59 protein-coding genes and 1 pseudogene (2 of these 60 running past the window's edge) are annotated in these 56382 nt (G+C 55.7%); 18 read left to right on the top strand and 42 right to left on the bottom strand.

Annotated elements, in window-relative coordinates; translation table 11 throughout:
* Positions 1–1369, bottom strand: the 5' portion of a protein-coding gene (locus CXF87_RS06660) for a sigma-54 interaction domain-containing protein (protein ID WP_101146047.1). 662 nt of this gene lie to the left of the window's left edge; 1369 of the gene's 2031 nt are visible here — the first part of the coding sequence; its start codon is at positions 1367–1369; the stop codon falls past the left edge of the window.
* Positions 1370–1718: 349 nt separating this feature from the next.
* On the opposite strand from CXF87_RS06660, the gene CXF87_RS06655 reads away from it, so the two are divergent.
* Together CXF87_RS06655 and cynS are read left to right on the top strand one after the other, a co-directional pair.
* Positions 1719–2531 (top strand): formate/nitrite transporter family protein, encoded by an 813-nt coding sequence (locus tag CXF87_RS06655; protein WP_101146046.1) that lies wholly within the window; start codon positions 1719–1721, stop codon positions 2529–2531.
* Positions 2532–2589: 58 nt separating this feature from the next.
* On the top strand, positions 2590–3030 hold the full coding sequence (cynS, locus tag CXF87_RS06650; protein WP_101146045.1) for a cyanase: 441 nt from the start codon (positions 2590–2592) through the stop codon (positions 3028–3030).
* A 15-nt stretch (positions 3031–3045) separates the two neighbouring features.
* On the opposite strand, the gene CXF87_RS06645 is transcribed toward cynS, so the two are convergent.
* The 12 genes from CXF87_RS06645 to CXF87_RS06590 all read right to left on the bottom strand — a co-directional run bounded on the left by CXF87_RS06645 (position 3046) and on the right by CXF87_RS06590 (position 15602).
* Complete coding sequence (locus CXF87_RS06645) at positions 3046–3888, bottom strand: fructosamine kinase family protein (protein ID WP_101146044.1); 843 nt, start codon at positions 3886–3888, stop codon at positions 3046–3048.
* A 90-nt stretch (positions 3889–3978) separates the two neighbouring features.
* Positions 3979–4932, bottom strand: a complete 954-nt coding sequence (gene tal, locus CXF87_RS06640) for a transaldolase (protein WP_101146043.1) — start codon at positions 4930–4932, stop codon at positions 3979–3981.
* 20 nt (positions 4933–4952) lie between these two features.
* Entirely contained in the window at positions 4953–6440 is a 1488-nt protein-coding gene (gene xylB, locus CXF87_RS06635) for a xylulokinase (protein WP_101146042.1), read from the bottom strand.
* The gene (locus CXF87_RS06630) at positions 6440–7927 is read right to left on the bottom strand and encodes a mannitol dehydrogenase family protein (RefSeq protein ID WP_101146040.1); all 1488 of its coding nucleotides are present in this window, start codon (positions 7925–7927) and stop codon (positions 6440–6442) included. Before CXF87_RS06630 ends, xylB begins: the two co-directional genes overlap by 1 nt.
* Positions 7928–7988: 61 nt before the next feature.
* Entirely contained in the window at positions 7989–8609 is a 621-nt protein-coding gene (locus tag CXF87_RS06625) for a nucleoside/nucleotide kinase family protein (RefSeq protein WP_101146038.1), read from the bottom strand.
* A 7-nt stretch (positions 8610–8616) separates the two neighbouring features.
* On the bottom strand, positions 8617–9414 hold the full coding sequence (locus CXF87_RS06620; protein ID WP_101146035.1) for an L-iditol 2-dehydrogenase: 798 nt from the start codon (positions 9412–9414) through the stop codon (positions 8617–8619).
* A gap of 13 nt (positions 9415–9427) precedes the next feature.
* Positions 9428–10111, bottom strand: coding sequence for an HAD family hydrolase (locus CXF87_RS06615; RefSeq protein ID WP_101146033.1), 684 nt, complete (start codon positions 10109–10111; stop codon positions 9428–9430).
* Positions 10108–11259 (bottom strand): ABC transporter ATP-binding protein, encoded by a 1152-nt coding sequence (locus CXF87_RS06610; RefSeq protein WP_101146030.1) that lies wholly within the window; start codon positions 11257–11259, stop codon positions 10108–10110. The genes CXF87_RS06615 and CXF87_RS06610 overlap by 4 nt, the downstream gene beginning before the upstream one ends.
* Positions 11260–11271: 12 nt before the next feature.
* The gene (locus tag CXF87_RS06605) at positions 11272–12138 is read right to left on the bottom strand and encodes a carbohydrate ABC transporter permease (RefSeq protein ID WP_101146028.1); all 867 of its coding nucleotides are present in this window, start codon (positions 12136–12138) and stop codon (positions 11272–11274) included.
* A 37-nt stretch (positions 12139–12175) separates the two neighbouring features.
* Positions 12176–13066, bottom strand: coding sequence for a carbohydrate ABC transporter permease (locus tag CXF87_RS06600; RefSeq protein WP_101146026.1), 891 nt, complete (start codon positions 13064–13066; stop codon positions 12176–12178).
* Positions 13067–13163: 97 nt separating this feature from the next.
* Complete coding sequence (locus CXF87_RS06595) at positions 13164–14486, bottom strand: ABC transporter substrate-binding protein (protein ID WP_101146024.1); 1323 nt, start codon at positions 14484–14486, stop codon at positions 13164–13166.
* 165 nt (positions 14487–14651) lie between these two features.
* The gene (locus CXF87_RS06590; protein ID WP_101146022.1) at positions 14652–15602 is read right to left on the bottom strand and encodes a sugar-binding transcriptional regulator; all 951 of its coding nucleotides are present in this window, start codon (positions 15600–15602) and stop codon (positions 14652–14654) included.
* A gap of 128 nt (positions 15603–15730) precedes the next feature.
* Here CXF87_RS06590 and CXF87_RS06585 point away from each other — a divergent pair, with 128 nt between their 5' ends.
* On the top strand, positions 15731–16042 hold the full coding sequence (locus CXF87_RS06585; protein ID WP_101146020.1) for an NGG1p interacting factor NIF3: 312 nt from the start codon (positions 15731–15733) through the stop codon (positions 16040–16042).
* A 25-nt stretch (positions 16043–16067) separates the two neighbouring features.
* Here the strand turns inward: CXF87_RS06585 and CXF87_RS06580 are convergent, their stop codons facing one another.
* Positions 16068–16625 carry an NUDIX hydrolase gene (locus CXF87_RS06580; RefSeq protein ID WP_101146018.1) on the bottom strand — a complete coding sequence of 186 codons (558 nt, stop codon included), beginning with the start codon at positions 16623–16625 and terminating at the stop codon, positions 16068–16070.
* A gap of 94 nt (positions 16626–16719) precedes the next feature.
* On the opposite strand from CXF87_RS06580, the gene CXF87_RS06575 reads away from it, so the two are divergent.
* Both CXF87_RS06575 and CXF87_RS06570 read left to right on the top strand, forming a co-directional pair.
* Positions 16720–17391 carry a CoA pyrophosphatase gene (locus tag CXF87_RS06575; protein ID WP_198556020.1) on the top strand — a complete coding sequence of 224 codons (672 nt, stop codon included), beginning with the start codon at positions 16720–16722 and terminating at the stop codon, positions 17389–17391.
* Positions 17388–18056, top strand: coding sequence for a 2OG-Fe(II) oxygenase (locus CXF87_RS06570; RefSeq protein WP_101146015.1), 669 nt, complete (start codon positions 17388–17390; stop codon positions 18054–18056). Before CXF87_RS06575 ends, CXF87_RS06570 begins: the two co-directional genes overlap by 4 nt.
* Positions 18057–18070: 14 nt before the next feature.
* Here the strand turns inward: CXF87_RS06570 and CXF87_RS06565 are convergent, their stop codons facing one another.
* Positions 18071–19030: a L,D-transpeptidase family protein gene (locus CXF87_RS06565; protein ID WP_101146013.1), complete on the bottom strand. Its 960-nt coding sequence runs from the start codon at positions 19028–19030 to the stop codon at positions 18071–18073.
* Positions 19031–19390: 360 nt separating this feature from the next.
* Here CXF87_RS06565 and CXF87_RS06560 point away from each other — a divergent pair, with 360 nt between their 5' ends.
* Positions 19391–19819 (top strand): PRC-barrel domain-containing protein, encoded by a 429-nt coding sequence (locus CXF87_RS06560; protein ID WP_101146012.1) that lies wholly within the window; start codon positions 19391–19393, stop codon positions 19817–19819.
* A gap of 185 nt (positions 19820–20004) precedes the next feature.
* Here the strand turns inward: CXF87_RS06560 and CXF87_RS06555 are convergent, their stop codons facing one another.
* Positions 20005–20427 carry an OsmC family protein gene (locus CXF87_RS06555; RefSeq protein ID WP_101146010.1) on the bottom strand — a complete coding sequence of 141 codons (423 nt, stop codon included), beginning with the start codon at positions 20425–20427 and terminating at the stop codon, positions 20005–20007.
* Between the two features lie 194 nt (positions 20428–20621).
* Between CXF87_RS06555 and CXF87_RS06550 the strand changes: the two genes are divergently transcribed.
* Positions 20622–21527 carry a DMT family transporter gene (locus tag CXF87_RS06550; protein ID WP_101146009.1) on the top strand — a complete coding sequence of 302 codons (906 nt, stop codon included), beginning with the start codon at positions 20622–20624 and terminating at the stop codon, positions 21525–21527.
* Here the strand turns inward: CXF87_RS06550 and CXF87_RS06545 are convergent.
* From CXF87_RS06545 to CXF87_RS06520, 6 genes are all read right to left on the bottom strand, one after another.
* Positions 21481–22329 carry an MOSC domain-containing protein gene (locus CXF87_RS06545; protein ID WP_101146127.1) on the bottom strand — a complete coding sequence of 283 codons (849 nt, stop codon included), beginning with the start codon at positions 22327–22329 and terminating at the stop codon, positions 21481–21483. The two genes, CXF87_RS06550 and CXF87_RS06545, sit on opposite strands and share 47 nt — an antisense overlap.
* Before the next feature lie 71 nt (positions 22330–22400).
* Complete coding sequence (gntR, locus tag CXF87_RS06540; RefSeq protein WP_101146007.1) at positions 22401–23396, bottom strand: gluconate operon transcriptional repressor GntR; 996 nt, start codon at positions 23394–23396, stop codon at positions 22401–22403.
* 99 nt (positions 23397–23495) lie between these two features.
* Complete coding sequence (locus CXF87_RS06535) at positions 23496–24023, bottom strand: gluconokinase (RefSeq protein WP_101146005.1); 528 nt, start codon at positions 24021–24023, stop codon at positions 23496–23498.
* Between the two features lie 43 nt (positions 24024–24066).
* Positions 24067–25347, bottom strand: coding sequence for a TRAP transporter large permease (locus tag CXF87_RS06530; RefSeq protein ID WP_101146004.1), 1281 nt, complete (start codon positions 25345–25347; stop codon positions 24067–24069).
* A 2-nt stretch (positions 25348–25349) separates the two neighbouring features.
* Complete coding sequence (locus CXF87_RS06525; protein ID WP_101146002.1) at positions 25350–25943, bottom strand: TRAP transporter small permease; 594 nt, start codon at positions 25941–25943, stop codon at positions 25350–25352.
* A 67-nt stretch (positions 25944–26010) separates the two neighbouring features.
* Complete coding sequence (locus CXF87_RS06520) at positions 26011–27084, bottom strand: TRAP transporter substrate-binding protein (RefSeq protein WP_101146000.1); 1074 nt, start codon at positions 27082–27084, stop codon at positions 26011–26013.
* 235 nt (positions 27085–27319) lie between these two features.
* Here CXF87_RS06520 and CXF87_RS06515 point away from each other — a divergent pair, with 235 nt between their 5' ends.
* Positions 27320–27763: a MarR family winged helix-turn-helix transcriptional regulator gene (locus tag CXF87_RS06515; protein ID WP_008958215.1), complete on the top strand. Its 444-nt coding sequence runs from the start codon at positions 27320–27322 to the stop codon at positions 27761–27763.
* Positions 27764–27911: 148 nt separating this feature from the next.
* Complete coding sequence (locus CXF87_RS06510; RefSeq protein WP_101145998.1) at positions 27912–28343, top strand: organic hydroperoxide resistance protein; 432 nt, start codon at positions 27912–27914, stop codon at positions 28341–28343.
* A gap of 23 nt (positions 28344–28366) precedes the next feature.
* On the opposite strand, the gene CXF87_RS06505 is transcribed toward CXF87_RS06510, so the two are convergent.
* On the bottom strand, positions 28367–29059 hold the full coding sequence (locus CXF87_RS06505) for an aspartate/glutamate racemase family protein (protein ID WP_101145996.1): 693 nt from the start codon (positions 29057–29059) through the stop codon (positions 28367–28369).
* Between the two features lie 164 nt (positions 29060–29223).
* Here CXF87_RS06505 and yghU point away from each other — a divergent pair, with 164 nt between their 5' ends.
* On the top strand, positions 29224–30096 hold the full coding sequence (yghU, locus tag CXF87_RS06500) for a glutathione-dependent disulfide-bond oxidoreductase (RefSeq protein WP_101145993.1): 873 nt from the start codon (positions 29224–29226) through the stop codon (positions 30094–30096).
* Positions 30097–30192: 96 nt separating this feature from the next.
* Here yghU and CXF87_RS06495 read toward each other — a convergent pair whose 3' ends face one another.
* The 14 genes from CXF87_RS06495 to CXF87_RS06430 form a co-directional block, all read right to left on the bottom strand.
* Positions 30193–30510, bottom strand: a complete 318-nt coding sequence (locus tag CXF87_RS06495) for a DUF6693 family protein (protein WP_101145992.1) — start codon at positions 30508–30510, stop codon at positions 30193–30195.
* 127 nt (positions 30511–30637) lie between these two features.
* Entirely contained in the window at positions 30638–31171 is a 534-nt protein-coding gene (locus CXF87_RS06490) for a DUF421 domain-containing protein (RefSeq protein ID WP_101145990.1), read from the bottom strand.
* Between the two features lie 115 nt (positions 31172–31286).
* Positions 31287–31607 (bottom strand): hypothetical protein, encoded by a 321-nt coding sequence (locus CXF87_RS06485; RefSeq protein ID WP_101145988.1) that lies wholly within the window; start codon positions 31605–31607, stop codon positions 31287–31289.
* A 10-nt stretch (positions 31608–31617) separates the two neighbouring features.
* Positions 31618–32181 (bottom strand): sugar O-acetyltransferase, encoded by a 564-nt coding sequence (locus CXF87_RS06480; RefSeq protein WP_101145987.1) that lies wholly within the window; start codon positions 32179–32181, stop codon positions 31618–31620.
* Between the two features lie 24 nt (positions 32182–32205).
* Positions 32206–33195, bottom strand: a complete 990-nt coding sequence (locus CXF87_RS06475) for a lipid A deacylase LpxR family protein (protein ID WP_101145985.1) — start codon at positions 33193–33195, stop codon at positions 32206–32208.
* Positions 33196–33397: 202 nt separating this feature from the next.
* A complete protein-coding gene (locus CXF87_RS06470; RefSeq protein ID WP_101145983.1) occupies positions 33398–33937 on the bottom strand; it encodes a YaeQ family protein in 540 nt (179 codons plus the stop codon).
* Positions 33938–34006: 69 nt separating this feature from the next.
* Positions 34007–34702 carry a glutathione S-transferase family protein gene (locus CXF87_RS06465; RefSeq protein ID WP_101145981.1) on the bottom strand — a complete coding sequence of 232 codons (696 nt, stop codon included), beginning with the start codon at positions 34700–34702 and terminating at the stop codon, positions 34007–34009.
* 43 nt (positions 34703–34745) lie between these two features.
* Complete coding sequence (locus CXF87_RS06460; RefSeq protein WP_101145979.1) at positions 34746–35363, bottom strand: LysE family translocator; 618 nt, start codon at positions 35361–35363, stop codon at positions 34746–34748.
* Positions 35364–35463: 100 nt separating this feature from the next.
* Positions 35464–36237, bottom strand: coding sequence for an enoyl-CoA hydratase-related protein (locus CXF87_RS06455; RefSeq protein WP_035559484.1), 774 nt, complete (start codon positions 36235–36237; stop codon positions 35464–35466).
* A 283-nt stretch (positions 36238–36520) separates the two neighbouring features.
* A complete protein-coding gene (locus CXF87_RS06450) occupies positions 36521–37369 on the bottom strand; it encodes a 3-hydroxybutyryl-CoA dehydrogenase (protein ID WP_101145977.1) in 849 nt (282 codons plus the stop codon).
* Between the two features lie 86 nt (positions 37370–37455).
* Positions 37456–39084: an acyl-CoA synthetase gene (locus CXF87_RS06445; RefSeq protein WP_101145975.1), complete on the bottom strand. Its 1629-nt coding sequence runs from the start codon at positions 39082–39084 to the stop codon at positions 37456–37458.
* A 116-nt stretch (positions 39085–39200) separates the two neighbouring features.
* Positions 39201–40988: an acyl-CoA dehydrogenase gene (locus CXF87_RS06440; protein WP_101145973.1), complete on the bottom strand. Its 1788-nt coding sequence runs from the start codon at positions 40986–40988 to the stop codon at positions 39201–39203.
* A 122-nt stretch (positions 40989–41110) separates the two neighbouring features.
* Entirely contained in the window at positions 41111–42484 is a 1374-nt protein-coding gene (locus tag CXF87_RS06435; protein ID WP_101145971.1) for an MFS transporter, read from the bottom strand.
* Positions 42485–42653: 169 nt separating this feature from the next.
* Complete coding sequence (locus CXF87_RS06430) at positions 42654–43298, bottom strand: class I SAM-dependent methyltransferase (RefSeq protein ID WP_198556019.1); 645 nt, start codon at positions 43296–43298, stop codon at positions 42654–42656.
* A 40-nt stretch (positions 43299–43338) separates the two neighbouring features.
* Here CXF87_RS06430 and CXF87_RS06425 point away from each other — a divergent pair, with 40 nt between their 5' ends.
* From CXF87_RS06425 to CXF87_RS06410, 4 genes are all read left to right on the top strand, one after another.
* Complete coding sequence (locus CXF87_RS06425) at positions 43339–43722, top strand: VOC family protein (RefSeq protein WP_008958233.1); 384 nt, start codon at positions 43339–43341, stop codon at positions 43720–43722.
* Positions 43723–43861: 139 nt separating this feature from the next.
* Positions 43862–44251, top strand: a complete 390-nt coding sequence (locus CXF87_RS06420) for a DUF4870 family protein (protein ID WP_101145968.1) — start codon at positions 43862–43864, stop codon at positions 44249–44251.
* 2 nt (positions 44252–44253) lie between these two features.
* The gene (locus CXF87_RS06415) at positions 44254–45189 is read left to right on the top strand and encodes a lysophospholipid acyltransferase family protein (RefSeq protein ID WP_101145966.1); all 936 of its coding nucleotides are present in this window, start codon (positions 44254–44256) and stop codon (positions 45187–45189) included.
* A 30-nt stretch (positions 45190–45219) separates the two neighbouring features.
* Positions 45220–45570 carry a DUF4870 family protein gene (locus CXF87_RS06410; RefSeq protein ID WP_101145964.1) on the top strand — a complete coding sequence of 117 codons (351 nt, stop codon included), beginning with the start codon at positions 45220–45222 and terminating at the stop codon, positions 45568–45570.
* Between the two features lie 7 nt (positions 45571–45577).
* Here the strand turns inward: CXF87_RS06410 and CXF87_RS06405 are convergent, their stop codons facing one another.
* Both CXF87_RS06405 and CXF87_RS06400 read right to left on the bottom strand, forming a co-directional pair.
* Entirely contained in the window at positions 45578–46987 is a 1410-nt protein-coding gene (locus CXF87_RS06405) for a mannose-1-phosphate guanylyltransferase/mannose-6-phosphate isomerase (protein ID WP_101145963.1), read from the bottom strand.
* Positions 46984–48612 carry an alkaline phosphatase gene (locus tag CXF87_RS06400; protein WP_101145961.1) on the bottom strand — a complete coding sequence of 543 codons (1629 nt, stop codon included), beginning with the start codon at positions 48610–48612 and terminating at the stop codon, positions 46984–46986. The genes CXF87_RS06405 and CXF87_RS06400 overlap by 4 nt, the downstream gene beginning before the upstream one ends.
* A gap of 226 nt (positions 48613–48838) precedes the next feature.
* Between CXF87_RS06400 and CXF87_RS06395 the strand changes: the two genes are divergently transcribed.
* Genes CXF87_RS06395 through CXF87_RS06385 form a run of 3 tightly spaced genes read left to right on the top strand, consistent with a single transcriptional unit; the run spans position 48839 to position 52028 of the window.
* Positions 48839–50416, top strand: coding sequence for a glucan biosynthesis protein (locus CXF87_RS06395; RefSeq protein ID WP_101145959.1), 1578 nt, complete (start codon positions 48839–48841; stop codon positions 50414–50416).
* Positions 50406–51233: an FkbM family methyltransferase gene (locus CXF87_RS06390; RefSeq protein ID WP_101145957.1), complete on the top strand. Its 828-nt coding sequence runs from the start codon at positions 50406–50408 to the stop codon at positions 51231–51233. The genes CXF87_RS06395 and CXF87_RS06390 overlap by 11 nt, the downstream gene beginning before the upstream one ends.
* A gap of 21 nt (positions 51234–51254) precedes the next feature.
* Entirely contained in the window at positions 51255–52028 is a 774-nt protein-coding gene (locus CXF87_RS06385) for a creatininase family protein (protein WP_101145956.1), read from the top strand.
* A gap of 48 nt (positions 52029–52076) precedes the next feature.
* Here the strand turns inward: CXF87_RS06385 and ribA are convergent, their stop codons facing one another.
* A complete protein-coding gene (gene ribA / locus CXF87_RS06380; RefSeq protein WP_101145955.1) occupies positions 52077–53180 on the bottom strand; it encodes a GTP cyclohydrolase II RibA in 1104 nt (367 codons plus the stop codon).
* Between the two features lie 139 nt (positions 53181–53319).
* Here ribA and CXF87_RS21910 point away from each other — a divergent pair, with 139 nt between their 5' ends.
* Positions 53320–54186, top strand: a complete 867-nt coding sequence (locus CXF87_RS21910) for a RibD family protein (protein WP_332870626.1) — start codon at positions 53320–53322, stop codon at positions 54184–54186.
* A 57-nt stretch (positions 54187–54243) separates the two neighbouring features.
* Here CXF87_RS21910 and CXF87_RS21905 read toward each other — a convergent pair.
* Positions 54244–55167: pseudogene (locus CXF87_RS21905) on the bottom strand (lysylphosphatidylglycerol synthase transmembrane domain-containing protein); the annotation flags it as partial.
* Between the two features lie 4 nt (positions 55168–55171).
* Positions 55172–56382, bottom strand: partial view of a glycosyltransferase gene (locus CXF87_RS06370; RefSeq protein ID WP_101145951.1) — the 3' portion only. The gene runs 754 nt beyond the window's last position; only the last 1211 of its 1965 coding nucleotides appear in the window; the start codon falls outside the window, past its right edge; its stop codon occupies positions 55172–55174.

Here is a 56382-nt window from a genome sequence, read left to right as displayed (position 1 = left end):
CACGCAGCAGCTTACTCTGTAACTCGAGAGGAATTTCACCCACTTCATCCAAAAACAGCGTCCCGCCATGGGCGAGCTCAAAACGCCCTGGGCGGTCCTGTACCGCCCCGGTGAAGGCGCCTTTGACATGGCCGAAAAACTCGCTTTCAAACAGGTCACGCGGAATAGCCGCACAGTTTACCCGGATCAGTGGCCGGTCACTGCGCGAACTGCCCGCGTGGATAGCGCGGGCGATCAGCTCTTTACCGGTGCCCGACTCACCACTTATCAGCACATTGGCACTGGTAGGCGCCACCATCTCGATCTGTTTAATCAGCTTTGCCACGGCCGGGCTATTGCCAACAATATCGCGATGGTTGAGCTCTGCTTTTATCTCTTCTTGAAGGTACTCATTTTCCAGTTCCAGGCGCTGCTTGAGCGTCTCCACTTCGGCGAGCGCATCCCGAAGTTGCTGCTCGGCGCGCTTGCGCTCACGAATATCCCGAAACAACACCACGGCGCCCACTAAACGGCCCATCTCAAAAATCGGCGTGCTGGTGTACTCGACCGGAATCGCTTCGCCATTTTTGTGCCAAAACACCTCGTTATCGACATGGTGCACCTGACCGTCGCTGAACGAGGCGTGAATCGGGCACTGCTGCACCGGAAAGTGGCTGCCGTCGGCATGGGTGTGGTGAAACATGAGGTGCGCGTCATGGCCGACCATATCGTCGGTACTCCAGCCCAAAATGCGCTCTGCAGCGGGGTTCACAAAGGTCGTTTTGCCCTCCGCATCCAAGCCATAGATCCCCTCGCCTGCCGCGCCAAGGATCAGCTGATTCTGCTTTTCGATACGCTCGAATACCTGTTCGACCCGCTGCCAACCCACTTCCCCCTGGCGGTGCTGGCGCCCCAATTCTGCCTTTGCGCGCCGCTGCTCGGCCTTATTGCGGTCAATCAGGGTCAATAACAGCTGAGGAGAATCTTCGATGCGCTGGGCATACACCTCGACTCGATACGGCTGGCGCAGCATGTCCAGCACAACCAAATCATCCGACCAGGCGGTTTTTTGCTCCAGCGTCTCACCGGTAAAGCTAATCCATAGCGGTAATGAAGCACTTAAGCGGTGGCTAAAGGGTGATGCCAGGGGCAACTCATGATCCAACCCGTTTTGCTCATCATTGCCTGGCTCATCACTTTCATGCTCGTCACTTTTATGCTCGTCACTTTCTGGACCGATACTGCTTTGGGGAATACGGAGCAGTTCACAGGCAGCCCGATTGGCAGCCAGCAACTGATCGCTAAACGGGTCGACAACCATCATTGCGAGCGGTGAATAACCGCCCATCAATGCGGAAATTTGGCTGTTGAGGAGTACTCGCGCGACCATCGTGGGTATCTCAAGGTGCAGAAGTGAACGTTGTCTTTACCATTCAATTCCCACGCCACTTACGAAGTTTCGTCAATAAAACAACGAAATATCGTTATTTACGATTTTTCGTTGTTTTTGGCCGGCATCAAAAGCGCTAATCATAAAACAGAATAACTCTTTTAAAACAGTATCTTAATATCAAAATAGCCAAGTTGGCATATAAATCGCAATAAAATCATTAGCGCCATACGCCTTCCCTTTTTTTGCACCAAGACAGCGCAACCCTCTGTTTTATTGCTCCGCAAGGGAAAACTAAAAATACATGGGCGAGGTGTTAACCAATCGAAACAACACAGGAAACCTGCTTATGTCTTATCTAATGCCTAGTGAATTCGTCACTAAGTTGGTGGATCAGGGTGAAGCAAAAGTCTATATGGGCACCCGGGATACGCTTATCCGCGCCTTTATGGCGGGCGCTACCCTTGCATTGGCGGTTATTTTTGCCATCACTATTGCGACCCAAACTGGCCAGTTTTTGATTGGGGCGCTGCTGTTCCCCGTTGGCTTTGTCATGCTCTATTTGATGGGCTACGACCTACTCACCGGGGTGTTTATGCTGGTGCCGATTGCCTGGCTCGATAAAAGGCCCGGCGTCACCCTGCCGCGGATGCTGAAATGCTGGGCCCTGGTGGGGCTGGGTAATTTGGGGGGCGCGCTGTTTATTGCCACCTTTGGCTACCTGAATTTCACCATGGGCGGCACCGAGGAAATCAACGCTGTAGGCCAAACGATGATGGCCGTTGGTGAAAGCCGGACAGTGGGCTACCAGGAGGCGGGGCTTGCTGGTTGGATTGTGCTCTTCCTGCGCGGCATGTTCTGCAACTGGATGGTTTCCATGGGCGTAGTGGGCGCCGCTATTTCCACTACGGTTTCCGGTAAGATAATGGCCATGTGGATGCCCATTATCGTGTTCTTTTATCTCGGTTTTGAGCACTCCGTCGTCAACATGTTCTTGTTCCCGATCGGCCTAATGATGGGCGCCGACTTCACCCTGTACCAGTACATTATGTGGAACGAGATCCCTACCGTTCTAGGCAATCTCGTGGGCGGTCTGACCTTGGTTGGCTTGGTTCTCTACACCACCCACGTACGTACCCAAGCTAAAAAAGTTTTATCTTGATCAAAGCATTAACACCACAAAGGGCGCTAGCCGCCCTTCACGCTTAAGGAGAGACCTCATGGATAAGCTCGAAATGCGTCACACCCTGCTCGCCGCCAAAGCGCGTAAAAAATTGAGCTGGGACGATATTGGGAAAGCGGTTGGCATGTCACCCGTATGGGTCGCTTCTGCCTGCTACGGCATGAATAGCGCGAGCAGCGAGATTGCGCATCAACTATGCGATACGTTAGGCGTGGAAAGCGATGTCGCCGACGCGTTAGTGGCGTTCCCCACCAAAGCCTGGGACGAAGCCATCCCTCAGGACCCCTTCATCTACCGCCTCTACGAAGTGGTCGGCGTTTATGGAGAAACCCTTAAGGATGTCGTACAAGAGAAATTCGGCGACGGCATTATGAGCGCCATCGACTTCACCATGGAAGTGGATAAGATCGAAGATCCTAAAGGCGACCGGGTATTACTCACCTTGAATGGCAAGTTCTTGCCTTATAAATCTTGGTAAACGTCCTGGTAAGCATTAACTGAAGGATTCGACCTTCGCCACGCTGCGTTCAACCGCTGAGCGATAACCGGCCCCGAATAGCAGCAGGTGATTCAATAGCGGATAAAGCTGAAACAGCGCTTCACGCCTCGGCCAATCGGCCGGGGCGTTGCCGTTCCAGTAGGCATCGAAAAACGCCTCACCCGGCGAGCCAAACAAAGTCAGCATCGCGACATCCACTTCCGGGTAGTGGCGATACACGGCAGGGTCAATCAGAGCTGGCCCCTTAGTGGTAAAGAGCACATTCCCCGACCAACAGTCGCCATGCACTAAACTCGGTGTCGTATCGGGCAGCCAGCCCTCTAAACCATGGGCTAAGCGTTCGATACGCCCGCGCAGCCCACTCTCCAGGAGCCCTTGCTGATAGCACGCCTCGCTAAGCGGCAACAGGCGCCGCTCCCGCTGAAAAGCCCGCCCATCGTTAAGCGGCGCATTAGGCTGGGGAGTGAGCCCACAGGCATTATCCTGATGCCAGCCGTGGGCGTCGCCAATCACTTCGTGCAAACCGCGCAGTCCTTCGCCAAGCGCTATCGTGCTTTGCGGCCCGGCAGGCACGGTATCCAACGACTTAATGACCAGCCAGCCCTGTGCCAGACCCAGCACCTCTGGCACTGCAAGCGCCTCGCCGGCATTGCGCAGCGTGCGCAAGCCTTCCGCTTCCCCACGTAGTCGAGCCGCATCGTCGTGCTTGATCACCACCTGCCCCTGGCGCGTCTCAAGACGATACACCGCGGCAATATCGCCCCCACTGAGCGGCTGCAAATCGCCCGTCGGGGTTAACTCGATGGATCTCAACAACTGGCTGAGGGTGGCATCCATAAGGCTCTCTCCCTGTGCCTGTAGCATGACGGCGTCGTCATCAGAGCAACCCGAAAACCGACGCACTCAAACCGTGCGCTAACGTAACTCTCAGCCTAACCGCTTATCGACTAGGCTTTCTAACTCAAGCTGGTCGTCGTGGAAGCGACGGATACCTTCAGCTAGCTTGTCGTTGGCCATGGCATCCTGGTTGTGCCCCCAGCGAAAAGCGGCTTCATTAAGCGGCGCGGCGGGTTTACCTGCCCCCTTCCCAGCTTGAATTTGTGCAGTGACGCTGCCCTCTGTCGCTTCCAGTTCTTCAAGTAACGCGGGCGAAATGGTCAGCCGTGGGCAGCCAGCCAACGCCAGCACTTGGCCGGTGGTACGAAAACTCGCGCCCATTACCACCGTCTCATAGCCGCTCTGATTAGCCCGCTCGCAAACACCCTGAACGAACTGCACGCCTGGGTCGTTTTCTGGGGTGTACTCACTGCCGGTCTCTTTTTTATACCAATCGGTCACCCGGCCCACGAACGGGGAAATCAGAAACACGCCCGCGTCAAAACACGCCTGAGCCTGGGCATCGCTAAACAGTAGCGTCAGGTTGCACTGGATGCCCTCGCGCTCGAGCACTTCGGCGGCACGAATGCCTTCCCAAGTGGAGGCCAGCTTGATCAGCACGCGATCGCGTGAGACGCCACGGGCATCGTACAGCTCGATGAGTTCATGGGCCTTGGCAATGCTGGCCTGGGTATCAAACGAGAGCCGAGCCGCCACTTCGGTGGAAACACGGCCCGGTACGACAGCTGAAATTTCACTCCCCATGGCAACCGCGAGGCGATCAACCGCGTGCTTGACTTGCTCTTCACGGCTGCCGCCCGACGCTTTTACACTGCTTAGCTCTTCATCGATCAGCGCTTGATAACCCGACAAACTAAACGCCTTGAGCAGCAGCGAGGGGTTGGTGGTGGCATCCTGAGGCTGATAGCGACGAATGGCTTCAAGATCACCGGTATCGGCGACGACGAGCGAGTGTTGCTTCAACTGTTGCAGCTGACTGGTCATAAAATCTCCTTGATATGCTTTTAAGCGCCGCCATGGCGTTGTTCAAGTGCTGCGCAATAACGTGCATAGATGGGTTGGTACGCGGCCACACGCTCTGGATCGGGCTCAGCCAGTGACTGCGCGTCCAGATGGACTAATTTTTCACACAGCGCTTCCAGCGTAACGCCTTCTTGACGCCGGTCGCACCACGCGGCCTGTATCGCCGCACCCAGGGCAGCTGCGTCGGTAATCTCAGGGCAAATCACCTGGGTACCGGTAATATCAGCCACCATCTGCCGCCACACGGGGCTGTTGGCGCCGCCACCGATTAGTCGAATCTGGCTGGCGCCAGCGGTTAAATCACCCAGCAATTCCAGTCCATAGCGTAGCCCGAAAGTGGCTCCTTCCACCACGGCACGGCACAAATTAGCCTGCGTGGTGTTCAAGCTGGTCAGGCCAAGAAAATCCGCCGAGGCGTCGGGCAGCATGGGTACCCGCTCGCCGTTGAAAAAAGGCAGCACCGTAACGCCCTCTGCCCCTACCGGAGCGCTAGCGACCCGCTCGCTGAACGCCGCGAGGTCCAGGCCGAACAGCTCGCGAACCCGAGTGGTCGCTGAGGTAACGTTCATGGTGCAGATCAGCGGCAGCCAGCCACCGGTACTCGAGCAGAAGTTGGCGACCATAGCATTGTCGCACTCCACGGGGGTGGCCGAGTAGGCGCAAACGGTACCCGATGTGCCCAAACTCAGGGTAATAAGCCCAGGGGTAATATTGCCGGTGCCGATAGCACCCAGCATGTTATCGCCGCCACCCGAAGAGACCACGACGTGGTCACTCAAGCCCAGCTCGCGGGCGACGACCGGGCGCACAACGCCAACCGGTTCATGGGCTTCCAATAATCGGGGCAGTACGCGCTCAGGGTCGAGTTCGGGCGCTATTTCCGCAAATACCTGCAACTGCCAGCAACGCTTGCGAGTGTCGAAGTACCCCGTACCCGAGGCATCGCCGGCTTCGGTAGCCCGCTCCCCGGTGAGCCAGAAGTTAAGGTAATCATGGGGCAGTAACAGGCTTTCGATGCGGTGGTAGGCATTGGGGTGATGCTGCCGCAGCCAAGCCACCTTGGAGGCGGTATAACCGGTTTGCAGCACCAGCCCCAGTTTTTCCAGGCAGCCCGCCTCACCGCCCAGGCGGGCGACCAAATCGGCATTCTGGGCGCTGGTTTCGGTATCGCACCACAGCTTAGCGGGGTAGACCGGCGCACCATCGGCATCGAGCGCCACCATTCCGTGCTGCTGACCGGAAACACCGATGCCGCGGACTTGGCTGGCCAAAACGCCGGCTTTATCGAGTGCAGTAGAGAACGCCCCTTTCAGGGCCGCCAGCCACTCAGCGGGCGCCTGCTCACGGCGGCCATTTTCAGCTTCATCCAGGCGATGGGCACGGCTTGCTTCCGCGAGAATCATCCCTCGCTCAATGTCGACTACTACTACCTTGGTGCTTTGAGTACCGCAATCTACCCCGATATACATCACAATGTTCCTTTGGATGCCGCCAGACCCTCTAGCGTAGCGCGTGCGCCATGTTCGTGCAGTGATTCGAGCGCGCTCAAGTAGGACTCAACAAAGCGGGTGTTGTCGACCAAGTCACCAAACAGCTCGCGATTTTCGATAAAGGCCGTAGGTCGCTTGCGATTCTCAGCCGCAATGGCCATTAACGGGGCTTTCAAACGATCGACAATTTCGATCGGCTCCCCTTGCTCGTCTACGCCCTCAGCATAGCGCGCCCAGCTGGCCACCACGGCGGCACTGCGCTCGATCTCGCCACCCTGGGCCAACTGTTGGCGAATTACCGGTACGAGCCACTTCGGAATGCGATCCGAACTCTCGGCGCAGAGCCGTGCCAGGGTATCCTTGATTTGCGGGTTGGCAAACCGCTCGATCAGCGTTAAGCGGTAAGTTTCGAGATCGACCCCCGGCACCGGCGCCAGGGTGGGGGTGCCCTCTTCACGCATATATCCCAAGAGAAAATCCACGAACAGCGGGTCCTGGCACACCTCGTGGGCGTAGCGATACCCGGCTAAATAACCAAAATAGGTCAGCGCCTGGTGGCTGGCGTTGAGTAGGCGCAGCTTCATCAGTTCGTAGGGTTCGACATCCTCGACGACCTGGACACCGACCTTATCGAACGCCGGACGGCCCAAGGGGAAGTGATCTTCGAGCACCCACTGGGTGAACGGTTCGCATACCACCGGCCAGGCGTCTTCGACCCCAAAGCGCTGATTGAGCTCATCGATATCCGTCGGGGAAGTCACCGGCGTAATGCGATCCACCATAGCATTGGGGAACGCCACCTCGGCTTCCAGCCAGGCGCCTAACTCGGCGTCCCGCGCGTGGGCATAGGCGCCGAACATACGCTTGGCCACGTCACCGTTGCCTTGAATATTATCGCAAGACATCACGGTAAACGGGGCAATGCCGCGTGCCCGGCGGCGGGCCAGCGCTTCCACCACTAGCCCGAAGCTGGTCGTCGGCTGGGTGGGGTTGGCCAAGTCGGCACGTACCTGAGGATTATCCAGGTCGAATTCGCCGCTCACCGGATGAAAATTGTAGCCACCTTCGGTGACGGTCAGCGAAACAATGCGGATCGCCGGATCGGCCATCTGTTCGATGACGGCCTCGGTGTCTTCCGGTGCAAACAGGTAATTCATCATACTGCCAATGACCCGCGGCTCGTACTGGCCGTCAGGGTGTTTCACCACCAGGGTATAAAGGTGGTCCTGCGCCGCTAAGGCCTGCTGCATGCGTTTGTCGCCAGGCATCACGCCCACGCCAACGATGCCCCAATCCAGCGCCTCACCCTGGTTCATCAGCGCATCCAGGTACATGGCTTGGTGGGCACGGTGAAAGCCGCCCACCCCAATGTGCACGATGCCTGGCGTTAGCGCGTTACGGTCATAGTGAGGCACGGCAACATCGGCGGTCAGATTGCCCAGGTTGTGATGGTTAAGTCGGGTCATGGGTGCTCTCCAGCCAAGGCCACCTTGGCACGATGGGAATAATAAAAGTGACGTAAAGGGGTCAGCGCCAGCGCTGGTCGGGCGGCAAGCAGCAGCGTTTTACCAATTGCGCGTTGAGCATGTCTTTATGGTGGGTACGCTCGAGCGCCCCGGCGCGATCCTGGCCCATTTCGAGCCATCGCCTGATCAGCCGATCCACCAGAACGACGTTGTCGACCTCTAGAAACAGGGTCCAATCGAATAGCGGGCGCAGTTCACGCCAGGGCGAGCGATCAAGTAGCAGGTAGTTACCTTCGACAATCACAATGCGCTGTTCTAGGCCAATCACCCGCCCGCCCGCGCGGGCCAAATCCAGCGGGCGATCGAACACCGGCACAGCCACTGGCTGATTGGCTTGGTGAATGCGCTCAAGGTCACAGCGCAGCCCTTCTACATCGAAGGTGTGGGGCGCGCCTTTGAGCGGCAATTGCTGTTCACCCAGGACAGCGTTATCGAAATGGTAACCATCCATGGGCACCAGCCCGGCCTGCCCCGGCAGGCGCTGATTGATCGCGTCACAGAGCAGGACGCTCCGGTAAGATTTACCCGCGCCCGGCGGGCCTGCCAACGCCACTAAATAACGGGAAGCGCCTTCGGCGGCGCAAATAAGTTGCTCGGCTAACGTATCAAGATCAGGCGACATGGCGACCTCAGCTCATCCAGTTCCCGCCATCGACATTCAGGGTCTGAGCGACCACGTAGTCGCTGTCCTGGCTCGCCAAGAATACCGCCGCGCCAGTATGGTCTTCCGGCAGCCCCATGCGTCCGAACGGCACCGCCTCACCTACCAAGCGTTTCTTTTCACCGAGCGGACGATTCTCAAAACGGGCAAAAAGTGCATCGACCTCTTCCCACATTGGCGTATCGACCACACCCGGGGCGATGCCGTTGACGTTGATACCGTGTTTAATGAGACCCAACCCGCAGGATTGGGTCAGGCTGATAACTGCGGCCTTACTAGCGCAGTAAACACTAACTAACGCTTCGCCACGGCGCCCCGCTTGAGAAGCCATATTGATGATTTTGCCGCCCCGGCCACGGGCGACCATCGAGCGGGCAACTGTCTGCAGCGTAAAGAACATGCCTTTGGTGTTGACCGCGAACTGTTTATCAAAACTCGCCGCAGTCACCTCGAGCACCGGCGCCATATCGAACACTGCAGCGTTATTGACCAGGATATCGATGCCGCCGAAGCGTTGCGTTACCGCGTCTACCATGGCGTCGATCGAGCCTTGATCGCAGACATCCAGCACCACGCCCATCACCTGCTCGGCGAGCCCTTGCTTCTGCAATGTCGCCTGCAATGTCGCCACGGCCTCATCGATGGCGCCCTGGTCGATATCGGCTACCACGACGCTGGCGCCTTCTGACAAGTAACGCTGGGCAATGGCCAAGCCGATACCCCGAGCGCCACCGGTAATCACTGCGATTTTGTTGGTTAGTTTCATGGTCGAGCTCTCATTAGGGCAACGCGTTATTGGCACTGGACTGCCACTCATTCACCAAGGCTTCCAAGCCATGCATGTGTTCTAGAATCCGCCAGGCGCCCGCCTGGGTAAGGCGCGCCGGCTGTTCAGCATCCACGTGGCTTGCACCGACAAACCCTATGACGCACATCCCCGCGGCGTGGGCGGCCGTCACCCCAGCAACACTGTCTTCCACGACCAGGCAGTCTCGCGGCACTTGGCCTAATTGAGAGGCTGCCAACCGGTAGAGTGCGGGGTCAGGCTTGGGATGGGTCACCTGGTCAGCCGTGAAAATAGGCACCTCACCAAAGGCTTCTGCCAAGCGCGTACTCGCCAGCGACGCCAGCACGCGACTGCGCCGACTGTTCGAGACCACCGCCTTTCCCAAGCTGATCCCGCGAACCGCCATGTCGGCTCCGTCTATGGCTTTAAGCTCCCGCGCCAAGCGCGCCTCTATAGCGGTATCCACCTGTTCAGTGGCGTCCGGAGGCAACGAGTGGGCACTCAACGCTTCCAGATGGCGCAGGATATCCTCAGTAGTCATCCCTAAGGCTTGGCCAAGCGCTTGGTCGATATTCAGATCGGGCAGCCAATGGGAGAGGTACTTCACCAGCGTACCTTCCGCGATCGCTTCGCTATCGACCAGCACACCATCACAGTCAAAAATGAGGGTCCTCATGCAGGCTCCTCAGCAGGCGAACCGGGCGCGCGGTTATCCTGGCGAGTAAGCCCCGCCAGCGGATGCTGCTGCAGGCTTGGCAGGGCTAGGCCGTCCACATCAAATAAATGCGCGCGCTCGGGGGCAAAGCCGAAGTGCACGGTGTCGTTTACACGGTAAGCCACGTCGCCATCGGCCATGATAGTGATCAGCTCATTGTCCATTTGAACGTAGAGCGAAGTTTGTCCACCAAGACGTTCCAGCACTTTGATATGACCACTCAACGGCCCTTGATCCTCAAGTACCAAGTGCTCAGGGCGAACGCCCAACTCAAGCGCCGCGTTGGTATCCAGGCGATGCCCTTCAACCGGTACGCTACGCTCACCGCCACCCGGCAGGCGAATCGTCACGCCTTCAGGCGATACGCTGGCCAGTGTCACGGGTAGAAAGTTCATCTTGGGGGAACCAATAAACCCTGCCACGAAGCGATTGCGTGGGTGGTGATAGAGCGCCATGGGCGACCCCACCTGTTCGACCACACCGTCATGAAGGACGACAATTTTATCCGCCATGGTCATCGCTTCGATCTGGTCGTGGGTCACGTAGATCATGGTGGCATCCAGCTCATCATGAAGACGCGCCAATTCGATGCGCATCTGCACACGCAGCGCGGCATCCAGATTGGAGAGCGGCTCATCGAATAGGAAGATGCTGGGGTTACGCACAATCGCACGGCCAATCGCCACCCGTTGGCGTTGACCGCCGGAAAGCGCCTTGGGTTTGCGGTCTAACAGTGGCTCTAGCTGCAGAATTTTGGCGGCTTCCAATACCTTGGCGCGGCGCTCCTCTTTCGACACCCCGGCCAGGCGCATACTGAAGCCCATGTTGCCCTCGACCGTCATGTGCGGGTAAAGCGCGTAGCTTTGAAACACCATCGCCAGGCCGCGATCGGCGGGCCCTACGTCGTTAATCCGCTGGCCATCGATCAAGATATCGCCATCCGTCGCGCTTTCCAACCCGGCGATCATGCGCATTAGGGTCGATTTACCGCAACCGGAGGGGCCAACGAAGACCACGAATTCACGGTCATTCACTTCAAGGTCGATGCCCTTGATCACCTCGGTGTCGCCAAAACGCTTGGTAATATTGTGCAGTTGTAGTGTTGCCATGAGGAAGATCCTTTACTTGACGGCGCCAAAGGTCAGGCCACGTACCATTTGTTTTTGCGTCATCCAACCGAGTATCAAAATGGGCGCAATGGCCATGGTGGATGCGGCGGACAGCTTGGCCCAGAACAGCCCCTCAGGGCTCGAGAATGAGGCGATGTAAGCCGTTAACGGCGCGGCATTTGAGGTGGTCAGATTGAGACTCCAGAACGCCTCGTTCCAGCTCAAGATGACCGAAAGCAAGCCTGTCGAGGCGATGCCTGGCAGCGTTAGCGGCAGCAGCAGAAAGAGCACTTCTTGCAGGGTCGAGGCACCGTCCATGCGGCCTGCTTCGAGGATGTCCTTGGGCATATCCTTGAAGAAGGTATAAAGCATCCATACCACTATCGGCAGGTTCATCAGCGTGTAGACGATGATCAACCCCGTGCGGGTATCCAGTAGCCCCACATCACGAAAAATCAGGTAAATCGGCACCAGCACACCGACCGAAGGCAGCATTTTGGTGGAAAGCATCCACAGCAGCGTGCCTTTGGTGCGCTTAGTAGGTAAAAAGGCCATGGCATACGCCGCGGGGATCGCAATCAGTAGCGCTAGCAAGGTTGAGCCAAACGCCACCGCGACACTGTTGAGTGCAAAGCGTGCATAACCCGAGCGATCATGCACCGCCTGATAGCTTTCCAGAGTGGGTGAAAAAATCAGTGAAGGATCGGCAATGGCTGCCGTTTCAGTTTTGAAACCGGTCAGAATCATCCAGAAAATCGGAAAGAAAATGACCACCGCCACCGACCAGCCCAATACCGTTAGCAAGATGCGCTTGCTTCGTGCCGAACGCCACCCCGATACCGAACGTGGCGCCGCCGTTTTGGAACTTAATGTTGTCATCGAATTACTCCCAATTGCCGGTCTAGCAAGTGCCGGTCTAGTCTTCCAGGTTTTTGGCCACCATGCGGACCAGGAAGATCGCCACGATATTCGCCAGGATGATGGCAATCACCCCACCGGCGGACGCCACACCTACGTCAAAATCCAGCAGTGCACGAATGTAAATCAGATAGGCTAAATTGGTGGTCGCCAAACCAGGCCCACCAGAGGTGGTCACAAAAATCTCGGCGAAAATGGTCAGCAAGAAGATCATTTCAATCATGATCACCACGCTGATCGCGCGCTTTAAGTGCGGCAGGGTAATAAAGAAGAAAATCGCCACTGGCCCGGCACCATCCATACGCGCCGCTTCTACTTGATCTTCATCCAGCGACTGCATCGCGGTGAGTAGAATTAGCAGCGCAAAGGGTAGCCATTGCCACGCGACGATGATCACAATCGAGGTGAGCGGAAGCGCTGAAAACCAATCAAGTGCGGGCAGGCCAATGGACTCAGCCAACCACGCCAACACCCCGTTGGAGGGGTGCATCATCATATTCTTCCACACCAGTGCACTCACGGTGGGCATGACAAAGAACGGTGAAATGGCCAGTACGCGGGCGATACCACGCCCTGCAAACTCCTGCTGGAACAGCACTGCCAGCAAGGTACCGCCCACTACGGTAATCACGAGCACCCAGCCTACCAGCAGCAGCGTATTGCCCATGGCTGCCCACAAGGCTGGGTCGGTGAGTAAGTATTGGTAGTTCTCCACCCCAGCGAAGCCGGTCATGCCGGGCATTAGCAGGTTGTAGTATTGAAAAGAAAACCATAGCGTCATGCCTAACGGCACAATCATCCAAAGCAGCAGCAATATCACTGCGGGCGCTTGAAGCGAAAGCGTTCTCAGCCCGCCGACGGTACGGCCGGAAGCACGGGGTTTAGTCATGGGAATACCTGCGGAAAACTGACTTGCTATAAAACATCGATAAAACGCCTACCGTCACTACCACTAGCCGAGTGAACCGGCAGGCGTTCGTTACTTTTTACCTTTCGATGTAGCCAGCCCGTTGCATCGTACGTTCAGTGGCACGCTGCGCGTTGTCTAGGGCCTGCTCGACCGTCGTGTCACCCGTTAAGGCGGCAGCAATGGATTGGCCCACTTGCGTACCAATTGACTGAAACTCGGGGATGTTGACCGTCTGTACGCCAACGTAGGGGTTTGGTTCGAGCGTCGAGTCGTTGGGGTCAGTCTCTTGAATGGCCTTCAGCACGAAATCAGCAAAAGGTGCCGCTTCGGTGTACTGCTCGTTCGCGTAAGTAGACTCACGCGTGCCGGGGGGAACGCTGGTCCAGCCTTCGGTTTCACCCACCAGCTCGATGTACTCTTGTGAGGTCGCCCAGGTAATAAACTCACGTGCGGCTTCCTGTTTTTCGGAAGAGGCTGGAATCGCTAACGCCCACGACCACAACCAATGCGAGCCTTTGGGTGTTTCTGCGATAGGCGCTGGGGCAAAACCTAGGCTGTCCGCCACATCGGATTCATTGCCGTCATACAGCTTGCCAGCGGCCGAGGTGGCATCGACCCACATGGCACAGTTGCCGCGTGAGAACAGCGCCAAGTTCTCGTTAAAGCCGTTTGAGCTTGCGCCTGGCGGCCCGTAATCGTTAAGCAGATCGACATAAAACTGGATAGCGTTAACCCATGCCTCAGAGTTGAGTTCCGGATTCCACTCCTCATCGAACCAGCGCCCCCCGTAGGTGTTCACGAGCGTGGTGATGAAGGCCATGTTCTCGCCCCAGCCCGGCTTGCCGCGCAGGCAGATGCCCGCCAGCCCTTCTTCGCTGCCATGCAGTTCGCCTGCCCACTCGCGCACCTCTTCCCAGGTGGGCTGTTCGGTCATCTCGATACCCGCTTTATCAAACAGATCCTGGCGGTAGTACATCATCGAGCTTTCGGCGTAAAACGGCAGTGCATGAAGGGTGCCATCCAGGCTCAAGCCATCGCGCACGGATGCCAGCAGGTCATCTTCGTTGTAATCCTCGGGCAGGTCGTCCAGCGGAGAAAGCCAGCCACGCTCTGCCCAAATGGGCACTTCGTAAGTCCCGATAGTCATCACGTCAAATTGGCCACCGCCGGTGGCAATATCGGTCGTCATGCGTTGACGCAGCACGTTCTCCTCGAGCACTACCCAATCCAGGGTAATGTCGGGGTGCGCTTCTTCAAAAGCCTCGGTAAGGCTCTGCATGATCACCATGTCGTTATTGTTAACCGTCGCCACGGTGATTTCGGTTTGCGCCTGGGCATGGCTAGATAGGGCAATGGCAGCCGCTAGCGCGGTGACGGGCAAGTGACGTGCGAGTCGCATAAAGCACTCCTATGGGCATGTATTGGCATTGTTGTTGCCTTGATCTTATTGATCATCAACCGAACAAATGATCGTATGTTAGCCAAAAAAAAGCAAAGCCGATCAGCTTAGACTTTACGCTAACGTATCGCCCTTTGCGCATGTTGCAGCGCACACGGCAAACCCCTATAACGCCTCGACAATTTGCCGAGCAGCCACCTCATCGGTCACCAGCCCTTTTAGCCAGCCGCCGCGCAGCGCAGCATGTATTGCCGGGGCTTTCTCTCTGCCGCCCGCGATCGCCACCATGTGGTGCTTGCCAAAGCGCTCCAGGGGCAGACTGGTGACCCGACGGGTAATGGAGCAGTCGATCACTTCACCGTCGCTGTTCAGCGGCCAGCCAAGCAACTCCCCTACCGCGGCCAAGCCCAGCAAATCATTCAGCTCAACTTCGCTGATAAAATGATCCTGGAACAGGGTTGCCTGTCGGTCGATACGCCCAACGCCAATGAAGGCGGCCTCGGACTCACGCGCCACATCGGCAATTTTTTTAAATAAGCGCTGCGTCAGCATCGCCTCTTTTTCGGTCAGTGTCTCCGCCACTACCGGCGCGGGCAGTAAAAAACGCTCACCGCCGGTTTTATCCGCCATCACCATCACCGCATCGTAACGGTTAGCCGAGCCGTCGCGGGCCACATTACCCACCAACGATACAAAGCGGTGCTGGGGCCTTTCGACACGGCTGAGCGCTTCTACCGCCGCGCGCACCGAACGGCCGGTGCCCAACGAAAGCGTCAATGGTTCGCTGCGCTCGACCAACTGTGCCACCCGCTCGGCGGCGGCCACGGCCAAATAGGACGCGGCGCTTTCGGCGGCGTGGTTATCGGCAGGAACCACGTCGCAGTAAGTCAACCCAAAGTGATCACGCAACGCACTGCCCAGCGCCATACAGTGAGAGATCGGATGGTCAATATGCACTTTCACCAACCCCTCTTGGCGAGCCAAGGCTAATAAGCGCTGAACGCCTGGCCGCGACACGCCCAACTGACTGGCAATCTCATCCTGGGTCATTCCACCCACGTAAGACATCCAAGCAGCTCTGGCCGCCTGATCCAGCTTTACTTCAAATTTATCCATAAGATGACTCACTAAACGGGTACCAAAACATCATCATACAAAGCCAAGCCCGCGACCAATAGTCGTCTATCCGCTAACATAGTAGTAGTCCGGCGTTTGATGATGAACCGATGGCAGGGAGACATAGCATGTACAAACTGGCCTTTTTTGTTCCCGTTGAGGATGCCGACAGCGTTAAGCAAGCTGTGTTCGAGGCGGGCGCTGGGCGTATAGGGGTGTATGAGAGTGTCTGTTTTCAAACACGCGGCACGGGGCAATTTCGCCCAATGGAAGGTGCCAACCCTCATATCGGTTCGGTTGGCAGCCTGGAACAGGTGGAAGAGTATAAAGTTGAAATGGTATGCGACGAAGCGCATGTTCACGGTGCCATTGCTGCTTTAAAACTTGCCCACCCCTATGAAGAAGTCGCTTATGATGTGTGGCAATTAGCCGATCTATAGCGCGTTGATCGAACGGCGATACGGCTTAGGCACTGCCAAAATAGCGCTCCCGATCCTCAGGCGTCACCATGCTGATATGCAGCGGAAACGCATTGTGGGGGCGGTCAGCGTAGAAGTGGCGTAGCGTGCGCTCAATCGTAGTGAAGGCGAGTTCGTCCCAGGGGATTTCGTGCTCCTCAAATAGCGCCACTTCCAAGCTTTCCGGGCCGGCGCTGAAGCCACCGACCAGCTCGGCAAGAAAAATCATATACACCTGATTGATATGCGGTAAGTCAATCAAGGTGTAAAGATTGGCCAGTTCGACTTCGGCGCAGGCCTCTTCACGCGTCTCTCTGACGGCGGCCTGCTGGGTGGATTCGGCGTTTTCCATATAGCCTGCTGGCAGTGTCCAGTACCCTTTGCGTGGTGAGATTGCCCGCTTACAGAGCAATACCTTGCTGCCGCTAACCGGCAGCGTACCGGCCACAATGCGCGGGTTCTGATAGTGAATCGTACCGCAAGCGTCGCACAGGTAGCGCGGGCGATCATCGCCTTCAGGTAGAGCAAAACGTACCTTATCACCACAGTGGCTACAAAAGTTCATCGCGTATTCTCAACGGCTAGTGAATAGAAGCCTCGACGCGCTTGACGTCAATGACCGCTGCTGGGTAAAAGAGAACAAAGTAATTGGATGCCCTATGTTAGAGAAACTGCGCAACCAGCTGCAACAGCTGACGCCTCAACGCTTGGATCATGTGGTAATGCCCGAGGCGGCGGTACTGATGCCGATTGTCGAGCGGCCGGCCCCTACCCTTTTGTTTACCCGTCGTGCTAGCCACTTGAGTACCCATAGCGGTCAAGTGGCGTTTCCCGGTGGCAAGCGCGAGCCCTTCGATGCTGACCTTTATGCCACGGCGCTGCGTGAAGCAGAGGAAGAGATTGCCCTCGACCCCGCGCTGGTGGAACCTTTAGGGCGGCTTTCAGACGTTATTTCGCTACACGGTATTCGCGTTACCCCGTGGGTAGGTATCATTCCGCCTGATTTACCGCTGGTGGCCGACCCCGGTGAGCTAGACGCTATTTTTGAAGTCCCGCTCAGCCATTTTTTAGATGACCACCGTACGCATACCGATGTCATTACTGTCGACGGCGTTGCTCACTATGTGCCCAGTTATCATGTGGACGGCCATGTGATCTGGGGATTATCTGCCATGATGCTGGTCGAGTTACTGGTCGAGGGTTTCGGTATGCCGATTGATTTATATCAGCGACCCAAAGGGCCACTGCGCCACCACCCTGAGCGCAAAAACCGTCTCTCCACATCCTCTATGACCGTTTCCGGCTCGGCGCCATTGAGATCTAAACAATGACTCCCAACGTTTTTACGTCATCACCTGCACTCCAGCCAGCGACGCAGGTTGCCGTTGTCAATGCGCTTGTCGAGCAGGGCTGGTACGTTGGCCGTGAGGTGATTGACCTTGAACTGTGTACCGCACTGAACCATGAACTGCTGCATCGAGCGGCTTACCATGGCTTGGACGAGGCGGGCATTGGCCGAGGCCAGCAGCACCTGCTGCGTAAGGATATTCGCGGTGATGCGATCCACTGGCTCGATCGCGAGAGTGCTGCCCAGCGGCGTTATTTAGACGCCATGAGCGAATTACAGCAGGCCCTTAATCATGCGCTGTTTTTAGGCCTGTTCGAGTATGAGGCACACTTCGCCCACTACCCGCCGGGAGCCTTTTACCAGCGCCATGTGGATAGCTTTCGCGGCCGCGCCAATCGGGTTATCTCTACAGTGGGTTATTTAACGCCCGAGTGGCCAGCCGATGGTGGCGGCGAAATGGTTATCTACCACCCTGATGACCCAAGCACAGAGGTCGCCCGCGTCATACCGGAAGCAGGCACCTTCGCCTGTTTCCTGTCGGAAACCATTCCCCATGAGGTGCTGCCGACACGCTGCCCGCGCACGAGTATTGCAGGCTGGTATCGGCGTAACGCTTCACTGGGCGGTGTGCTCGACCCTGCGCGTTAAACTTGGCGGCGTGATCAGGTTAACGGCACGATTTGCCCATTGGCCCGCTCCAACACTTCACGTACCTGCTCGTAGTCTGCGCTATTGGGGCCACCCTCGTGGTGTTCAATAATGCCGACAACATTCAGCAGCGTGTCCATGCCATAAGCGGTTTCATCCGTCGCGATAAACGCCTGAATATGCCCTTGCCCGTCGCCATTCCAGCCTACTTTGATCGGCGAATCGATGATATTGACCTGAGTACCTACCGGTACGCGCCAAAATACCGACTCGATATCTTCCGGATGCATGCGAATACAGCCACGGCTAGCACGCATACCAATGCCATCCGGCTGGTTGGTGCCATGAATGAGATAACCCGGAATATCCAGCAATATAGCGAACTGCCCCAACGGGTTATCGGCACCGGGAGGCACCACCGCTGGTGCGGGATCGCCACGTTGAGCGGCTTCACGGCGAATAGACTCAGGGGGGTACCAGGCGGGGTTTTCAAGCCGCATCGTGGTTTCGGTAATACCCAGCGGAGTGTTGTAAGCATCCCGCCCAATCCCAATGGGGTACGTCTCTACCCGCGGCGTCTCGCCCTCTTCTACGTCGGGATAGTAATACAGGCGCAGCTCAGCCACGTTAATGACAATGCCCGTGCGTGCTTCGTCGGGCAAAATAAACTGCCCTGGAATGATCACCTCGGTGCCTTCCCCCGGCACCCAAAGACTGGTATCCGGATTGGCCATACGGATTTCTTCGTAGCCGACATTGTGTGCCCGGGCAATATCCATCAGCGTATCTTCTTCGCTGGCGATAACGGTATACAACTCGCCCACCATATTGCCTTGTTGCGGAAGAGGGAAATGGCCTTTAGGCAGTTCACTGCTATCAGCAGCGGCAGTCGATGCCAATAGCCAGGCGCCCAGCGCGATACTACTCACGCAGAGCTGCTTGATACGCCGCAAGGGGCGATACTGGGGAATCATCGTCAGGGTATCTCCTTTTTAAATAGGAATATGACGACTGGGGCAGAGCAGGTCAACTCGACAGAGTGTGACACAGCGACGCTGACCTAAGGTTTAATGAGTCACTGCATACTCTTAGTCGGCTAAAAGTTTGAGTTAATTGGTTGTATTTCTGATCACAACGACTAACCTGTTAATTGTCTTAGCGCAGTGACGCGCAGAAGGGCGTTAATTACCAAAACGTAATTAACATACATAGGAGTGATAGCACTGGAGCTGTGGTGTTTTTTTTAATACGCAGCCACCGTCATCTGCTATTGATTTATTTGGGGTATAACGCGAAGTCGTTAAGCTCAAATGAAATCGCAAGGAGCAAGTAAAATGAAAATGATCAAATCCGCCTTTATAGGTACGCTCATGGTGCCGACTGTTATGTTTGCTGCAGGCACAGTCAACGCCGAAGAAAATACGGCTACCATGGAAGCAACCTACCTAACTGAAACGCCAGAAGGTACTTTCCACTCGGATACCCTAACCGGCAATCAAGTGAAAAGCTCCGTCGAAGATGATGAAGATATCGGCACCATTACTGATCTTGTGATCGATGAAGATGGCCAAATCAATGCCGTTGTCGTCGGTGTTGGTGGTTTCCTCGGAATGGGTGAGAAAAAAGTCGCCATAGAATGGGATTCACTTGAACTGACCAAAGACGAGAATGGTGAAGATTATGTTATTACCGTTAATGCGTCACAAGAAGCATTAGAATCTGCCGAAGAGTACCATCGTAACGATGACGTAGATGAAGAATAAGCTCGCGTCAGTCATATAAGTCAGCCACACAAAAAGCCTTGGCAATTGCCAAGGCTTTTTTATTGCGCTTAACACATTCGCACTGATCGAATCTACTAAAAGCCGTCTAATTACTTAATAGCAGTAACGATCAACATTATTAACGTTCACACCTTTAATGCGTGTGAACGTTAAACCGCGAACCTTTAGCCTTTTAATTTAGCCGTCATACTGATATCGGCTTTAAGCACTTTTGAGACGGGGCAATTAGCTTTCGCCTTTTCTGCCGCTTCCTGGAAAGCAGCTTCATCGGCGCCGCTAATGGCTGCCACGACATCCAGGTGAATTTTTGAAATATCAAACCCTGCATCGCTTTGCGAAAGGGTCACTTTAGCGCTGGTTTCAATGGAGTCAGCTGTATAGCCTTGCTCACCCAGAATCATTGAGAGCGCCATTGAAAAGCAGCTGGCGTGTGCTGCGCCAATGAGCTCTTCTGGATTGGTGCCTTTTTCATCTTCAAAGCGCTTGCTGAAGGAGTAATTGGCATCCAAAACGCCACTTTCGGTTGAAACGGAGCCTTTACCATCCTTAAGACCACCTTCCCAACGTGCGCTAGCTTTACGATCCATAACAACTCCTTGTGTGTGCCAATCATACATTAACGTGTTGTCGATCAGGGTTAAGCGACAGCTGCCGTTTAACCACCTAACCAGCGTAGCTGATTTTTTGTTTCTCTGCTGTACCTATAGTTCCATCTTCCATCGGCCATCGTTCAGCCGTAAGCTAGTTAGCTACCTAACCGCTTTACTGTTAAGGATTCGCCATGTCGTCGGCTGATGCGCTGCGCCTGATACTGCTCTCTTCGCTGTGGGGCCTTTCCTTTATTTTTATGCGCGTAGCCGCTCCCGAGTTCGGCGCAGTACCGTTAGTGCTCGTACGGATGGGGGTTGGCGCCCTACTGTTGATGCCACTATTGCTCAGCCTGCATTATTTGCGCCTTATCTGGCAGCATAAAGGGCCATTGCTGTTTCTGGGCGTGGTCAATCACGTGCTGCCCTTTTCACTACTGGCGCTGGCAACCACTCGCCTTGAGGCGGGCTTTACCTCGTTAATCAACGCCACGACACCAATTTTTACCGCGCTGATTGGCGCGCTGTTTTTCGCCACCGCGATACAGCGCCAGCAGTATTTAGGCCTCGCCCTGGCGCTGCTCGGGGTTTATGTGCTTTCAGCGGATCGGCTCGATTTCGCTCTGGGCGGCGACGGCTGGTTTATTTTGGCCGTACTGGGCGCTACGTTTTGCTACGGCATTGCAGGCAACTACTCCAAAACGCGCCTTGGTCACCTACCTACACGGGTACTGGCTGCCGGCAGCAGCGCCATGTCGGCCTTGGTATTGCTGGTTCCCGGCCTTCTGCTCTGGCCAAGCGAGCCCGTCAGCCCGTTGGCGTGGGGAAATGCGCTGGCACTGGCCGCTTTGAGTACGACGCTGGCTTTCCTGCTCTACTTTGGCTTACTCGCCAGCGCGGGTGCCACTGCCACATCGACCGTCACCTTTTTAGTCCCGGTGAGCGCGCTGATATGGGGCTATCTACTGCTCGGTGAAACGCTCAACCTGCAGATTATTGCCGGAATGATCATTACCCTGATCGGCACGGCCATCGCGACAAAGCTCCTGCGCGTCAGGCGTCGCGGGGTTCGGCCACCAGCGTATCCCCCACACGAATAATGCTGCCAGCGCCACTCAGTAGCGTGGCATTTTGGCCAAAGTGAGCGCCTTTCAAGCTGGGCTGAGTATTTAGCTCAATCAAGGTTTTGAGCGGCTCAGCTGGGGCAGGCACCGCCGCCGTATGCTGGTCGATAGCGGTGATTTTGCAGCGTTTGCAAGGTTTACGCAGGGCTAGCTGAAAGGTTCCGTTTTGCTCAGAAACAGAGGCCCAGCAATCTTCAGCCCACGCCTCGTCGCTTGCTATTACTATGTTAGGCCGAAAACGGTTCATAGGTATGGGGGCGTTTCTCCCTGCCACTAACGCTTGATTCAGTGCATCCAATGATCCCTTTGTGGTAATTAAAAACGGGTAGCCGTCGGCAAAATAGGTGTGCGCTGCGCCCCCCTCAAGAAAATCCTCTTCGACTGCACGGGTAAATTCCGTTGCAAAACGCACCAGGCTAAGCCCTTGCGCCTGTTCGCCCAAGGCAGCCACCAGCCAATGAGTGACGGACTCGCTTTCCGGCAGGGCTTTACAGTGATCGTTCCACACGCTGACCAGGCGCAAATTCCCTTCAGGCTCTGCCAACGAGATATGCAGTGATTCGACGCCAGGGTGTGAAAGCACCAAATGTTCATCGGTGAGGGCGACCTCGATGGTCACGAGCGCCGGCAACTGACGCTGGGTAATAAATCGCTGATGCGCATCGACCAGCATCCAACGACGATCCCAGGCCAGCCCATGTTCCTGCAGCTCGCTGTGATCAACATTGATGCCTTTTAGCGACTTGACGGGGTAGATAGTGAGTTGTGTGATCTGCACGGTGGCCTCGCAACCAAAGTAAAAGGCCACTTTAGTCATTTACGCCGTTAGCGGCTACTCGATGACAAGCGCTACAGTGTCATGCCCGTTTCTATACGATAGCCTAAATCAACAATTTTCTGGGTCAGTGACTCACCACGAATACGCGCCAGTAGCTCACCTGCAGCGGCCTCGCCAATCGCCTGGCGCGGTGTCACTACGCTGGCAAGGCGTGGCGTCATCACATGCCCCACGTCGTGACCATGAAAGCCCGCTAGCGCCATGCGCGCGGGCACCTCGATACCGCGCCGCTGGCATTCGAAGTAGGCGCCTACGGCAACGTCATCATTGGTGCAAAACAGGCCATCCGCCTCTGGGTAGTCGACTAACACCTGCTTGAGCAGCGCGGCCCCCACGCTGTAAGAGGAGCGCTGGGTGCTCTGCAGTGTCACCGGGATTAAGCCATGCTCTTCCATGGCGCGACGATAGCCGAGCTCACGCTGACGGGTACGTTCATCCAGGCGCACTGCCAGGTAAATTACCTGACGTCGGCCACGCAGAATCATCTCGCTGACCATGTCGTACGCGGCTTGTACGTTGTCATAGCCCACGGCTTGTTGAAGTGGAGGACGATGGGTGTCCATGATTTCAACAATCGGAATGCCGGCGGTTTCCAGCATACGCAGGCTACGCGGCGTGTGATCACGGTCAGAGAGGATAACGCCATCAACGTTATAAGAGAGCAATGAAGCCAGGCTGCGCTCTTCAAGCTCTGGGCTATAGCCATAGTGCGAGAGCATGAGGTGATAGCCCGCTGGTTCGGTTAACGCCTCTATACCGACAATGATATCAGCGAATACTTGGTTGGTAAGCGACGGTACCAGCACGCCAATCGAATGACTGGTGGCCCTGGAAAGCAGATCGGGGGCGCGGTTGGGGATATAGCCAATCTGCTCGGCAATCGAGAAAATACGTTCCCGTAGGCCTTCAGACACCGTTTCAGGGTCACGCAGACAGCGGCTGACCGTCATTTTGGTAGCCCCCACGTGGTCAGCAATGTCCTGCAGGGTGGGGCGTTTTTTCTTCAAGGGAAAGCTGCCTTTTACGGTGAAGGAGCAATGAGGCCGCCTTTGATTATTCGGCGGCCTCACTACCTAACTCTTTATCTCTTATCTTTCTATCTCTCTTTAGCTTGGTGTGCGGGTGGGAAGCAGCAGCGTGGCAGCAAATTGATCAACGATTTGCATCGGTGACAACGCTATTGAAACGTTAAACGCCTCCTTTTCATCCGGCGGTTCTAGGTCAGCCAACTGACTGGCTAACATGGTATCGCCCTTGAAGAAGTGCCCGGCACGGGTTTCCAAGCGTTGCAGCAACAGTGTTTGTGTCCCCTCTAAATAGAGGATCTGCAGCTCTGAGTCGCCTAGGCGCAGCCGGTCACGGTAGCGCTTTTTCAACCCTGAACAGGCAATCACCAGCGACGCATCCCGCGCCCGATAGTCGGCGATCAACGCCGCCAGTGTTCCCAGCCACTCGCTGCGATCATCGTCATTGAGCGGGGTGCCACTGGCCATTTTGGCAACATTGGCAGGCGAATGGTAATCGTCCCCGTCAATGAAGGTCGCCCCAACGGTTTGCGCCAACTGACGACCAATGTGCGACTTTCCCGAACCAGACACACCCATCACTAAAATACGATGCGAGAGGGTCTTCACAGAAGCTCTCCTATTCATTACCAAGTACCTTAATTGAAGTACCTTAATTGCCGCGCACGGCGGTAAGATCAGGCAGCCAGGTCACGAGGCCGGGAAAGGCGACCAGGATCACCAGCACGACCAGGAGAGCGGCGTAATACGGAAGCATCGCTCTGACCAACGACTCCATCGAGACTTTACCCACGCCGCAACCTACATACAGGCAGGTACCTACCGGCGGGGTGAGCAGCCCAATCCCTAACACAAACGCCATTAATACGCCAAAGTAAGCGGCATCCACACCTACTGAGGTCACAATGGGCGCCAGCATAGGCGCCATAATGACCATGGCCGGGGTCAAGTCCATTACGAAGCCCACCAGCAGCAGCAACGTTGCCACAATCAGCAGCAGCATGAAGGGGTCTTGGGTAATCGCCTGCACTTGGCTGACCAGGGTTTGCGGCACCATATTGATGGTCAAGAACCAAGCAATGACCGTGGCGAATGCCAGCAGCATCATTACCATACCGGTCAAACGGGCCGTACGAATAAGCATGCCGCCGAGCTCTTTGAGCTTGAATTCCCGGTAAATCACTAACGAAATGGCCAACGCATAAAGCAGTGCTGCCACGGCCGCTTCGGTGGCCGTAAACACACCGCCAATAATACCGCCAATCACGATGACCGGTAGCACCAGGGCAAGCCAAGCATCTTTAAAAGCTTTCCAGAGGCGATCCCAGCGGAACTGCTGTACGCCGCCACCATCCTTTTTGGCAAGAATATAAGTGGTCACCATCAGGGCGAAACCAATTAACAAGCCAGGGACAATACCCGCAATAAACAGTCGGCTAATTGAGGTTTCGGTGACGATGCCGTAGAGGATCAATGGAATCGACGGAGGAATAATGATCCCGATCACCGACGAGACGGTATTAATCGCAGTAGCATTAGCCGCGGTATAGCCCTGCTCTTTCATGGAGGGAATCATCATTGCGCCAGTAGCAGCCGTATCGGCTACGGCTGACCCACTGATACCGCCAAAAAACATCGAGCCGGTGATGGCCACCTGCCCTAACCCACCGCGCATAAAGCCGACCATTGCGCCAGCCAGCTCCATCAAGCGGCGGGCGATACCGCCATTGCTCATTACCTCACCGACGAGAATAAAGAACGGAATCGCCAGCAGCGGAAAGCTATTCACCCCACGAATAGACTGCTCGATCATAATCGACAGCGGAATATCGGAGAGCACCGCCATGACTAACGCAGCAACACCCAAACCAAAGGCAATGGGCAACCCGATAACGATAGAAGCAAACAAAATAGCCAGAAAAATCCATAGCATGATTAACGCTCCTGCTCAGGATGGCGAATAACGTTCAGGCTGACCCACATCCGCCACGTCGACACCACTGCAATAAAAATGACGCACAGCACCAGCGATAAGCTGATGAAACTGAGTGGCACATCCATGATCGCCGAACGCCCGCTGGAGCGGGACAACACCTGGTAGCCACCCCAGATCATGACCACCATGAGACCGGTAATGATCATATGCTGGAGCAGATAGAGCATGTGCGCCAAGCGCAGCGGCAAGCGTCGTACCAGTGCATCAACGGCAATGTGTTCATAACGGGAAAACGCCGCGGCGGCACCGATGAACACCAACCAGATAAACAGCATACGCGCCAGCTCATCCGCCCAGGGTAGTGAGTAATTAAACAGCGCGCGACCTACCACGTTGCTGGAAACGGACACAATCAACGCCACCAAAATAGTGCCGATCAAATACTCCATGCCTAGGGTAAGCCAACGAAATAACGCTGGCCCTTGGCGGGTATCAGTATCGATTTCCAAGAGTTTGCGGTTGGGGTCATCCAGATACACCGAAGGGTCTTCAATCGGCGTAGCGTGTTGAGAGGGTGTAGAGGAGAGTGACATAGGAACTCCAGTAGCACTGCCGCCGGGCAGGCGAGTTGCCTGCCCGGTGGCGCGCTAAACGTAAGGTTTAGTTGCTGCTCTCTTCAACGATCTTCTGAATGTCAGCGATCAGGTCTTCACCAATGCGCGGCGCCCACTCTTCATAAACCGGCTGAACGGCATCCTGGAAAGCGGCTAACTGCTCGTCATCCAGGCGGGTAATTTCCATACCCCGCTCTGCTAGCTGGTCACGCGACCAGTCATCGTACTCTGCCGACAGTTGAATCTCATACTCGGCAGACTGACGCGCTGCTTCCAGCACCAGCTCCTGATACTCAGGCGCCATGCGATCCCAAGTACGCTCAGAAAGCATCATGATAAAGGGAGTATAGACGTGACGCGTTTCGGTGCCATAATCCTGCACTTCATTGAAATTAGAGGTCAGGATGGTGCTCCAGGGATTTTCCTGGCCATCCACTACGCCCTGTTCCATCGCAGAGAAAAGCTCACCAAACGCCATGGGCGTTGGGTTTGCGCCTAACGCTTCCCAAATTGCCAAATGCACTGGGTTTTCCATGGTGCGAACGCTCAAACCGCGCACGTCAAGACCGGCAACATCGTCAGGGCTCGCCACCGGGCGTGCACTGTTAGAGAGCTGACGATAGCCGTTCTCGGAGAAGGCGAGCGCTTTCAGGCCAGTGCCATCAAAGGCGTCCAGCATGTCCTGGGCAACATCGCTTTGCATCACGGCTACCGCAGCTTCACGGCTAGGCAGCAGGAACGGCAAGTCGAAAGCAGCGAGCTGTTCAACATAGCCTGTCGTCGCGGAACTAGAGGGGTAGGTCATGTCCAGCGTGCCGGTTTGCAGCATTTCCAGCATTTGAACATCATCACCTAACTGGCTGTTAGGAAACACGTTAACGGTAATACGGCCGTCGGTGCGTTGCTCCAAAATTTCACCAAAGTATTGGCTAGAAAGGAACTGTGGCGAGCTTTCCGCCAGGCCGATCCCCATACGCAACGTATGCGAACCATGGTCGCCGACGACCTCACCCTCAATTTCAGGCGGATCAGAGAGCTCCGGGCTCTGGGCATGCGCCATGCCGAACGTCAATGTGGTCGCACCGACCAGGGTTAGCGTGCTGCGCCAAATAGTTGTCATCGCGTGATCTCCAAATATTCGTTGTTGTTAACGGTGAATGGGTAAGAATTGAGTTGTTACTGGCTAATTTAATGAGCGCCAAATTGTTACCGGTAACATTAATGATGCGAAGGCTAGCTAGCTGCCAAGTGCGTGTCAAAACAAAACTGCCAACTTACGACCAACGTCTAGGGATAGCCACTCACCGCTTCGCGCGCTACATTACCCTACATATTTCGGATCGGAACCCATACTTGTGCAACCATCTTGTAGCGACTTAGAACTCGATCATCAGCTCTGCTTTGCGCTCTACTCAACTTCATTGATGATGACCAAGGTATATAAGCCACTGCTCAAAGAGTTAGGACTTACCTACCCGCAGTACCTTGCCATGCTGGTCTTGTGGCAAAACGACGGTATGACAGTAGGTGCGATGAGTAAGCGGCTTCTAACCGATCCTGGTTCGCTTACGCCGCTGCTCAAGCGCCTTGAAGCCGACCAGCTATTGAACCGCAAGCGCAGTCACCAAGACGAACGCGTGGTGGAGCTTTACCTTACCGATAAAGGCAAAGCGCTGCGTGAACAGGCCTACCACATCCCTAGCTGTGTAGTGCATGCCAGCGATCAGTCAATCGAAGCGTTGACCACATTAAAAGAAGATCTGGTGCGATTGCGCGATAGCTTGCAGAAAAATCAGTAGCCCTTCGTTCTCTCACAAAGGATCTCGACTCTTTTTCATTATTTATATTGCGCGCAAAATAAAGCTGCGCTAAATTAAATCCGCAAGTCCATTCCGCAAAACCAATAATTAATAGAACCATGATGAACGTGTTAACAGGAGATTCAGAATGACGACCACTATCGAGAAAGTTGTTTATCGCGCCCATGCTACCGCTACGGGTGGCCGTGAAGGTCATGCCAAATCATCCGACGGCGCATTGGACGTAAAACTCAGCACGCCGAAAGAGTTGGGCGGCGCTGGCGGTGACGGCACCAACCCCGAGCAGCTCTTCGCAGCTGGCTACTCGGCCTGTTTTTTAGGTGCGCTAAAGCACGTGGCGAGCCAGGAAAAAGTAAAGCTGCCCCAAGAAACCAAAATTGATGGGCATGTGGGTATCGGTGCAATCCCAACCGGCTTTGGCATTGAAGTCGAGCTAAAAATCAGCCTCCCAGGCCTGGAGCAGGACGTCGCTCAGCAGTTGGTCGATAAAGCGCATATCGTATGCCCCTACTCAAACGCCACCCGTGGCAATATTAACGTCACTCTGACGGTGGTCTAAGCGGCGTTACTTCGTTTAATTCATCATGTTAGTGCCCACGCCACCGCTCTCTGCACATGAAGAGCGGTGGTGTCATAAAGCGGCACTGCGGTATCTTGCTGGCTGACGAGCATAGCGATTTCAGTACAGCCTAGAATCACCGCCTGAGCGCCTTGCGCATAAAGTGAATCGATAATGGCTAGATAGCGTTGGCGGGAGACATCTTCTATACGGCCTTGGCAGAGCTCATCAAAGATCACCTGATGAATAGTGTCGCGCTCAGATTGCTCCGGCACCACGACCTTGATGCCGAACTGCTCTTCTAATCGGCCAATATAAAAGTCCTGCTCCATGGTAAATCGGGTGCCTAATAGGCCCACCCGATTAATCCCGTCGGCTTGTAGCTGTAAAGCAGTGGCATCGGCAATATGCAGCAGAGGAATGGTAATCGCCTGTTCAATCGCGGGCGCCACTTTATGCATGGTATTCGTGGCAATCAATAAACAGTCAGCACCTGCGCGTTCGACGCCTTGAGCAGCGTTGGCGAGTAGCTCGCCTGCCGCGTCCCAATCGCCCCGCTGCTGCATGGCTTCTATCTCTGCAAAATCGACACTGACCATCACGATCTTGGCCGAATGAAAGCCGCCTAGCGCCGCTTTAACGCCTTCATTTAAGGCCCGGTAGTAGCTTTGACTCGACTCCCAACTCATGCCGCCCAGTACGCCAATGACACGCATCCATAACCTCCCAGAGAACTTGGACTACTTTATTAACAGGCTAATCACCAGCCGACCCTTGTAGCGGCTTTTCATCACCCCCATAACCTTAGAATAGTCGCGCAGAGAAGAGGTTCATCCCTGTACCCAGCAGTTACCGATAACCGGTTAATAGCGAGGAAATAATGAGCGATAACACTTATACCCCACCGAGCGTTTGGAAATGGGAACCTGGCAATGGCGGTAAATTTGCCAATATCAATCGCCCCATTGCGGGCCCCACCCATGACAAAGCACTGCCGGTAGGTAAACACCCTCTGCAACTTTACTCCTTAGCCACCCCCAACGGTGTCAAAGTCACCGTGATGCTTGAAGAGCTGTTAGAAAAAGGTGTGACTGGTGCTGAGTACGACGCTTATCTGATTCAAATTGGCGAAGGCGACCAGTTCAGCAGTGGTTTTGTCGAGGTGAATCCCAACTCTAAAATCCCCGCGCTGATGGATCACTCCACTCAACCGCCCCAGCGGGTGTTTGAGTCTGGTGCCATCCTGCTTTATCTGGCTGAAAAATTTGATGCTTTCCTACCCAGCGATCCGGCGAAGCGCACCGAGTGCCTCTCCTGGCTATTCTGGCAAATGGGCAGTGCTCCAATGCTGGGTGGCGGTTTTGGCCATTTCTATGCCTACGCACCTGAAAAGTATCAGTACCCGATTGACCGCTACACCATGGAAGTGAAACGCCAGTTGGATGTGCTGGATCGCCACTTGGCGGAAAACCGCTTTATGGCAGGCGATGAGTACACCATTGCCGATATGGCGATTCACCCCTGGTACGGCGCGCTGGTGAAAAACCGCGTTTACGAGGCGGCGGAGTTTTTGGAGGCACACACCTACAAAAACGTTCTACGCTGGACCGAAGAGATCGATGAGCGCCCCGCTGTGAAACGTGGCCGTATGGTTAACCGTTCCTTTGGCGAGCCTCACGAACAGCTGCACGAGCGCCACGACGCCAGTGACTTTGAGCTTCGCACACAAGATAAGCTGACTGACGACAAGTAACTAGTTGCTCATAACAGCCAAAAGGGCCTACGCGAATTATTCAACGTAGGCCCTAATCGATTTCAAATGCTAATAACTGATTTGCCCTCTATAACGCTATTCAATCCGCGAGTTATTCAAAGCGTAATTCCAAACCCGATAGAAGTAGAAAATATACCCTAAGCCGAAAGTAACGAGAGAAATCAGCATCCATAGGATGATATGGCCGACATTGCTGAACAGATTGATATCGCAGACCATTTTGCGCTCCACACCAGTATCGCCATCAACTACCGACGTGCGATTAATGACAAACCTAGCAAACGAATAAGGGAAGAAAAATAGCGCTATACCAAACGTGATTATACTCAGCACCACCCAAATAATTAGATGACCGATAATATCGAGAATCGATAGGTCTGCTTTGATTTTCACAGGTTACCCTTATTTGTATGCACGAAAAGCGGCATAGAGTAACACTGTCGACCTCGGACGCGCATGTTTGGAATGTGCGTATGGATCAAAGAACAAATACCAGAGTCTCATCATGTCATATCAAAAACTAGGAAGCGGCTTCAATGGATCCACGAACACCCTTCAAGCTGGATTGGCCGCTCTCTGCATGACGCTTAACAACGCTTAACGAGCCGTCTGTTTCTAACACCACGGCTTCTACGGCGTTTACATCACTAAGACCACTACTCCGTATGGCAGCAAGCACTTCGTCTTGGGTTACCCGTGCTTTTCGCAGTGACGTTAATAGAAACTCACCCTGATAGAGCAGCATTAGTGGCTCGCCGGTCACTAATCGACGTACCCACCGAAACCGCACACTGGTCCAGGTAATGATAAATTGAAGTGAAATCAGCAGCGCTAACGCGACAGCTCCATCCGCCAAGGCCACATCTTTAGACAGCAATACGGTCGCCAGCGTGGAACCCAGCGCGACCGTTACGATTAAGTCGAAGGCATTCATTTTCGAAAGCGTGCGATTGCCCGAAAGGCGCAGGAAGAGCACCAGCGTTGCGTACGCCAATAACCCGATAATCAAAATCCGTAACAGGCTGCCCCAGCCATTAAAAAATACCATTTCCATATGCACTTCCTCCTTAGACACTCAACGATAGGCAACGAGCTGCTCACCATGCTGACTAGGCTAACAGCCATAGGCCTAATGTGTACGCTAGGAAGGTATATACGTTAGGAAGGTTTTAGTGCTGGCTCTCCCACCATTTGGCATAAGAACTGTTGTGGGGCGCAAAGCCGCCTTCATCAGGGGCATTATCATCCCACCATACAGGACCACGCTCACCCAAGGCCTCTTTCGCAGCTTGAACCGCTTTACGCGCTTGGCGAAGTGCATCGTCATCTTCTTGCTTTTGGGCAGTTCTGACGGCCCGGCGGGCTTTCATCAACTCTTTGATATGAATTCGCTTTTGCTCTTCGCCTAAGCGCGGGTCAGTGCAGCGCCAGAGTCGATTTTTAGCAACAAAATAACGCCCGTCGGGCGTATGAGGATATTTATTTGCCATTCTTAAACCCCTAGGTAGACGTATTTAAACGGCGTATCACCTGACAGGGATTACCTGCCGCAAATACATCTGCGGGTATATCCTTGGTTACGACACTACCAGCCCCGATCACACTACGCTCGCCAATGGTGATACCAGGATTAACAATCACGCTACCGCCAATCCAGCAGTCATTGCCAATAGTGATAGGATAACCAGCCTCTAAACCGCTGCGACGCTGTTGCGCATCCAACGGATGCGTGGCGGTATACAGCTGAACGTTAGGGCCGAACAACACATTATCGCCGATCGTTACCCAGGCAACATCGAGTACCACACAGTTAAAATTGAAGAAAACATTGTTACCTAAGGCGATGTGCTCACCATAATCGCAGTAGAAAGGTGGCTCTATCCATAGCGCTTTTCCCGCATTAGGTAACAGCTGCTGTAGGAGTGCAGCACGTTCGGCAGTAGCGTTATCAAGGGTTGTGTTAAGCGCTTGCATGGTCAGCCGCGCCTTTCGGCGCAGCGTTAGTAGCTCTTCGTCCTGGGCGTTGTACCTCTCCCCCGCTAGCATTTTTTCCCGCTCAGTCATGATCGAGCCTTTTTATAACCGTGCTTAAAAACGCCGGGATAGCGTGATGGCACCAAACTTGTCCTGATCTTCCTGGCCATCGAATTCACGTGAGCGCTGCACGGCAGCGTAGGTCACCTGCCAGTCTTCCCAAGCTAGCGCCAGGCCTGCAGAGACATCGCCTACCCACTCTTTTCGGTCAACCGAGTGACTATCTCTGAACGTATTGCCATCCAGCGTCAGATTTTGTGCCATGTAATAGCCATCTACGCTCGCAAACAAGTACCACTGCCAACCATCATTGCCCGTCATATGGTGACGACTGCCGGGGTTTGGCGTCAATGTAGGAATACCCGAGGCTTCATCACCCCAGCGCACGCTATAGCCAGCGCTGGCGTAGGTGTAAAGGTTACCTAAGGCAGCCCCGACGCTAGGCCCATGAGCAAATTGCTTACCAATAAACGGGGAGCTATGCCACCACTGGCGGCGCATAGCGACGTTCACAATGGCTTCATCGCCAAGCTGATTATTCCAGCCGTTAGGACGATCACTATCGGTGATGCGGTGTACTTCTCGTTGGATACTATCGGCAAGCGAGGACGGCCCCACCAAGCCAATATCCAGATGCAGATCGGTTGCTTGGCGCCAATTACCCATTGGCACATCTTCATAAAGCGAAATCCCACCATAAACGAGACCAGCATAGGGGCGATCATCTTCAATCAAACGACGCTCTTCGATGTTATCCGGCGTATAGATCTGATGCACCAATCGATAAGCGGCCATATCAGCGCTGCCGATCAAGCTATCGGGGAGTGCTGTCGCTAAGCGCTGCATCCAACTTTCATCACTAGGCTCAAAGGTCCAGTTAAGCTCAAAGCCGCTGGTAAAATGGCCATCATCACTGCTGGCCATACCATCATTTTCATGCTTAACCGAGAGCACACTACCTTCTGCTTGGGCCAGCGTGGGCAGCAAACTAATGGCTGCGACTAGCGGGAGCAGTTTCCATCGTAAAACGGAATTTAGTTTCATTGCTCGTTCCTTGAGATTGACCTTGAGGCTGCTTTTTTAGACTGCTAGTGAAAGCAGTAACAAACATTGTTGATTGTATGTAATTGTGCAAAAAGATAGCAAGCATACTTTTAAAAAATAAAGGATGACCCATTGGCCATCCCTTTATCTGTCTATCGCTTAAGCCTCTAGCATAAAAGGATAGACGAACGTCTGATGATTTCTAGCGCTCGCGCAACAACCATTGCGGCGTTATCTCGTGTTGACCGTTTTCGTCGGTAATAAACAACGAGCCTTCGCTGATCATAACGGCCCAATTAATCGCCCGTGGTAGATCCTTAGCAATGGTCGCTAGGGCTTCTTGTGGCAATACAGCCACATGCACATTTTTCAGCGATGCAACACCGGGTAGCACTTTACTCTCCCAAATATCTACCCGGCCGTAAGCCAACAGTGACACCCGCTCCGCCCGGCGTGAACACCACGTAATGCGCTCGGCGTCTGGCAACCCCACTTCAATCCAGTGCAGCAAGCGCCCGTCTAAGCTTTTTTCCCACAGCGCTGGCTCATCGACATCAGAGAGCCCTCGCCCAAAGGCCAACGATTCGCTGTACCACAGTACATAGGCAAGTAAGCGCGCGGTCATGCGTTCTTCGGTTTCTGACGGATGACGCGCCACGGTAAAGCGCAGCGTTTCATAAACACCGCGATCCAGATCGGTGAGGTTAATATCAACTTTGTAGGGCGTTGCGCTAAGAGCCATGAACGTGTCCAAACGAAAATTTGCGCCAGTGTACCCGATGCCGGTTATCCCTGGTGAGTTGTCACAAGGTTAAGACGTGCGGTAATCAACTTCCAGCGTGCCATTCTTTAGCGTTTCAGCTTCGTGCATAGGCTCGCGCCACGTTTCTTCCAGCGCGGCTTGATACCAGGCCTGCATGGCAGGCAGCGCTAACAGGCGTTCGACATAGGCCTGGGATTTCTCACTCACCGGCAGCTTGAATGTCTGTACGCGAAACGCCACAGGGGCATAAAACGCGTCTACCGCGGAGAAGTGCTCACCCGCTAAAAACGGCCCGCCAAAGCGCTCAATTCCCTGTTGCCACAACGCATCTAAGCGGTTCACATCGGCCTTGAGATTGGCCGATAAGCCATTCAATGCCACCCGCACACCGCAGTTCATTGAACACTCGTCACGCAGGGCGCCAAAGCCGCTGTGCATTTCAGCCGTGGCAGAGCGCGCCCAGGCGCGGGCGGTTTTATCACTCGGCCAGACGTTAGCGTGTTGCTCGGCTAAATATTCAACAATCGCCAGCGAATCCCACACCGCCAGATCACTCTCCCTATCCACTAAACAAGGCACTAAGCCCGATGGCGAAAAGCGGGTGTAAACGTCATGGCTAGCGCCAAAGCCGCCTTCAAAAGGCATGAGATGTTCGTTGAACGGAATCTCCATTACTTTCATCAACACCCAGGGGCGCAGCGACCAAGAGGAATAGTTCTTGTTAGCGATATAGAGATCAAACATACAGCGCTCCTTGTATGTGAAATTTGAAGTAGCCGATCAATCTTTAACGTGCCGCCTGAGCGAGGGTATTGCCCCCTAATCCCATTAATACGCCACCGCCAATGCGCTGGATGAGCCGAGAGGAGCCGTGGGATTTTTGTAGCCATTGGCGTAGAGGACTCGCAAGTAGCACCACCATGACATCCGCAGATGAAAACAGCACATTGGTGGCGATACCTAGCCAGAGCAGTTGCCATGCTACCGGCATCGCGCTCTCGGGCTGCACAAACTGGGGCAGAAACGCGACAAAGAAAAGCGCGGTTTTAGGGTTGAGCATCTCCACCAGAAAGCTGTCGCGAAGCACACGTTTCGTGGTTGCCAGCGGCATCTCTTCGCCGTGGGTGCGAATGCCCTGCTGCCATAGCCGCAGTCCCATCCAGAGCAGGTAGAGCCCACCGATTATTTTCATGGCGATGTAGGCAGGGGGAATCGCCGCAAACAGCAGCGCTAATCCTAGCGCGGCGGCCACCACATGCACATAACACCCCATATGCACACCGATGACCGCTAACCACCCTGCCCGTCGGCCGCGCCCCAACGTTTGCGCTGCGGTATATAGCATTGCAGGCCCAGGTAAATAAGCGAAACCAAGCGCGGCGAGAATAAATGCGGCCCATTGCATAGTGGCGGCTCTCTTGAAAGGAACAGTTAGCTTTCGAGAATAAAACGGGGGTGGCGCAAGCGCCACCCCCTAAATAAGTAAAACTGTAATTAATCAAACCTTAGAAGTTCGGTTTGCGCTTCTCGACAAATGCCGCCATGCCTTCTTTCTGCTCGTCACCGGCAAAGCAGAAGGCGAACAGGCTGGTTTCCAGCGCTAGTGCGCTATCAAGGTCTTGATCCATGCCGTCGTGAACTGCCTGCTTGGCGCCGCGCACTGACTGTGGGCCGTTGCCTTTGAGTTGCTTGGTGAGTTCTTCAACGTAGCTCTCCAGCTCCGCTTGCGGCATCACACGGTTCACTAAGCCGATACGCAGCGCTTCTTGGGCATCGATTTTGCGCCCGGTAGTGACCAGGTCAATCGCCATGGCAGGGCCAACACGGCGTGGCAGACGCTGGGTGCCGCCAAAGCCGGGGATGACGCCCAGGAGCACTTCCGGCTGGCCGAATACCGCGTTATCGCTGGCTACGGCCCAGTCGCAGGCCAGTGCCAGTTCGCAGCCGCCGCCAAGGCAAAACCCGTTCACCAACGCGACCACCGGCACGGGGAGTGTCTCTAGGCGTTTAATGGTACGCAGCGCTTGGCTGGCAAAGGCCCGCGCTTCTTCAGGTGTTTTTTCACGCATTTCAGTGATATCTGCACCCGCCACAAAGGACTTCTCGCCCGCACCGGTAATTAGCACGGCACGTAGGTTCGGGTGGGCTTCAAGCTCAACCAAATGTGCTTCCAGCGCGGCAAGCACTTCGCTGTTAAGGGCATTCAGCGCTTTAGGACGATTGATGGTCAGTCGCACCATCCCATCGTTATCAACCTTCTCGATCACTGCTTCGCTCATGGCGGACTCCTTATTCGATTTATTATTGAACATGAAAGTGAATACTACTCAACCCTAGCGAACGCTTGGTTGAGTGGCAATGACTTCTTATCGGGTTCTTACAATTGACAATCTATACCTCTAGGCATCAAGGGCAGGTTTCCACGAGGGCGCTGTAAACCCATCCCTGGGCGCTACTTTTGTCATCCATGACAAAAGACCCTCGTTTCAACCTACCCTCGCAGCTAATTAGCGACCACTGACAACTCAATCTGATAAATCATTGTTTCAAATTATTATTAAGTTAGCCGTAGTGATAGAAACCGCGACCACTTTTACGGCCTAGATAGCCCGCGGCGACCATGCGTTTAAGCAGTGGGCAGGGACGGTATTTCGGGTCGCCAAAGCCCTCTTGAAGCACTTCCATGATCGCCAAGCAAACATCCAGCCCAATCAAATCCGCCAGCGCTAGCGGCCCCATGGGGTGAGCCGCGCCTAGCTTCATGGCGTTATCAACCGCTTCCGGCGTTGCGGTGCCCTCCTGCACGATAAACGCTGCCTCATTGATCATGGGCACCAGCAGGCGATTCACAGCAAAGCCCGGCGCATCACCTACCGGCACGGCGGTTTTGCCCAGCGCCTTTGCAAGCGTTTCAATCTCGGTCACGGTAGCGTCCGAGGTTTGCTCGGCGCGAATCACTTCCACCAGTTTGAGCACCGGCACCGGATTGAAGAAGTGCATGCCCACCACGCGCTCAGGGTGCTCGCATACCGCCGCGAGGCGGGTGAGTGACAGCGACGAGGTGTTGGAGGCTAAAATAGCCGTGCTGCTCATTTGGCTAAGATCGCGAAACAGCTTCTCTTTGAGTTCGGGCTGTTCGGGGGCCGCCTCGATAATGATCGCGCAGTCGCTAAGAGCATTGAGTGTGGTAGTGGTCGATAGACGGGCGAGAGCGGCACTTTTATCCGCCTCGCTGATTTTCTCTTTAGTGACCAATTTACCCAAGCCTTTATCGATATTCGCCTTGGCGCGGCCAAGCTGCTCTTCGGCCACATCGTAAAGGCGCACGTTAAAGCCACTGGCAGCCACTACCTGGGCAATCCCCTGCCCCATGGTACCGGCGCCCACTACGCCAATTTGTTGGTCACTCATGCACGCTCTCCTCTATTGATTATCAATACTAGCGGCTATCACTACTGGCGGTTATCACCGCTAGTGCTTATTACTATTAAGGATGGTTAATGATTTTTAGCTTCTTCACGCAAGACGAATTTTTGTATCTTGCCCGTTGATGTTTTCGGTAGCTCGCTGAAAATGACTGTTTTAGGGACTTTGTAGCCCGCCAAATGTTCACGGCAGTGGGCGATAATATCCGCCTCTGTGACTTCGCCGTAGCCCACCTTGAGCTTCACAAACGCACAGGGCGTTTCGCCCCACTTCTCGTCAGGCTTGGCGACCACGGCTGCCTCTTCAACGGCGGGATGGCCGTAAATGGCGTCTTCCACTTCGATGGTCGAGATGTTCTCTCCACCGGAAATAATGATGTCTTTCGAGCGGTCTTTGATTTCGATATAGCCATCCGGATGCCAAACCGCCAAATCGCCGGTGTGGTACCAGCCACCGTCCAGCGCTTGCTCGGTGGCCTCCGGGTTCTTTAAATAGCCCTTCATGACATTGTTGCCACGCATCAGTATTTCACCCATGGTCTGGCCATCCTTGGGTACTGGCTCCATGGTGAGCGGGTCAGCCACGCACAGCGCTTCGAGCATGTGGTAACGCACGCCCTGGCGGGCTTTTATTTTGGCCCGTGCTTCCAGCGGCAGTTCATCCCACGCTTCCCGCCAGGCACAGACGGTCACCGGACCATACACTTCGGTTAGGCCATACACGTGGGTCACTTCAATGCCTAGCTTCTCGACCCCGGAAATCACCGAGGCGGGTGGCGCAGCACCAGCAGTGGTGACTTTGACGGGGTGATCGAACTGGCGCTTATCTTCCGCGGGCAGGTTCACTAAGCCATTAAGAATAATAGGCGCCCCGCTGAAGTGAGTGACCTTCTCTTCGGCAATGAGCTGCATGATCTTTTTCGGGTCGACGCGGCGCAGGCACACGTTGACCCCGGCGTTGGCGGCAATCGTCCACGGGAAGCACCAGCCGTTGCAGTGGAACATCGGCAGCGTCCACAGGTAGATCGGGTGGTGGGGCATTGCCCACTCCATAATATTGCTCACCGCATTGAGGTAAGCGCCGCGGTGGTGATAAACCACGCCCTTGGGCTTACCGGTGGTGCCAGAGGTGTAGTTAAGCGAGATCGCATCCCACTCATCCGCAGGCAGTTGATAGGCAAAATTGGCGTCGCCCTCGTTAAGCAGCGCCTCATACTCGATCTCACCAATGCCTTGCGTGTCGCCGAGAAACTCTACATCGGCAACATCAATGATCAGCGGCTTGTGGATTAGCTGGGCAACGGCTTGCTGGATGACCTCAGCAAACTCGGGATCGACCAGAATGGCTTTGGCTTCGCCGTGCTCCAGCATATAGCTGATCGCCTCTGCATCCAGACGAATATTCAGGGTGTTCAATACGCAACCCGCCAGCGGCACGCCAAAGTGCGCCTCGAACATTGCTGGGATATTAGGCAGCATCGCCGCCACCGTTTGACCTGGCTGGATGCCCCGCTGTTGCAAGGCGGAAGCAAGCTGGCGGCAGCGCGCCCAGGATTGGCCCCACGTACGTCGCGTACTGCCATGAACCACCGCCGGGTAGTCGGGATAGATCGACGCGGAGCGTTCAATAAAGGTCAGCGGTGAAAGCGGTACGTGGTTAGCGGTGGTTTTGGGCAAGCCTTGCTCGAAAATGGTGTTCATGGTCGGCTCCTGATTTTGTTGATGTTATTAAAAGCGTTCGTTTTAAATGTTTGTTTTGATGGACTGAAAACAGCACCGCCGCCTCTAGGGCGGCGGTGCTGGCTAATACATTAGCGTCAATAAACCTCAAACTCGCTTAAACACTGCATACCCGCCTCAATTACCGCACGCTGGGCGCGACCTACTGGTAACCACTGGGTGATGGCAAACTCGGCGCTGCGCATCTTGGCAGTATAGAAGGGATCGTTGTTGCCGCTGTTAATTGCCGCCTGGGCGCTTAATGCCGACTGCCCCATCTGCCACGCGCACAGTACATGCCCTGCCAAGTTAAGGAACGGCGTAGCGTAAGCCTGCACCGCATCTGCGCCTTTTTCAGGGTCAGAGCCTTGTTCCAACACAATGGCCTGGGCGGCTTTTAAGTCTTCCAAACCTGCCGCCAAGCCACGGCCCAATGTTCCAAGTGCAGGGTCGGCGTTGAGTTGCTCCACGGTTGCAGCAGCGTCGTGAAGGAGCGCGGTAAGCGCTTCGCCGTTGTCACGCTGAAGCTTTCGGCCTGCTAAATCGAGCGCCTGAATACCGTTGGTGCCTTCGTAAATGGGAGCAATCCGGGCATCGCGCAGTAGCTGGGCGGCACCGGTCTCTTCCACGTAGCCCATCCCGCCGTGCACCTGAATGCCCATGGAGGCAATATCCACGGCTTGATCAGTTGAGAAGCTTTTGATCACCGGAATTAGGATATCAGCGCGAGCCTGAGCGGCGTGGCGGGCTTCATTACTTTCCGCGTGGCGGGCGGTATCAAGCTCAGCGGCACAGTACAGTGCCAGCGCGCGCAGCGCATCGGTACGCGCACGCATCGAAAGCAGCATACGGCGTACGTCCAAGTGATCACTGATGCTGCACTCGGCGCCGCCACGCGTTTTCGGAGAACGCCCCTGGCGACGCTCGAGGGCATAGGCAAAGGCGTGCTGACAGGCACGTTCGGCCACGCCGATGCCCTGTATACCGACTTTATGGCGCGCCTCGTTCATCATGGTGAACATGTGATTAAGACCACGCCCCTCTTCACCGACCAAGTAGCCAATCGCGCCGCCATTTTCGCCAAAGCTCAGGGTGCAGGTGGGCGAGCCGTGAATGCCCAGTTTGTGCTCAATAGAGGCACAGGTGACATCGTTGCGCTCGCCCAGTGAGCCATCTTCGTTAACCAGGAACTTGGGCACTAAAAAGAGTGAGATGCCTTTATTGCCTTCCGGGGCATCGGGCTTACGGGCCAGCACCAGGTGGATAATATTCTCGGCGGCGTCGTGTTCGCCCCAGGTGATATAGATCTTCTGGCCGCTGATTCGGTAGTGGTCGTTTTCAGGCAGCGCACGGGTGCGCACTTGGGAGAGATCCGACCCGGCTTGGGATTCGGTGAGATTCATGGTGCCCGTCCAGGTGCCTTCCACCAGTTTGGGCAAGTAGGTCGCTTTGAGCGCATCGCTGCCGTGATGCGCCAGTGCTTCGATAGCGCCAGCGGTCAACATCGGGCAGAGCCCCAGCGCCATATTGGCACCGTGAAGCATCTCCTGCACTGCACTGGCAACCACTTCGGGCAGGTTCTGACCGCCTAGCGCTTCTGATACACCGATACCGTTCCAGCCCCCCTCGACATAAGCTTGATACGCCGCTGCGAAGCCTTCCGGGGTCGTTACACTGCCGTCGGCATGGCGTTTGGCCCCCTGCTGATCGCCAATCTTGTTAAGTGGCCCCCAGACATCACCGGCCAGTTTTGCGGCCTCTTCAAGTACCGCCTCGACCAAGTCTGGCGTGGCTTCTTCAAAGCCCGGTAGACTAAGCGAGCGGTGCGCTAGTAGCTCTTCGAGCACAAAGCGAAAATCGCGTACCGGCGCGGCGTAAACATTCATAGCGAACCTCGGGCTGGAGTTAAACAATTGTTTGAAAGTTTGCCTACGATAGTAGTAACACTCTCCCGCCTACACCATTAGCCCAAGGTATCAGCCGCTACCGATAACGTCCCCTCTTGGTTTTATTTTCGCTCACTTACTTGCTCTACATCATCATAGTAGGTGATATGACTCTCATCTTCTGCGGGCGGCCCGACTACCGGCTCGGCGGCATCGACATCCCAAACGGCTTCAGAAAGGTCTTCTAGGTGTTCGTGCTCCAGTGCCCCCTGCATTAGCTCCTCGGTAACCACCAGTTCGGCACCGGCAGCGGTCATTGGCGTAGTCGGTGTAAACGGAGCTACGGGCACCGGTGCTGGGCGTACATGACGACGCCAGGAGAAGAACATCACAAAGAACAGGCTTAGCGAACCGAAGGCCCAGAACAGACCCGCGTCTCCCATTGCCGTCATCACCGGGGAAATCATCAGTGGGCTGATGGTAGCGCCAATCGAGTTGATCAACAGCAAGCCTTGACTCATCCGCACCAGGGCCCCAGCAGGCGCACGGTCGGCAGCGTGGCTTACGGCCACTGGATAAAGGGCAAAGACGCCACCGCCGAGCAGGAACAGCAGCACTGCCAATAGGGGTGTCGAAAGAGGTAACCAGAGCATCGCCGCGGAGATAAGCACACAGAAACCGCTAATGGCGATCAGCACCATTTGTCGGTCATGGCGATCCGACCAGCGGCCAATCGGGTATTGCAGCAACATGGCCCCCATGATGAGTACCGCCATCATCTGGCCCACCTGACTCACGCTCATACCATTACGCTGCAGGTAGAGTGGCAACAGCGTGTAGGCCGCGGCGACGACCATACCCGAGCCTAAACTACCCATCACGCCGGTGGGCGTCAGGGTAATCAAGCGGTGCGGGGGAAGCGGCTCGGCGTGCTCGATAATTGGCGATACGCGGGGAATCATCGCCATGGGCAGTACAGAGAGCGAAGCCAGTAGGCCAATCACCATAAAGGGCGCAGTAACACCCATGGCATTCGTCACGCCTAGCAGCAACTGACCCAGCACCCCCGCGGCGTAAAGCGAAATCATATACAGCGCCAACAGGCGACCGCGGACTCTTTGATCGCCAGCCGTCAGTAGCCAGCTCTCAATGACCAGATACACCCCGACGGTCGCCCAGCCACCGATTAAACGCAGCGCAAACCAGGCCCAGGGGTCGAAGAACAAGCCTTGTAGTAATACCGTCACGGCCACTAACGAGGCAAAACTGCCGTAAGCGCGAATATGGCCAATACGCAGCAACAGGCGATCATTTACCATTGCGCCCAACGCCAAACCGATGAAATAAGCCGACGAGACAATACCGATCACCGTCGCCGATTCACCGGCGGCATCGAGGCGCACGGTAATTAAGGTGGCAAGAAAACCGTTGCCTATCCCGAGAATGAATAGCCCTAATAGGGGCGCCAGCGCCATGGCTAGCAGTTGCCGCGACATGAAAACCTCGTCTTGACTAAAAGTGGTGAAAAACAGGCGTGAAAAACGCGACTGAGCGATTTCACAACGACCGTTATCTCACCTGGCACATCGAGTCAGGCAGGGATAGCGGCGCGCAATTATTGCCCTCAAGGGTGCAAAGTCAATGCTTTTCTAAGGTTACAATTATTCACCTTAGCGTTTTATGTAGAATAACCGTGTCTGGCCCAGGAAATTCCACTACTAAACTATTCTTTTGTGCCCACCAACGAAAGGTCTCTTCACTAAAAAAGCTGATATGGGTGGGGTCGCTAATATAGTGCCAGCGAGCAAAGGCGTCAGGGATAGAAACGCGCTTGGTCATCAGCCCAAGATAACCACCGGGCGCGAGCTGTTCGGCCAGTTGTTCCAGCACTTGGCCAGGCTGCGACAAATGCTCCACCACTTCTGTGGCAGTGATAAAATCGAACGTCTGGGTGAGAACCGCGGTATCAGGGGCATAATAGAGGTCGTAAATCGCCATCTGAAAACCGTGCTCGGCGAACATGACGGATAGCGTCGGCCCCGGCCCGGAGCCAAAATCGAGCCCGCGGGCATTGGGTGCGAGCTTCGCTAACAGCGGGGTAAATAAACGCCCTAGAAAGCGTCGATATCCCGTATCATGCGGCGAGTTTTGATGTTTATCATATTCGGCCTTTTCTGCAGCGGCGCTCAAATGCTGCTCAGGGGGGACAAATACCAGTTTGCACGTGGCACACTGGTAGTAGTCACGACGCCGATCCCGGTGGTAGAGCGCAGTAGTGGATTCCGCACAGAGCGGACAGCGGCGCATCATCGTATTCTCTGGCTTATCGTTATGTATTAAGGAAAGTGGCATGCTATCAGGTCTGGATCATCTTGTAGTTACCGTGACCGACATGGGTCGCGCCGTCGATTTTTACTCACGTGTTTTAGGCTTAGATGTACGCTACCGCGATGCTCAACGGGTGGATTTAATGCTCGGTGATACCGCGTTGCGTCTGCATCAAACCGACACCGACATTGCCCCCATCTCAGCAACCCCAACACCCGGCAGCCTGGATTTATGCTTGCGTTGCCAACTGCCGCTGGATGAGTTTAAGCAACACTTAGACGCCTTGGCTATCGATGTAGAGTTGGGTCCCGTTGCTCGCCAAGGCGCCAATGGCCCCATTGAGTCGATCTACCTGCGCGACCCAGACGGCAATCTACTCGAGATTTGCCGCCCCGCTGCGCGTTAGTGCCCAATGTTCGTTAGTGATAAGGCGAATAGCGCACGCTATCATAGTGCGCCGGGGCAACCTCTGCTGAGGGTGCTTTGTATCCCTACTTCAGCATTGCCTGCTCAGCACTTATAGCGATTTACCGAAAGGAAATGTTATGCAAGATAACGCCAATGAGGCGCCACTAGAAGGCAACGTTGTCAGCGAAGAGCGCCCCCAACAGCCCGACACCACCATGGCAATGGTGAACTATGCGCTCTATCTGGCCAGTTTCTTCCTCGGTTTTACGTCGCTTATCGGTGTGATCATCGCCTACGTCTATAAAGGCAAAGGCCCTGCATGGCTAGACGAACACTACCGCTATCAGATCCGCACGTTCTGGATAGGGCTAGTCTACGGCATTGTCTTTTCGTTCTTGACGCTCATCTTGATCGGCTTCCCGTTGCTGCTGGCCCTCGCCGTCTGGCTGATTATCCGCTGCGTTAAAGGCTTCAAAGGGCTGCAAGAGAAACGCGCCCCTTCCAACGTAGATACCTGGTTGTTTTAGATATGAAGCAACAAACGGGTGATACCCAACGCCGTTTTTCAAAAGCCAGTGCGATTAGCTGGCTATGGCGCCAGCTATCACGCTGGTCGCTTAAGCGGCTATGGCGCATGGCATCAGTACTGGGCCCAGTGGTTTACCGTTTCAATAAGCGTGAGCGAGAGGTAACCGAGCGCAACCTGACGGTCGTTTATCCCAACCTCTCTAACGCTGAACGTCAAACCCTTGCCCGGCAGAGTTTACGGCACTCAACCGCTACCATGTTGGAATTAGGCCACGCCTGGATGGCGGAGCCAAATAGAGTAGAAACCAGCATTTTAGCGATACACGGCCGCGACAAACTTGATAACGCCCGCAACGAAGGCCGCGGTGTTATTGTGCTCGCCCCGCACTTCGGCAACTGGGAAGTGCTTAACTTCTGGCTATCGAGCCATTTCCCGTTTACCGCCATGTACGAGCCCCCAAAAATTAGCGATCTTGATCCGGTGATTCGCCATGGCCGTGAACGCATGGGGGCGAGCTTGGTGCCCACCAACCCCCGCGGTGTTGCAGCACTGCTCAAAGCGCTTAAGCGCAGCGAGGCGATTGGCATACTGCCCGACCAGGAACCCGACTGGGGCAGCGGCGTTTTCGCGCCCTTCTTTGGTCGCGATGCCTATACCGCCACGTTGCTGCCCAAACTAGTAGCCCGCACCCAGGCACGTGTGATCACTGGGGTCGCGCTACGGGTACCCGGCAGCGGGTTTGAGATTTATTTTCTCGATGCCGATGAGCGTGTTTACAGCCCCGATGACCAAACGTCTGCCACCGGTGTGAATGCCAGCGTGGAAGCCGCAATAAGCTTGGAACCTGCGCAGTATCAGTGGGAGTACAAGCGCTACCGTAAAGTGGTCCAAGAGCAGCAAAGGCTAGCTAACTACCGCGACTATCGCCTTTATTAGTGCGTCGACTTTATTAACCAGAGCTTACTGATGACCCAAAACGTTTTATCTCGGGATGAGATACGCCCGCCGCAGATTATTTATGCGCTATTCCTGGCGGGTATTGTCACTGCCAATATCACCCTGCTGATTGGCGTGGTGATCGCCTATGTCTACCGCAAAGACGCCGCACCGTGGCTACAGCCGCACTACCGTTACCTAATCCGCACGTTCTGGATCGGCACCCTGTATGCCTGCATCGCCTTTTTGCTCAGCATTGTCATGATCGGCACTCTGCTCTGGCCGCTGCTCGCGGTATGGTTGGGCGTGCGCTGCGTGCTCGGTTGGATCGATGTACGTAAGGGCCGCCCTCCCGCACGCCCTGCTAGCTGGCTTTGGTAAGCTACCCTCACTCGTTGTTGTCTCGGGCGTAAACATCATCCAAGCGCTCGATATCATCTTCGCCCAGGTAGCTCCCTGACTGCACTTCAATCAGCTCAAGGGGGATTTTGCCGGTGTTTTCCAGCCGATGTAGCGCACCGATGGGAATATAGGTCGACTGATTTTCGCTGACCAGAAAACTGCGCTCTTCAAGCGTTACCTGCGCTGTGCCTCTCACCACAACCCAGTGCTCAGCGCGGTGATGATGGCGCTGCAGCGAGAGCCGCCCGCCGGGCTTCACGGTAATGTGTTTGACCTGATAGCGCTCGCCGCTGTCCATCGCCTGAAAGCTGCCCCAAGGTCGCTGCACCTGGGGCGCCGAACAGGGCTCGCTGCGCCCCGCCTGAGTAAGCGAAGCCACGAGTTGCTTGACCTGCTGCGCCTGGTCGCGGTGGGCCACCAACACGCTATCCGATGTTTCCACGACGATGAGGTTCTGCACGCCGAGCGTTGCCACAAGGCGGTGCTCGGCAAACACCAGTGAACCCTGGGTATCGGTTAGCCAGGCATCACCTTTACTGGCATTGCCCGCTGCGTCAGGCTCAACGGTTGCCCATAGCGCATCAAAACTGCCGATATCACTCCACGCAGCGGCCAAGGGCACCACGGCGGCATGCTCACAGTGCTCCATCACCGCGTAGTCGATGGAGTCAGCCGGGCAACGGCCAAACGCTGCTTCGCCCAGGCGCAGAAAATCCAAGTCGCGGTGTGCGCTGTTAACCGCCTCCTGGCAGGCTTCCAGCATTGCCGGCTGTAACCGTTTTAATTGACCCAGATAGCTTGAGGCGCGCAGCAGAAACATACCGCTGTTCCATAAGTAATCACCGCTTTTGACCAGTTCAGCGGCACGCTGGGCATTGGGTTTTTCAATAAAGGCCGCAAGATGATGGCCGCCTTCCAGCGGCTCGCCGCAGGCAATATAGCCATAGCCGGTTTCAGGCTGTGTCGGGACTACTCCAAAGGTAACGAGATAACCCGCTTCGGCTAACGGCTGGGCAAGTGACACGCTATGCTGGAAAGCTTCTACATCGCCAATCACATGGTCAGCGGGCAGTACCAGCAGCAGTGGGTCATCGCCTGAGTGGCGTGCTAGCAGCGCCGCACAGGCAATCGCTGGCGCAGTATTACGGCCTTCAGGTTCGAGCACCACGGTGGCGGCTTGATTCATTTCGCGCAGCTGTTCGGCCATTAAAAAGCGGTGGCTATGGTGGCCCATCAGCATTGGGGCTGCATCGGTTAACCCGGCTAAGCGGCTTAGGGTTTGCTGCAGTAAGCTTTGAGACGAGGTTAAGCGCAAAAATTGTTTGGGCATCTGCTCTCGGGAAAGCGGCCACAGCCGTGTGCCGCTGCCACCGCTTAAAATTACCGGTTGGATCATTGCTGCGTCCTTGTGGTCGTCCTTGTATCCGGGCGAGTGTTTGCATTATCTGCTAACTCACCAAAATCCTCCTGCAGCCAGTGGCGCAGTTGGCTCATCCTGGGCGCGTTACTTGCCTGCTCCAGCACGGGTAGCGTGCCGGGAATAAAGCCACGCTCTATAAACGGCGCCAATAGCGCCGGGTTCCCGCTAACAATATGCACCGGTACCGCTGCGCTGGCATCGTCGCCGGTAATCAATGGCGCGGCCTGATGATCACCCAGCACTATCATCAAGGTATGGTCATCCACCACTCGTTCGGCCCAGCGTCCGGCCACTTTTACAGCGTAGTCCACCGACCAGGCATAGTGGTCGCGAATACGTTCAATGTCCTGCCACAGTACTTCTGGCGGGTCGCCAGCGTTCTCCCAGGGCGCAAAAATGCTGCCATCCCCAATCAAAGACCACTCTTCAATCACCGGCAGAATAGGCGTCCACGGGGCATGGCTAGAGATTAACGTCAGTTGAGCAAACACCGGCGACTCACCCAGCAAGTGTTGCTGAGTATAGTCGAGGGTGAACTGATCGGGCATGGTCACCCAGTTGAGCGCAGGTCCGGCGTAGTCGATATCCTTTGCCGCGACAATTTGATCGAAGCCGTAAGCCTCCCCTTCCGGCCATGCCATAGAAATAGCCGGCATCACGGCCAGCGTGCGTTGGCCGGTAGCACTGAAATCATCAATCAAGGTGGAGTGGTCGCTGTCTAACATCAACTGGTACCACAGCTGGTTATCAATCCAACGACCGCTTAACGCTGTTGCGTGGGCAAGCCAGGATTGCCCGCCACGAATCGGCGATTCCAACAACCCAGAGACAACATGAAGCTCGCGCTCCTCTAGCCGCTGCTGCATATCGGCAAGGGTCGGCAGCAGAACGTCCGCATAACGGGGATTATCCAGCGCAGAGACGCCATAAGACTCAATAAAGGTGAGCAGCACATTGTGTCCATCGAGCCCAGGTAACCGCTGACTTTCCAGCGGCGCTGCCTCCAGTTGCACGGTAAAGGCCAAGCGCGCGGCGTGAGTATCGGCCATTTGCTGCCATTGAAACCGTGTGCTGTTGACCATCGGCAAACGGGCGCTATCCACCAGCCGCACACCGTTAAGTTCAAGTGCGGTACCGATGGTGGCAATGACTAATAGCGTCAACGCAGCGACACCGGGCAGCCGTTTAATCGAGTAAGTGACGGGAGGAAGTAGTAGTCTCACTAAGCCTAGGGCGATACCAAGCAGCACGGCAGCCCCTGCCAGCATTGCGCAAACCGCCAAAAACTGACCTACATTACCTACTAATAAGTGATAAATGGAGCGCAGCAAAGGTACGTCAAGATAGAGGTTGAGTGGCCGGGCAAACGCCATGTGAGTAGCGGCAGTGCCTAAATTCACAGCCGTCGCCAACATGATCCAACTGACAAACCCAACACCGGCGAAACGACGCGCCTGACCGACGGGGAGCACCAGCATAAGGGGCGCAATGATAAACGCCTCCCAAGCGATCAAATGGGCACCGATCTCTCCAAACCGCCACCATAGCGGCGCAACGAGCAGGACATTCAGCAGTAAGGACGTTAATAATATTCGAATCATCGCATTCTCATTTGTACCTGCTTTAGCTTACAGTGTCTGAAGTACGACCTCTCCATGTTCGGTCTTTAAGAGTGTGTACCCAAGCGCAAGAGAAAAGAGCAAGGAATAGAACGCAATAATCCTGTACGTCCGCATGCAATCGTATAGTTATTGTGTAAAAATTTCACGTACTGCTTGGCTTATTGCCAAACGTTTTGCAGGCCTTCACTCGATAAGGATTTCGCCCATGCGTTTTAGCCGTGTTTGCAGGTGGCAGGTTGGTAATTGGCAAGCTGGTAAGTGGATAGCGAGTAAATGGATAGTTGTACTCGGCTGTGCGGTGGCTTCAACCGCCTATGCCGACGACGACAAACATTTCAGCGCCGTCATTGAGCGCGCCCAACAGCTTGCTGAAGCGCCTTATCAAGCCCCTGAAGAGACGCTGCCTGAGGTATTACGTGAACTCAATTACGATACCTACCGGCAAATTCGCTTTGATCCTGATCACGCCTATTGGCGCAATGAGAGTCCCTTTAGCCTCCAGCTATTTCACAGCGGCTTTCTCTTTCAAACCCCGGTTGCACTCAATGTGATCGAAAACGACACAGCCTCCCCGCTTCCCTTTTCGGCGGAAGACTACTCCTATGATGGCAATGCCGAAAAGCTGAAAGAGCACGATTTATCTGGCAGTGACCACGCCGGGTTTCGTCTGCATTACCCCCTAAATAATGAAGAGTACGCCGACGAGTTTGCCGTTTTTCTCGGTGCTAGCTACTTCCGCATAGTGGGGCGCGACCAAGCATACGGACTATCCACCCGCGGGCTAGCGATCGACACCGCCTCGCCTGAAGGTGAGGAGTTTCCGGCGTTTCGCGAATTTTGGCTTTATAAACCCAGCGCAGACGCCAAACAGATTGAGCTATTAGCGTTAATGGACAGCCCCTCTGTCAGCGGTGCCTATCGATTTATTATTGAACCCGGTGAAAAAACGCAGGTAGAGGTGGAAGCGGAACTGTTTGCCCGCGAAGACATTGCCAAGCTGGGGGTTGCGCCGCTCACCAGTATGTTCACTTACGGTGAGGCAAGCCGTGAGCGTCCCGATGATTTCCGCCCCCAGGTACATGACTCCGACGGCCTGCTGATGCATACCGGTAACGACGAGTGGATCTGGCGCCCGCTCACCAACCCAACACAGCTACGCACCTCGACTTTTGCTGATAGCTCTCCCCAAGGATTTGGCTTGATGCAGCGGGAGCGTGACTTTAACCGCTACCTGGATATCGAAGCCCAATACCACCGCCGCCCCAGTCAGTGGGTGGTACCGTTAGATGCGTGGGGGCCGGGCCTCGTGGAACTGGTCGAAATTCCGACACCCGATGAAACTCACGACAATATCGTTGCTTACTGGGTCGCGGATGATGCGTTAAATGCTGGCGAATCCCGTCGCCTCCACTACCTGACGCACACGCTCAACACGCAGCCGGAAGAGCACCACCTTGGCCGTGTGATCCGCACCCGCCATGGCAGTGCCGGCGTGCCGGGGCAAGAGGACTCGGCGACGCCAGGGGAGCGTCAGTTCATTGTCGACTTCCAGGGCGGAGCGCTTGAGGATATCACCGCCGACCAACCTGTCGAGCTGGATATCAGCACCCACCAGGGCGAGGTACAACTGCCCCAGGTAACCGCACTCCCCAATGGCGGCTGGCGAGCGAGCTTTCGGCTGCCCGCAAGCGACCAACCCAGTGATGTTCGCCTGCGACTCATGCTGAACGACGACCCCGTTAGTGAAACATGGAATTACGTCTGGTATCCCGATGCCGGATGAAGATATTCAGAAAACCCGCCTAATGCGGCGCATGGCGCTGCAACGGCTGCGGAGCGCGGGCGGGCTTGCTCGCTCGCTGTTTATTTATTGGCGCCCGGGGCGTCAGCGAGGGCTCCAGCGCCTCTACCAGCCGTTTATTCAGCCCGGCACTATCGCCTTTGATATTGGCGCTCACTTAGGTGACCGCAGCGCGGCTTTTCATGCGCTAGGCGCAAAAGTGATTGCCCTGGAGCCCCAGCCTGATCTCGCCAAGTGGTTTAAGCGATTGGTTAGGCCGAAAAGCATCACGCTGCTCCCCATGGCGGCTGGTCCAACAGAGGGCTTTGCCGACATCGCTATTAGCACCGGCAACCCGACGCTTTCCACCCTGGCCACCGAATGGCGCGAACAGATTGGCGAGCGCAATGCAGGCTTTAGCCAAGTGCGCTGGGAACAGCGCTTGCGGGTACCGGTCACCACGCTGGATACGTTAATTGAAGAGTATGGTGAGCCCAGCTTTATCAAGATTGACGTTGAAGGCTTTGAAGCAGAGGTGCTGGCAGGACTAAGCAGCCCGGTGGCCGCGCTTTCGGTGGAGTTTGTGGCGGGTGCATTAGCGGTCAACCACGACTGTGTTAACCATTTAAGTCGTCTTGGCGAGTATCGCTATAACGTGGTCGCTGGAGAGCAGCGCCATTTCCGTTGGGCCGAGTGGCAAACGCCGCAAGCGATGACCGAATGGCTAAGCGCTGGCGCTGACGAGCTAGCCTCTGGCGATCTCTACGCCTGCCGCTCGGATCATCAGTTGCTTCAGAACAATGTTCACAACAATGTTTAAACCCTAAAGGCTTTTCATTTCATGATTCACCACTGGCAAACGCTCACCGCACCGCAGTTAGCCGAGTTCGCCCAACGCGACCCGGTAGCGGTGCTGGTACTCGGCGCCATTGAACAACACGGCACCCACCTTCCTCTAGCTACAGACCTGACCATTGGCGAAGGTCTGCAAGCCGCCATGCTGCAGGAGCTTGATCCGAACCTTAATGTGATCTGCCTACCCGCCATTGCCGTCGGCGCAAGCGATGAGCACGCCAGTTTCCCAGGCACGCTGAGCCTGCCAGCGCCATTGGCGATCGCCACGCTAGAAGCGTATGGCGACAGCCTGGCCCGCGCTGGCATTCGTCGTCTGGTACTACTTAATAGCCACGGTGGCAATAAAGCGGTGATGGATTTAGCAGGCTTAACCCTGCGGCGGCGGCATGCAATGCGCGTGGTAAAAGCCACCTACACGCGGCTGCCACCGTTAGAAGGCGCCATTAAGGCTGATGAGCTGCGTTACGGGTTACACGGTGGGCTACTCGAAACTGCCATGATGCGCTATTTGGCACCCATGCTTGTCCAGCTAGATAACTATCAAGCCACACCGCCTGCGGCGCCCGCTGGCAATGCCTTAGTGAGTGCAGAGGGTGCAGCAGCGTTTGCCTGGTTAGCGGAAGATTTAAGCTCCCATGGTGTGGCCGGTGATGCCAGCCACGCCAGCGCCGAATTAGGCGAGCGGCTGGTAATGCATTATGCCCGCCAGTTAGCGGCAGTCGTGACAGAAACTGCCCACCTACCGCCGCTAACCAACTAAAACCACTTCACGATTGGAGCAGCTTGAGCTCGCGACCGTTTGCGGCGGTTAACGCTGCCCGCTTAGTACGTCTTCTAACAGATGCCCGCCGCGGGTGGCCTTGGCGTTTAGATAGCGCTGGTTATGATCGGTAACGCTGCCGTACAGCGCCTGGCGCGAGACGACCTCGATACCGCCCTGGCGCAGCGCTTCCATTTTCAGCGGGTTGTTGGTCAGCAGCTGCACTTGCTCAATATCAAGGGCGTTGAGCATATCTACCGCCACGGCGTACTGGCGCTCATCGTCCCCAAAACCAAGCACTTGGTCGGCATCCACCGTATCCAGGCCACCATCTTGTAAGGTGTAAGCGCGCAGCTTATTGGCTAAACCGATGCCTCGCCCCTCTTGGGCCAAATAAAGCAGCACACCGCCGCCCATGGCCTGAATATCGGCGACTGCATTGCGTAATTGCTCGCCACAGTCACAGCGTAAACTGCCAAACAGGTCACCGGTTAAACACGCCGAGTGCATGCGCAGTGGCACCGCACCTTCCCAACTCTCCGGCTTACCAATAACGACGGCAACATGCTCGCGTAAGCCGTCCGGCTCACGGAAAAGCACAAAGCGGCTTTCAGCGGCATCCTCCAAGGGAATATGTGCTTCGCTAACGCGCTTCAGCATGCCCGGCGCACCGGCCAAGCAGTGCTCAGCGTCTTTAGCGGTAACTTGCAGTAGCCGCCCTTCTGCTAGCTGTTGCTCGATATTCGCAGCGGCCTCTTTGCTGACAAAAGCACATAGCGCTGCTGGAATTAACAGCGCGCGACGCATCAGCGTAACGGCCCCTAGTTCGGCTAACCCCGCTGGCTTTAAGCCGCTTAGCAGCCCACCCGCAGGTTGCGACAGCGCCTCCGCCGTGGCTAAGCCATGCAGCTCATTGGTGCTTATCCTGGTCGCGAGCGGCAAGCTGGCGGCTTCAGCGGCTAACGTTACGCCCATGGCTGCCAAGCGGTGACGGGTAAGCACCAGCGAAGGCCGCGCGCCTGCTAACCGAGCAAGCGCTTCGACTGATTCACTACCTTCCAGTGCCTGTACTAGCAAACGCTGCTCACCGGCATTTACTACTACTGGCAATCCGCGACGGATATCGAAAATAGCTCGTTCAATCTGGTACATGTAGGCCTCCTGGCTTCCTGGCGTGGGGGATGATACGCGCTCGCGCTGAACGAGTTGCTCGGGCTACTGGCTCTGAACTACTTGCCCTAGACCAAGTAGAGCCCGCATGATGAAGCGGATTTATTAGCGCGGAGGCGTCATGCCCGACTCCCATGTCAATACGGGTATTAATAGCAGTGTTATGAATACTAGCGGCACTATTTCGCTGGTCGATGCCTGGCAATGGCTCTCGGCTCTGCGTCATCGGCGCCCTTGCGAGGTGGCGATCACCGTGACGCCAAGCGGCGAGTGGCAAACGGGTCAGCCGGTCAGTGTTGAGGCGCGTGAGCTGCTCGACTGCCTGACCCCATTGGCCAGTCGCCTGGCCTGGGTCGTGGCTCAATTGGGCCAAAGCCTTGATGGTCGCATCGCGACGGAAAGCGGCCACTCCCACTACATCAACGGCCATGAAAGTTTGGTTCACCTGCACCGCCTGCGCGCCCTGGTTGACGCGGTGGTCGTGGGCGCGGGCACCGCCAGCGCCGATAATCCTCAACTGACCGTGCGACACGTTAGCGGTACTAACCCGACGCGGGTGGTGCTGGACCCACGCGGCCGTATCCCTAATGACTTGGCGCTGCTGTGTAACAGTGCCGCGCCGACACTGCTGATTGTGGGGCCTGGGGTAGCGAACACGACGCTGCCTGCCCACGTTCAACGTTGCGTGCTGCCACTGGGTGCCAACGGCCAGTTCAATCCGCTTGATGTCATCACCCTGCTGGCCGATAAAGGCCTGCCCCGTGTGCTGATTGAAGGCGGCGGTATCACGGTATCTCAGTTTATCGAAGCAGGCGCCGTTGACCGGCTGCACCTGCTGGTCGCCCCGCTGCTGATCGGCTCCGGCAGGCCAGGGCTTCAAATGACGCCCATTCAGACGCTTGAGAGTGCGCTGCGCCCGCCCACGCGCACCTTCCGCTGTGGAGACGACACGCTGTTCGACCTGCATCTGCGGGATACCACCGCCTGAGGGCTGCGCTTTCTCGCGACGGCTCAGCGCCACCCAAATACCTGGTAGGCTCGCCAGCAGCACCAGCACACCGTAGGCCAACGACACCGCCACGCCTTGGGCGGGCGGCAGTCCTACCAGCGCCCAGACACCAGCCGCAGCGCCTTCCCGTAAACCCCATCCGGCCACGGAAAATGGAATCAACATCGCCAATAGCAGCACCGGTGCCAGCGCCAGCACCTCCAATACCGCTAGCTCAACACCAATTGCCCGCGCCGCACACACCATCACTAGGCCGTAGCTCAGCACAATGACCAGCGACGAGAATAGTTGCTGAGGCCATACATTACGCCGCCATAAGCCACGTTTAACGTCGCGCGCCAGGGCTTGGCACCAATGCGGCAGCCGTGCCAACCGATGGCTTATATGTTGGCGCAACAGCAGGCCGCTGGCGATAACCACGGCGAGAGCAGCCACGACGCCTAAGCCCACCGTAGTAAGTACTGACACTCCCAGCGCGGCATGCCAGAGCGGTGATAGCAGCAATGCCGCGAGCGTTAGCACGACCACAGCCACTTGGCCCGAGGCGCGCTCAATAATGACCGCTCGCCAAGCGCGACCGCGTGACTGCGCCTGAGCAGCATGACGATGTGCCCGCCCGGCGTCGCCCAGTACTCCACCGGGCAACAGCTGATTAACCAGCAGCGCCAAATAGTACTCTCGCAGGGCATAAGCAAACCGCAGCGGTACATCAATCAGCCCAGCGGTAAACTGCCAACGCCAAGCGCAGAGCATGATCTGCAGCGTACTGATGACTAACGCCAACACTACCCACCCAGCCGAGAAGCGCTGCACTTCCGCCACGATGGCCCGGGGGTCGACCCACAACAACACGGCCCCTAGCAAGGCAATACTGAGCACCACCCGCCGTAGCCATGAGCTTTGCAGGCATGGGCTAATGTACGCGCCTAGCCGGGTACACAACGTCTGAGCAAACCCCATCGGCTTAGGCCTCTTCCTGAGGCTTGGCAAACGGAGGGATGGCAAAGAGATCACGGTACCCCACCCAAATCCCCAGCTCGCCGTTGGCCACCGCCTGCTGGCGCTGCTCCAACCAGCTGGCAATGCGTGCCGCGGCGTCAGGGGCTTGTTCGGTGGCGGCCTCAGCCCAACCTTCCAACAGCGCCATCATTAACGGCTGCTGGTCATGGTTGCCAGCAGTCAGTTGCCATGGGGTATCGTCCTGCTCAATGCGATAATCGGCCTTCTCAAGGGTAGCTACTAACACCTCTTGAGCCTGACCGCCCAGCGCATCGCCCAAGCCTTTATCACGCTGCTGATGTGCAATAAACATGGCCAGCAGCCAGTGGTCTTCATCATCCAGCACCGGCTCGCCCTGGGCATCGATAAAGTGCCACTCTCCGGTCACGCTCAGCGCGATTAGAAGCGCTTGTTGCTGCTCGGCACAGCGCCCCACTAATGCCTCGATCCATTGCTGAGAAACCAGATCAAGCAGCGCCGACGCCGTCACTAGGTGCGCATCGTCCAGCGGCACATCGTCAAGCGGCTCCAGCGATACACAGTGCGTTTCGACGGCCACAGGCTGCCCTTGGCTATCGCTTAACCCGGCGGCACGCTGGCGCGCCTGCGCTAACAAAATGGCATCGTGGTCAATCAACTCCCATCGCTGGTGGGCGCTAAAACGCGGGGCCAGAAATCCCATGTTGCTCCCCCGGCCACAGCCAAGATCCGCGATCATCGGCGTTGAGCTACGTGCCTCCAACCACTCTGAAGCGAACTGAGCAAGGCGCTGGCTGCGTGAGGCGAAATCAGCGGCCTCGCGCAGCGTTAGCCAATCGGATTCAAACTGACTCCCAGCGCGCAAGGTTAGCGAATCATTGGAGGCATGGTTTTGCGCTGTTAACGCCGCGGCGAAGGCCTCGCTCGCCGCCTGCCAATCGCTTAACTGACCACGGGCCTGAGCAGCGCCATGACGCAGTTGCTGACGCAGTTCTGCATCGTTACAAAATCGGCTCAACGCGTCTTGAAGCGCCGCAACATCGCCCGGTTCAACGCTTAAACCTGCACCTTCTGGCAAGGTGTCGCGTAGCGCGCCACCGGTGGTGGTAATCACCGGCAGGCCATGGGCCAAGGCTTCGGTGACCACCATGCCATAGCCCTCGTACCAGGAAGGCAGCACTAATGCGTGCGCGTGTT

This window comes from Halomonas sp. MES3-P3E, from assembly GCF_002836035.1.
GTDB classification, from domain to species: Bacteria; Pseudomonadota; Gammaproteobacteria; order Pseudomonadales; family Halomonadaceae; genus Vreelandella; species Vreelandella arctica.
This window is presented reverse-complemented; position numbering and strand designations above follow the sequence as displayed.

Bases quoted from the DNA above. Each gene is read 5' to 3' on its own strand.
- CXF87_RS06630 (WP_101146040.1), bottom strand. From the start codon at position 7,927: ATGACCCGACTTAACCATCACAACCTGGGCAATCTGACCGCCGATGTT.
- CXF87_RS06475 (WP_101145985.1), bottom strand. From the start codon at position 33,195: ATGAAACTAAATTCCGTTTTACGATGGAAACTGCTCCCGCTAGTCGCA.
- CXF87_RS06435 (WP_101145971.1), bottom strand. From the start codon at position 42,484: ATGTCGCGGCAACTGCTAGCCATGGCGCTGGCGCCCCTATTAGGGCTA.
- CXF87_RS06530 (WP_101146004.1), bottom strand. From the start codon at position 25,347: ATGCTATGGATTTTTCTGGCTATTTTGTTTGCTTCTATCGTTATCGGG.
- ribA (WP_101145955.1), bottom strand. From the start codon at position 53,180: ATGTACCAGATTGAACGAGCTATTTTCGATATCCGTCGCGGATTGCCA.
- CXF87_RS06555 (WP_101146010.1), bottom strand. From the start codon at position 20,427: ATGGATCGTAAAGCTAGCGCACGTTGGGAAGGTGGTCTTAAGGATGGT.
- CXF87_RS06490 (WP_101145990.1), bottom strand. From the start codon at position 31,171: ATGGAAATGGTATTTTTTAATGGCTGGGGCAGCCTGTTACGGATTTTG.
- CXF87_RS06580 (WP_101146018.1), bottom strand. From the start codon at position 16,625: ATGAACTTTTGTAGCCACTGTGGTGATAAGGTACGTTTTGCTCTACCT.
- CXF87_RS06565 (WP_101146013.1), bottom strand. From the start codon at position 19,030: ATGATTCCCCAGTATCGCCCCTTGCGGCGTATCAAGCAGCTCTGCGTG.
- CXF87_RS06445 (WP_101145975.1), bottom strand. From the start codon at position 39,084: ATGAACACCATTTTCGAGCAAGGCTTGCCCAAAACCACCGCTAACCAC.
- CXF87_RS06385 (WP_101145956.1), top strand. From the start codon at position 51,255: ATGATTCACCACTGGCAAACGCTCACCGCACCGCAGTTAGCCGAGTTC.
- CXF87_RS06420 (WP_101145968.1), top strand. From the start codon at position 43,862: ATGCAAGATAACGCCAATGAGGCGCCACTAGAAGGCAACGTTGTCAGC.
- CXF87_RS06450 (WP_101145977.1), bottom strand. From the start codon at position 37,369: ATGAGTGACCAACAAATTGGCGTAGTGGGCGCCGGTACCATGGGGCAG.
- yghU (WP_101145993.1), top strand. From the start codon at position 29,224: ATGAGCGATAACACTTATACCCCACCGAGCGTTTGGAAATGGGAACCT.
- CXF87_RS06390 (WP_101145957.1), top strand. From the start codon at position 50,406: ATGCCGGATGAAGATATTCAGAAAACCCGCCTAATGCGGCGCATGGCG.
- CXF87_RS06470 (WP_101145983.1), bottom strand. From the start codon at position 33,937: ATGGCTCTTAGCGCAACGCCCTACAAAGTTGATATTAACCTCACCGAT.
- CXF87_RS21910 (WP_332870626.1), top strand. From the start codon at position 53,320: ATGCCCGACTCCCATGTCAATACGGGTATTAATAGCAGTGTTATGAAT.
- CXF87_RS06485 (WP_101145988.1), bottom strand. From the start codon at position 31,607: ATGGCAAATAAATATCCTCATACGCCCGACGGGCGTTATTTTGTTGCT.
- CXF87_RS06590 (WP_101146022.1), bottom strand. From the start codon at position 15,602: ATGGATAAATTTGAAGTAAAGCTGGATCAGGCGGCCAGAGCTGCTTGG.
- CXF87_RS06615 (WP_101146033.1), bottom strand. From the start codon at position 10,111: ATGAGGACCCTCATTTTTGACTGTGATGGTGTGCTGGTCGATAGCGAA.
- tal (WP_101146043.1), bottom strand. From the start codon at position 4,932: ATGACCAGTCAGCTGCAACAGTTGAAGCAACACTCGCTCGTCGTCGCC.
- CXF87_RS06405 (WP_101145963.1), bottom strand. From the start codon at position 46,987: ATGATCCAACCGGTAATTTTAAGCGGTGGCAGCGGCACACGGCTGTGG.
- CXF87_RS06655 (WP_101146046.1), top strand. From the start codon at position 1,719: ATGTCTTATCTAATGCCTAGTGAATTCGTCACTAAGTTGGTGGATCAG.
- CXF87_RS06465 (WP_101145981.1), bottom strand. From the start codon at position 34,702: ATGTTTGATCTCTATATCGCTAACAAGAACTATTCCTCTTGGTCGCTG.
- CXF87_RS06605 (WP_101146028.1), bottom strand. From the start codon at position 12,138: ATGACAACATTAAGTTCCAAAACGGCGGCGCCACGTTCGGTATCGGGG.
- CXF87_RS06560 (WP_101146012.1), top strand. From the start codon at position 19,391: ATGAAAATGATCAAATCCGCCTTTATAGGTACGCTCATGGTGCCGACT.
- CXF87_RS06585 (WP_101146020.1), top strand. From the start codon at position 15,731: ATGTACAAACTGGCCTTTTTTGTTCCCGTTGAGGATGCCGACAGCGTT.
- CXF87_RS06410 (WP_101145964.1), top strand. From the start codon at position 45,220: ATGACCCAAAACGTTTTATCTCGGGATGAGATACGCCCGCCGCAGATT.
- CXF87_RS06455 (WP_035559484.1), bottom strand. From the start codon at position 36,237: ATGAGCGAAGCAGTGATCGAGAAGGTTGATAACGATGGGATGGTGCGA.
- CXF87_RS06415 (WP_101145966.1), top strand. From the start codon at position 44,254: ATGAAGCAACAAACGGGTGATACCCAACGCCGTTTTTCAAAAGCCAGT.
- CXF87_RS06570 (WP_101146015.1), top strand. From the start codon at position 17,388: ATGACTCCCAACGTTTTTACGTCATCACCTGCACTCCAGCCAGCGACG.
- CXF87_RS06400 (WP_101145961.1), bottom strand. From the start codon at position 48,612: ATGATTCGAATATTATTAACGTCCTTACTGCTGAATGTCCTGCTCGTT.
- CXF87_RS06430 (WP_198556019.1), bottom strand. From the start codon at position 43,298: ATGATGCGCCGCTGTCCGCTCTGTGCGGAATCCACTACTGCGCTCTAC.
- CXF87_RS06625 (WP_101146038.1), bottom strand. From the start codon at position 8,609: ATGTCGCCTGATCTTGATACGTTAGCCGAGCAACTTATTTGCGCCGCC.
- CXF87_RS06620 (WP_101146035.1), bottom strand. From the start codon at position 9,414: ATGAAACTAACCAACAAAATCGCAGTGATTACCGGTGGCGCTCGGGGT.
- cynS (WP_101146045.1), top strand. From the start codon at position 2,590: ATGGATAAGCTCGAAATGCGTCACACCCTGCTCGCCGCCAAAGCGCGT.
- CXF87_RS06395 (WP_101145959.1), top strand. From the start codon at position 48,839: ATGCGTTTTAGCCGTGTTTGCAGGTGGCAGGTTGGTAATTGGCAAGCT.
- CXF87_RS06505 (WP_101145996.1), bottom strand. From the start codon at position 29,059: ATGCGTGTCATTGGCGTACTGGGCGGCATGAGTTGGGAGTCGAGTCAA.
- CXF87_RS06510 (WP_101145998.1), top strand. From the start codon at position 27,912: ATGACGACCACTATCGAGAAAGTTGTTTATCGCGCCCATGCTACCGCT.
- CXF87_RS06610 (WP_101146030.1), bottom strand. From the start codon at position 11,259: ATGGCAACACTACAACTGCACAATATTACCAAGCGTTTTGGCGACACC.
- CXF87_RS06440 (WP_101145973.1), bottom strand. From the start codon at position 40,988: ATGAATGTTTACGCCGCGCCGGTACGCGATTTTCGCTTTGTGCTCGAA.
- CXF87_RS06600 (WP_101146026.1), bottom strand. From the start codon at position 13,066: ATGACTAAACCCCGTGCTTCCGGCCGTACCGTCGGCGGGCTGAGAACG.
- CXF87_RS06645 (WP_101146044.1), bottom strand. From the start codon at position 3,888: ATGGATGCCACCCTCAGCCAGTTGTTGAGATCCATCGAGTTAACCCCG.
- CXF87_RS06480 (WP_101145987.1), bottom strand. From the start codon at position 32,181: ATGACTGAGCGGGAAAAAATGCTAGCGGGGGAGAGGTACAACGCCCAG.
- CXF87_RS06595 (WP_101146024.1), bottom strand. From the start codon at position 14,486: ATGCGACTCGCACGTCACTTGCCCGTCACCGCGCTAGCGGCTGCCATT.
- CXF87_RS06520 (WP_101146000.1), bottom strand. From the start codon at position 27,084: ATGACAACTATTTGGCGCAGCACGCTAACCCTGGTCGGTGCGACCACA.
- CXF87_RS06550 (WP_101146009.1), top strand. From the start codon at position 20,622: ATGTCGTCGGCTGATGCGCTGCGCCTGATACTGCTCTCTTCGCTGTGG.
- CXF87_RS06525 (WP_101146002.1), bottom strand. From the start codon at position 25,943: ATGTCACTCTCCTCTACACCCTCTCAACACGCTACGCCGATTGAAGAC.
- xylB (WP_101146042.1), bottom strand. From the start codon at position 6,440: ATGTATATCGGGGTAGATTGCGGTACTCAAAGCACCAAGGTAGTAGTA.
- CXF87_RS06460 (WP_101145979.1), bottom strand. From the start codon at position 35,363: ATGCAATGGGCCGCATTTATTCTCGCCGCGCTTGGTTTCGCTTATTTA.
- CXF87_RS06575 (WP_198556020.1), top strand. From the start codon at position 16,720: ATGTTAGAGAAACTGCGCAACCAGCTGCAACAGCTGACGCCTCAACGC.
- CXF87_RS06425 (WP_008958233.1), top strand. From the start codon at position 43,339: ATGCTATCAGGTCTGGATCATCTTGTAGTTACCGTGACCGACATGGGT.